51 protein-coding genes, 1 tRNA gene and 1 pseudogene (2 of these 53 running past the window's edge) are annotated in these 57671 nt (G+C 54.9%); 13 read left to right on the top strand and 40 right to left on the bottom strand.

Annotation, left to right across the window (positions count from 1 at the left end):
- Positions 1–36, top strand: the final stretch of a protein-coding gene (gene pheT, locus CHH27_RS23895; protein ID WP_094073823.1) for a phenylalanine--tRNA ligase subunit beta. The gene continues 2382 nt to the left of window position 1, outside the view; only the last 36 of its 2418 coding nucleotides appear in the window; its start codon lies beyond the left edge, outside the window; the stop codon is at positions 34–36.
- A 187-nt stretch (positions 37–223) separates the two neighbouring features.
- Complete coding sequence (locus CHH27_RS28550; RefSeq protein WP_256386400.1) at positions 224–358, top strand: hypothetical protein; 135 nt, start codon at positions 224–226, stop codon at positions 356–358.
- A 299-nt stretch (positions 359–657) separates the two neighbouring features.
- Here the strand turns inward: CHH27_RS28550 and CHH27_RS23885 are convergent, their stop codons facing one another.
- Both CHH27_RS23885 and CHH27_RS23880 read right to left on the bottom strand, forming a co-directional pair.
- A complete protein-coding gene (locus CHH27_RS23885) occupies positions 658–990 on the bottom strand; it encodes a hypothetical protein (protein ID WP_208988352.1) in 333 nt (110 codons plus the stop codon).
- 49 nt (positions 991–1039) lie between these two features.
- Positions 1040–1357, bottom strand: coding sequence for a hypothetical protein (locus CHH27_RS23880; RefSeq protein WP_094073820.1), 318 nt, complete (start codon positions 1355–1357; stop codon positions 1040–1042).
- A 174-nt stretch (positions 1358–1531) separates the two neighbouring features.
- On the opposite strand from CHH27_RS23880, the gene CHH27_RS23875 reads away from it, so the two are divergent.
- Together CHH27_RS23875 and CHH27_RS23870 are read left to right on the top strand one after the other, a co-directional pair.
- Positions 1532–2221 (top strand): nucleotidyltransferase family protein, encoded by a 690-nt coding sequence (locus tag CHH27_RS23875; RefSeq protein ID WP_208988351.1) that lies wholly within the window; start codon positions 1532–1534, stop codon positions 2219–2221.
- 338 nt (positions 2222–2559) lie between these two features.
- Complete coding sequence (locus CHH27_RS23870; protein WP_157739087.1) at positions 2560–3381, top strand: ABC transporter substrate-binding protein; 822 nt, start codon at positions 2560–2562, stop codon at positions 3379–3381.
- Between the two features lie 22 nt (positions 3382–3403).
- Here the strand turns inward: CHH27_RS23870 and CHH27_RS23865 are convergent, their stop codons facing one another.
- The 6 genes from CHH27_RS23865 to CHH27_RS23840 form a co-directional block, all read right to left on the bottom strand.
- Complete coding sequence (locus tag CHH27_RS23865; protein ID WP_094073818.1) at positions 3404–4522, bottom strand: hypothetical protein; 1119 nt, start codon at positions 4520–4522, stop codon at positions 3404–3406.
- Positions 4523–4634: 112 nt separating this feature from the next.
- Complete coding sequence (pabB, locus tag CHH27_RS23860; RefSeq protein WP_094073817.1) at positions 4635–6491, bottom strand: aminodeoxychorismate synthase component I; 1857 nt, start codon at positions 6489–6491, stop codon at positions 4635–4637.
- A gap of 199 nt (positions 6492–6690) precedes the next feature.
- Positions 6691–8178, bottom strand: a complete 1488-nt coding sequence (locus tag CHH27_RS23855; RefSeq protein WP_094073816.1) for a methyl-accepting chemotaxis protein — start codon at positions 8176–8178, stop codon at positions 6691–6693.
- Positions 8175–8498 carry a hypothetical protein gene (locus CHH27_RS23850; RefSeq protein ID WP_208988350.1) on the bottom strand — a complete coding sequence of 108 codons (324 nt, stop codon included), beginning with the start codon at positions 8496–8498 and terminating at the stop codon, positions 8175–8177. Before CHH27_RS23850 ends, CHH27_RS23855 begins: the two co-directional genes overlap by 4 nt.
- 181 nt (positions 8499–8679) lie before the next feature.
- The gene (msrA, locus tag CHH27_RS23845) at positions 8680–9345 is read right to left on the bottom strand and encodes a peptide-methionine (S)-S-oxide reductase MsrA (RefSeq protein WP_094073815.1); all 666 of its coding nucleotides are present in this window, start codon (positions 9343–9345) and stop codon (positions 8680–8682) included.
- A gap of 172 nt (positions 9346–9517) precedes the next feature.
- Positions 9518–9832 (bottom strand): hypothetical protein, encoded by a 315-nt coding sequence (locus tag CHH27_RS23840; RefSeq protein WP_208988349.1) that lies wholly within the window; start codon positions 9830–9832, stop codon positions 9518–9520.
- A 330-nt stretch (positions 9833–10162) separates the two neighbouring features.
- On the opposite strand from CHH27_RS23840, the gene CHH27_RS23835 reads away from it, so the two are divergent.
- The 3 genes from CHH27_RS23835 to CHH27_RS23825 all read left to right on the top strand — a co-directional run bounded on the left by CHH27_RS23835 (position 10163) and on the right by CHH27_RS23825 (position 12503).
- Positions 10163–10252, top strand: a tRNA-Ser gene (locus tag CHH27_RS23835).
- A gap of 627 nt (positions 10253–10879) precedes the next feature.
- Positions 10880–11335, top strand: a complete 456-nt coding sequence (locus tag CHH27_RS23830) for a hypothetical protein (protein ID WP_094073813.1) — start codon at positions 10880–10882, stop codon at positions 11333–11335.
- A gap of 58 nt (positions 11336–11393) precedes the next feature.
- Positions 11394–12503 carry a site-specific integrase gene (locus CHH27_RS23825; RefSeq protein WP_094073812.1) on the top strand — a complete coding sequence of 370 codons (1110 nt, stop codon included), beginning with the start codon at positions 11394–11396 and terminating at the stop codon, positions 12501–12503.
- A 346-nt stretch (positions 12504–12849) separates the two neighbouring features.
- Here the strand turns inward: CHH27_RS23825 and CHH27_RS23820 are convergent, their stop codons facing one another.
- The 3 genes from CHH27_RS23820 to CHH27_RS23810 all read right to left on the bottom strand — a co-directional run bounded on the left by CHH27_RS23820 (position 12850) and on the right by CHH27_RS23810 (position 17322).
- Entirely contained in the window at positions 12850–15132 is a 2283-nt protein-coding gene (locus CHH27_RS23820; protein ID WP_094073811.1) for a TRAP transporter fused permease subunit, read from the bottom strand.
- Positions 15133–15261: 129 nt separating this feature from the next.
- Positions 15262–16251: a TAXI family TRAP transporter solute-binding subunit gene (locus CHH27_RS23815; RefSeq protein WP_094073810.1), complete on the bottom strand. Its 990-nt coding sequence runs from the start codon at positions 16249–16251 to the stop codon at positions 15262–15264.
- 156 nt (positions 16252–16407) lie between these two features.
- Positions 16408–17322 carry a LysR substrate-binding domain-containing protein gene (locus CHH27_RS23810; protein ID WP_094073809.1) on the bottom strand — a complete coding sequence of 305 codons (915 nt, stop codon included), beginning with the start codon at positions 17320–17322 and terminating at the stop codon, positions 16408–16410.
- 141 nt (positions 17323–17463) lie between these two features.
- Between CHH27_RS23810 and CHH27_RS23805 the strand changes: the two genes are divergently transcribed.
- Positions 17464–18537, top strand: a complete 1074-nt coding sequence (locus CHH27_RS23805; RefSeq protein WP_094073808.1) for a tartrate dehydrogenase — start codon at positions 17464–17466, stop codon at positions 18535–18537.
- 173 nt (positions 18538–18710) lie between these two features.
- On the opposite strand, the gene iolB is transcribed toward CHH27_RS23805, so the two are convergent.
- The 9 genes from iolB to CHH27_RS23760 all read right to left on the bottom strand — a co-directional run bounded on the left by iolB (position 18711) and on the right by CHH27_RS23760 (position 29102).
- Complete coding sequence (gene iolB / locus CHH27_RS23800; protein ID WP_094073807.1) at positions 18711–19532, bottom strand: 5-deoxy-glucuronate isomerase; 822 nt, start codon at positions 19530–19532, stop codon at positions 18711–18713.
- Entirely contained in the window at positions 19529–20425 is an 897-nt protein-coding gene (iolE, locus tag CHH27_RS23795; RefSeq protein ID WP_094073806.1) for a myo-inosose-2 dehydratase, read from the bottom strand. Before iolE ends, iolB begins: the two co-directional genes overlap by 4 nt.
- 223 nt (positions 20426–20648) lie before the next feature.
- Positions 20649–22490, bottom strand: a complete 1842-nt coding sequence (gene iolD, locus CHH27_RS23790) for a 3D-(3,5/4)-trihydroxycyclohexane-1,2-dione acylhydrolase (decyclizing) (RefSeq protein WP_094073805.1) — start codon at positions 22488–22490, stop codon at positions 20649–20651.
- On the bottom strand, positions 22487–24415 hold the full coding sequence (gene iolC, locus CHH27_RS23785; RefSeq protein ID WP_094073804.1) for a 5-dehydro-2-deoxygluconokinase: 1929 nt from the start codon (positions 24413–24415) through the stop codon (positions 22487–22489). Before iolC ends, iolD begins: the two co-directional genes overlap by 4 nt.
- Complete coding sequence (iolG, locus tag CHH27_RS23780; protein WP_094073803.1) at positions 24408–25403, bottom strand: inositol 2-dehydrogenase; 996 nt, start codon at positions 25401–25403, stop codon at positions 24408–24410. Before iolG ends, iolC begins: the two co-directional genes overlap by 8 nt.
- Before the next feature lie 24 nt (positions 25404–25427).
- Positions 25428–26207: a TIM barrel protein gene (locus CHH27_RS23775; protein WP_094073802.1), complete on the bottom strand. Its 780-nt coding sequence runs from the start codon at positions 26205–26207 to the stop codon at positions 25428–25430.
- 16 nt (positions 26208–26223) lie between these two features.
- Entirely contained in the window at positions 26224–27003 is a 780-nt protein-coding gene (locus CHH27_RS23770; protein WP_094073801.1) for an ATP-binding cassette domain-containing protein, read from the bottom strand.
- Between the two features lie 2 nt (positions 27004–27005).
- A complete protein-coding gene (locus tag CHH27_RS23765) occupies positions 27006–28112 on the bottom strand; it encodes an ABC transporter permease (protein WP_247646154.1) in 1107 nt (368 codons plus the stop codon).
- A 66-nt stretch (positions 28113–28178) separates the two neighbouring features.
- Complete coding sequence (locus CHH27_RS23760; RefSeq protein ID WP_094073799.1) at positions 28179–29102, bottom strand: sugar ABC transporter substrate-binding protein; 924 nt, start codon at positions 29100–29102, stop codon at positions 28179–28181.
- Between the two features lie 22 nt (positions 29103–29124).
- Here CHH27_RS23760 and CHH27_RS27810 point away from each other — a divergent pair, with 22 nt between their 5' ends.
- Together CHH27_RS27810 and CHH27_RS23755 are read left to right on the top strand one after the other, a co-directional pair.
- Complete coding sequence (locus tag CHH27_RS27810) at positions 29125–29268, top strand: hypothetical protein (protein ID WP_157739085.1); 144 nt, start codon at positions 29125–29127, stop codon at positions 29266–29268.
- Between the two features lie 151 nt (positions 29269–29419).
- Positions 29420–30439 (top strand): LacI family DNA-binding transcriptional regulator, encoded by a 1020-nt coding sequence (locus CHH27_RS23755; RefSeq protein ID WP_094073798.1) that lies wholly within the window; start codon positions 29420–29422, stop codon positions 30437–30439.
- Positions 30440–30781: 342 nt separating this feature from the next.
- On the opposite strand, the gene CHH27_RS23750 is transcribed toward CHH27_RS23755, so the two are convergent.
- The 5 genes from CHH27_RS23750 to CHH27_RS23730 form a co-directional block, all read right to left on the bottom strand.
- The gene (locus tag CHH27_RS23750) at positions 30782–31741 is read right to left on the bottom strand and encodes a sugar phosphate isomerase/epimerase (RefSeq protein ID WP_094073797.1); all 960 of its coding nucleotides are present in this window, start codon (positions 31739–31741) and stop codon (positions 30782–30784) included.
- Positions 31738–32742 (bottom strand): Gfo/Idh/MocA family oxidoreductase, encoded by a 1005-nt coding sequence (locus tag CHH27_RS23745; protein WP_094073796.1) that lies wholly within the window; start codon positions 32740–32742, stop codon positions 31738–31740. Before CHH27_RS23745 ends, CHH27_RS23750 begins: the two co-directional genes overlap by 4 nt.
- 99 nt (positions 32743–32841) lie before the next feature.
- The gene (locus CHH27_RS23740; RefSeq protein WP_094073795.1) at positions 32842–33666 is read right to left on the bottom strand and encodes an ATP-binding cassette domain-containing protein; all 825 of its coding nucleotides are present in this window, start codon (positions 33664–33666) and stop codon (positions 32842–32844) included.
- Complete coding sequence (locus tag CHH27_RS23735; RefSeq protein WP_094073794.1) at positions 33666–34736, bottom strand: ABC transporter permease; 1071 nt, start codon at positions 34734–34736, stop codon at positions 33666–33668. Before CHH27_RS23735 ends, CHH27_RS23740 begins: the two co-directional genes overlap by 1 nt.
- 102 nt (positions 34737–34838) lie before the next feature.
- On the bottom strand, positions 34839–35921 hold the full coding sequence (locus CHH27_RS23730) for a substrate-binding domain-containing protein (protein WP_247646152.1): 1083 nt from the start codon (positions 35919–35921) through the stop codon (positions 34839–34841).
- A 273-nt stretch (positions 35922–36194) separates the two neighbouring features.
- Here CHH27_RS23730 and CHH27_RS23725 point away from each other — a divergent pair, with 273 nt between their 5' ends.
- Positions 36195–37223 carry a LacI family DNA-binding transcriptional regulator gene (locus CHH27_RS23725; protein WP_094073792.1) on the top strand — a complete coding sequence of 343 codons (1029 nt, stop codon included), beginning with the start codon at positions 36195–36197 and terminating at the stop codon, positions 37221–37223.
- Positions 37224–37437: 214 nt separating this feature from the next.
- On the opposite strand, the gene CHH27_RS23720 is transcribed toward CHH27_RS23725, so the two are convergent.
- The 3 genes from CHH27_RS23720 to CHH27_RS28390 form a co-directional block, all read right to left on the bottom strand.
- Positions 37438–38100 carry a LuxR C-terminal-related transcriptional regulator gene (locus CHH27_RS23720; protein ID WP_094073791.1) on the bottom strand — a complete coding sequence of 221 codons (663 nt, stop codon included), beginning with the start codon at positions 38098–38100 and terminating at the stop codon, positions 37438–37440.
- A gap of 259 nt (positions 38101–38359) precedes the next feature.
- Positions 38360–39031 (bottom strand): site-specific integrase, encoded by a 672-nt coding sequence (locus tag CHH27_RS28395; protein ID WP_198338284.1) that lies wholly within the window; start codon positions 39029–39031, stop codon positions 38360–38362.
- Between the two features lie 21 nt (positions 39032–39052).
- Positions 39053–39592 carry an integrase arm-type DNA-binding domain-containing protein gene (locus tag CHH27_RS28390; protein ID WP_198338283.1) on the bottom strand — a complete coding sequence of 180 codons (540 nt, stop codon included), beginning with the start codon at positions 39590–39592 and terminating at the stop codon, positions 39053–39055.
- Positions 39593–40579: 987 nt separating this feature from the next.
- Here CHH27_RS28390 and CHH27_RS23710 point away from each other — a divergent pair.
- Positions 40580–43033, top strand: a complete 2454-nt coding sequence (locus tag CHH27_RS23710; RefSeq protein WP_094073790.1) for a M10 family metallopeptidase — start codon at positions 40580–40582, stop codon at positions 43031–43033.
- Entirely contained in the window at positions 43012–43296 is a 285-nt protein-coding gene (locus CHH27_RS23705; RefSeq protein WP_094073789.1) for a M10 family metallopeptidase C-terminal domain-containing protein, read from the top strand. The genes CHH27_RS23710 and CHH27_RS23705 overlap by 22 nt, the downstream gene beginning before the upstream one ends.
- A gap of 567 nt (positions 43297–43863) precedes the next feature.
- On the opposite strand, the gene CHH27_RS23700 is transcribed toward CHH27_RS23705, so the two are convergent.
- From CHH27_RS23700 to CHH27_RS23645, 12 genes and pseudogenes are all read right to left on the bottom strand, one after another.
- Positions 43864–44799, bottom strand: a complete 936-nt coding sequence (locus CHH27_RS23700; protein WP_157739084.1) for an FkbM family methyltransferase — start codon at positions 44797–44799, stop codon at positions 43864–43866.
- 453 nt (positions 44800–45252) lie between these two features.
- Complete coding sequence (locus CHH27_RS23695; protein WP_157739083.1) at positions 45253–46134, bottom strand: phytanoyl-CoA dioxygenase family protein; 882 nt, start codon at positions 46132–46134, stop codon at positions 45253–45255.
- A gap of 501 nt (positions 46135–46635) precedes the next feature.
- Positions 46636–47562, bottom strand: coding sequence for a GSCFA domain-containing protein (locus CHH27_RS23690; protein ID WP_094073786.1), 927 nt, complete (start codon positions 47560–47562; stop codon positions 46636–46638).
- A gap of 170 nt (positions 47563–47732) precedes the next feature.
- Positions 47733–48263, bottom strand: a complete 531-nt coding sequence (locus tag CHH27_RS23685; RefSeq protein WP_247646330.1) for a sulfotransferase domain-containing protein — start codon at positions 48261–48263, stop codon at positions 47733–47735.
- An 8-nt stretch (positions 48264–48271) separates the two neighbouring features.
- Positions 48272–49057: a tetratricopeptide repeat protein gene (locus CHH27_RS27805; protein WP_157739081.1), complete on the bottom strand. Its 786-nt coding sequence runs from the start codon at positions 49055–49057 to the stop codon at positions 48272–48274.
- A 364-nt stretch (positions 49058–49421) separates the two neighbouring features.
- On the bottom strand, positions 49422–51392 hold the full coding sequence (locus CHH27_RS23680) for a methyltransferase domain-containing protein (RefSeq protein ID WP_157739080.1): 1971 nt from the start codon (positions 51390–51392) through the stop codon (positions 49422–49424).
- A complete protein-coding gene (locus CHH27_RS23675) occupies positions 51379–52077 on the bottom strand; it encodes a cytidylyltransferase domain-containing protein (protein ID WP_094073783.1) in 699 nt (232 codons plus the stop codon). Before CHH27_RS23675 ends, CHH27_RS23680 begins: the two co-directional genes overlap by 14 nt.
- Before the next feature lie 14 nt (positions 52078–52091).
- A complete protein-coding gene (locus tag CHH27_RS23670) occupies positions 52092–52721 on the bottom strand; it encodes an HAD family hydrolase (RefSeq protein ID WP_157739079.1) in 630 nt (209 codons plus the stop codon).
- A gap of 554 nt (positions 52722–53275) precedes the next feature.
- Positions 53276–54358, bottom strand: coding sequence for a hypothetical protein (locus CHH27_RS23660; protein WP_157739078.1), 1083 nt, complete (start codon positions 54356–54358; stop codon positions 53276–53278).
- A 768-nt stretch (positions 54359–55126) separates the two neighbouring features.
- A pseudogene (locus CHH27_RS23655) lies at positions 55127–56271 on the bottom strand (IS3 family transposase).
- Between the two features lie 204 nt (positions 56272–56475).
- The gene (locus CHH27_RS23650; protein WP_094073779.1) at positions 56476–57090 is read right to left on the bottom strand and encodes an FkbM family methyltransferase; all 615 of its coding nucleotides are present in this window, start codon (positions 57088–57090) and stop codon (positions 56476–56478) included.
- A gap of 113 nt (positions 57091–57203) precedes the next feature.
- Positions 57204–57671: the final stretch of an RkpR, polysaccharide export protein gene (locus CHH27_RS23645; protein WP_157739077.1), read on the bottom strand. The gene runs 867 nt beyond the window's last position; the window shows 468 of its 1335 coding nt (coding positions 868–1335); its start codon lies off the right edge, out of view — the gene reads right to left on this strand; its stop codon occupies positions 57204–57206.

The following is a 57671-nucleotide window of genomic DNA, read 5'->3' as shown; positions in this document are numbered from 1 at the left end:
GTCGAAAAAGCGACCGGCGGCACGTTGCGGGGCTAAAGCGCTCCAAAACTGACATTGGAGCCGCGCTGCCCCGGCTGCGCGGCTTTTTTGCGCCTTGGTGGTGTTTGCCGGTATCGACTGATCAGTCGTTCCGCTGACCGACTTCCGCGCATATCAGCACGGAACACTTTTTGCTGTCCTTGGTCGGCACAAAGGTCGTCCTGACCGATTGTCCTGCAAAACAATGATTGCGGCCCGTGACGTAACGATCGAATTTGAACTGGCCGGATTTCAGATTGATGCCGCCATACCTTTCGATCAGGTCATGGGTCTGGGCGCAGGTCAGCTTGGTCGTGTCGGGCTGTCGCCGCGTCTGTGAATTTGCCGGAAGAGCCAATAGAAAAACACTGCACAGAAGCAGGCTCGCCTTAATTGCGGACGCCGCAATTACCAGTTGCTTATTTGTATTCTTCCCGTGCATCACAAGGCCTTCCCTGACTTTTCAGGCGTATTATTTATTAAATGGGCGTGATTTCCAGAAACAGGAATTCCTTATTTCATATTTGTGAAGCGAATTTGAAATGCAACATGTGTTTGCATTCGCCCCCCATCAGAAATAACAAGAAAATCCTGAGAGGCGGTAAAAACAACTAGGGAATCCTGGAAACGGATGCGCGTTTAGCGGATCCGGATGTTCTGGTGACACCTGAAACCGACCGCGCATTTCGGATCGTCCCTGGTCGGGGCAAACAGCGCCCGCACCTGATTGGTGATCGGGCGGCAATAGCGCGCATCGGCGACGAATTTCTCGAACGTGGTGGCGCCCGTCGTCATCACGATGCTGCCGCGTTGCTTTACCAGGGCTTGTGCCTGTGTGCAGGTCAGCTGGCGCGTGTCCGGACGCCCCGATTGAGCCGACACCACTGAGACCGTGAGCAACAAGACAGCGAGCGCGACAGGTACCGTCTTCGCACCAGGCACGAAACCAGAAGACCATGCCCCCAATGTCATGACGGCTCTCCGTTCATTTTCGTCATGTAATCCAGTGCCAGTTGGCACCTTAGTTGATGCGCCAGGGTTGCGGATTGACGCAGCGCTGCACGTAACACCGGTTGTTGTCCTTGGTCGGCACATAGTCACGGCGCAGGATCTCGCCATGCTGACAGGCGTTGCGGTTCGACACATAACGGTCGAACGTGTACTGCCCGGTGCTCAGAACAACCGCTCCTCGCTGGCTGATCATGGACTGGACCTGGTTGCAGGTCATTGCGGTCGAATTCGGCCGGCGCGACTGGGCATCCGCAACCGGAAGGCTTGCCAGCGTCACGCTCCCGCCAGCGACGACAAAAAGGGCGAATTTGAAAAACAATCTGGTCATGGGGCCGTCCTTCAAAAGGTCTGAATACGATGATGGCGTTGCCCGGCGTGGTGTCAAGACACCGAGAGGTGACCAGACCAGCTGTCATTATCAACGACCTGCCCTGGCCCGTGCTCGACATTCGGAGCCCTCGCAGGCAACCGCTTCCTCAGCTTGCAGAATCGGATAGGTTGGATGTCCTCTGGAAAGGACCCGACGATGGTCAGTGAAACGCTTCCCCTTGCAGACATGACCGAGACCGATGACAGACGGAGGCTTGGCGATCCTTATGCCTCCAGCGAAACGGAACGCATGGCCCGCCTGGACAAGATCCTGAGGACAGCGCCGCATGTCATGACCATCCTTGAAACAGTGCGCGCGCTGGACCTGCCGGATGCGTGGCTGGTGTCCGGCGGGATCTATCAAACCGCCTGGAATGTTCTGACAGGTCGGACGCTGATGCACGGCATCAAGGATTTCGACATTGTCTATTTCGACGGCAAGGACCCGTCCTACGAGGCCGAGGACCGGATCATTCACCGCGTCAACGCTGCCCTGCCCGAGCTGGCCAAACTGCTCGAAGTCCGAAACCAGGCGCGTGTCCATCTCTGGTATGAAAAACGCTTCGGCCGCCGCTATCGGCCTCTGCACTGCGCCATGGATTCGCTGACCACCTATGCCGCGCGGACCCATGCCGTCGCTGCACGGCTGACCGCTTCTGGCGAGATCGTGCTTCACGCGCCCTTTGGCCTTGCCAATCTTTTTGCCATGCGCCTGGTGCCCAATTATGTACAACCGAACGAACGAACATATGTGGAAAAGGCAGAACGCATGAAGGCGCTCTGGCCGGAACTGTCGGTTGCACCCTGGGGAGCGGATATCTGAATCTGCCATTCATTGGCGACCCGGCATGTGCTTGGCAACAAGGCCAGTTCGCGAGCGGTTCGCTGTCTAACGGCGACAACTACTCTGCCTTGACTGCGAACTGCAAATATCAGCCAGCCCCCTCAAGTATTCTCAAATCCAAATACAAACACACTTAAACACAACTCTTGGGTGAGTAAATATTACAATAACATAAAATTTACTGGCCCTGCTTTTTCGATCTTCGCTGCGTTAAATTGCAAATAATATTCCTTATTTACTTTTTAAAACACCGACGCTTAAATTCGCTTATGTCGCCGGTTTGTGGCTCGCAGAGCACAGTTGGACGGAAACGGAACATGGCACACTCCAGATCCCGCAATGGGTTTGCGAAGGACTGGCTGCTTCGGCTGGCAGCAGTCGTTGCTGTCTGTCCGGTCATGTTCAATGCCCCGACCTTTGACGTGCCGGCCGTTCACGCAGAAACCGCTTTCCCGCAACTCAATCTTCTGACCGAGGAATGGAAACCCTACCATTATCTCGAAGACGGTGAGGTGAAGGGGCAGACAGCCGACCTGCTGGTCGAGATACTGGGCAAGGTCGGATCCACACAGGGGCGCGAAGATATCGTTGTCCTGCCCTGGGCCCGCGCCTACCGACAGGCCCAGGTTGAACCGAACACGGTCCTGTTCTCAACCAGCCGCACGCCCGAACGGGAGAACCTGTTCAAATGGGCTGGCCCGATCCTCAAATTCGAATCCCATTTCATCGGCAAGAAGGCGAGGAACTTCAATATCGAGACATCCGAAGACCTGCATGACTACAAGGTCGGTGTCATCATCGACAGCGCCAGTGCCCTGATGGCAAAGCGGCACGGAATTCCGGAAGAGAACACGACCGTCAACAGCGAAGGCATCATCAATGTCAGGATGCTGGACGCCGGCCGTATCGATTTCATTCCGATCCAGTGGGAGAACTTTGCACGATTGGCCACCAATGCGGGCGTCGATCCCTCGGAATACGAACCGGTGTTTCTTGCGTCCACCGTGCAGCTGAATTTTGCCTTCAACCTGGAAACACCCGACTGGGTGGTGGACCGGTTTCAGACCGCTTTTGAGGACATACTTGCGTCAAGGGACCAGGAAGACGGTTCCGGAGACACCGTTCGCGAAGTCAACTAGAGCACTTCCCGGTTAGATCGACTCAGTCTGTTCCGCTGATCAATGTCTCAATATACCGGCCGAAATCCGCATCCTGCAGAACCCAGTTGCCGTCGATCTTGTGAATGATGTGTTTGCGGCGAAGCGTCCGCGTGGCACCCGAGACCCTGCCGGGAGCAACGCTCTCCTCGCCGGTGGCCTGCCCCAGCCGCTTGCGGGCCGCGTTGGATGTCAGGGCCGTTTCACCCTTCACAATCTCCACAAGCACGGCCTGCGCAAGTGCATTCAGATCCGACCAGAGCGCCGGGAAGCCCTGCCGCTCGGCAAGCTCCTCGCGGATCCGTCTGGCGGCGGTATCGAAATCGTAATCCGGATTGAGCGCCATCCGCTCCAGCACGTTGCGCATCATGTAGGGCGACCGGTCGACCTGCAGGAAGAAGGCCATGGCCCCGTCGAAATCCACATCGCGGCTTGTGGCCGTCTTGTGGGCTTTCAGCATGTGGCGCACGAAATCCTCGCCGAGTGGCGGCAGTTCTATATTGCTGCCGAAGTGAAAGAAGGGCGCCTGCCGGTTGGAGAACATCGCCCGCAGACCGTCCACACTGGAGCCGGTGAAAATCGTGCGCACGGTGTCGCGGCGCTTGTCGAGACAGGTCCGCAAGGCGGCGACAAATGCACCATGCTCCGGTGCAGCAAGCCCCTGGACCTCGTCCAGCATGAACAGAACCGGTGCCTTTGCCGTTGCCGGCAATTGACCGATCCTGTCATCCAGCATCAATAACGGATCCTTCTGAGACACCGCTTTCGGTGTTCCGGACAGGTCAACCTCACCGCCAATGCCCATCGGTGCGATCCGGATCTTGGGTTTCATGCCGGTCAGGGCCGACTGGGCCCGTTGCCAGAAACCCGGTTTTTCCATCGCCCCGTCGATGGCATGCAGCAGCGTGTCGACAGGCGTATCCGCCGTCTGCCAGAAACTGGCATAGACAACGGTGCATTTGAGCGCTTCCGCCGCGGGCGCCAGATCGTGGATCAGGAACTGGGTCTTTCCGGTCCGACGCGGTGCAAACAGCGTCAACGCTGTCGACCCGCCCGTCGTGAATGATTGCATCACCCGTTCCGCAAACTCGGTGCGCGGAAAGTGCCAGGGAGAGCTCGACATGATTCGACGCCTCTGTAGAAGTTCTACATATTGGTAGATCAATGTAGAACATTCAGCAAGGCCAAGTTGCGATGCCGCAAAAATGCGCGAATCGGGCGTGTCGCAATCCGGCCTAGACGGCCTGTCGCTCGACCGTCAGGCCAGTCACCACGGGCTCCGGTACCGGGACTGCCCCTTGTTGCGACAGAACCCTTGCCCGCACAAGGCCGCGCACCGAGTTGCCAAGCAGGATCTCGTCGGCCGAAGCCAGATCGGCCCGGGTCAGATCGGCCTCAGAGGCGAGACCACATTCCAGAAGACCAGCCCGAAAGGTTCCCGGCAACAGTCCATGTTTCAAGGCCGGTGTCAGCAGCTTTCCGTTTTTCCGCAAGAAGAGCGTCATGTAGCTGCCTTCGGTCAGGTAGCCGTTTTCGTTTTCAAACAACACTTCCTGGCAACCGGTCTCCGCCTGGTAGCGGCTGCGGGTGTCGTCGTAGAAGGCCCTGTTGGTGGTCTTGTGGTAGAGGAACCGGTTGCCGGAATGGGTTCTCTCCGATGCCAGCGCAAGATTGAACACCGTTGCGCCGTCGACGGGTGTCAGATCCGTTGCGGTGAGCGACACCTCACCGTCTGCATTCAACAGCAACCGGACGCGCTGCGCGCCAATGTATTTGGCGGCCGCCGTTTCCAATGCCGACCGGATAACCTGCTCCTGAAACGCAAATCCGAAATAGATCGCCGATTGCTGCAAGCGCTGCAAATGCCGCTCCAGCAGCAGAAACCCTTCTGCCGGATCGAAGGCGAGTGTCTCGATCAGTTCGAAGTCCGGCACGTTTTCAGACAGGAATTTGAGTTTCAACGCGCATTCGTCATATTCGGGCGCAGCGCCACTGTCGAAGACAACACCGGAGCCGGCACCCGCTTCCCCCATGCCGTTCTGGCGCAGCACCAGCGTTCGGATGGCAACATTCAGGCGGAAGTCACCTCCTGGTGCCAGATAACCGATCGAGCCGGTGTAGACGCCCCGGGGTCCCGTCTCCAGCTCGTGGGCGATCTGCATGGCACTCAGTTTCGGTGCGCCGGTGATCGAACCACACGGGAAGAGATTTTCGATCACGGAAGAAAAGCCTGTGCCGGCCGGAAGCTCGGCCTCGATGGTCGAGGTCATCTGATGCAGGCTCTGGTAGCGCTCAACCTCGCAAAGCTGCCTCACCCGGACCGTCCCGGTCTTTGCAATGCGCGACAGGTCATTGCGCATCAGGTCGACGATCATGGTGTTTTCGGCGCGCTGTTTCGGGTCCTCGGCAAGGTCTCGCGCAATGCGACCGTCTTCCGATGTGTACCGCCCGCGGGGCGCCGTTCCTTTCATCGGGCGGGTGCGCAGCAACGTGCCTTCCCGCTCCAGGAAGAGCTCCGGGGACAGCGACAGCACGGTGCGGCCCGGCAAACACAAATAGGCGGCAAACTCGACCGGTTGCCGGCGCATCAGGTCGAGAAACAGCTGTTCCGGCGCGCCCTGGTGCGCAAAACCCGCGCGCATGGTCAGATTGACCTGGTAGATGTCACCCTTTGCCAGATGCTCCTGGACTGCGGCAAAGGCCTTACCATAGGCGGCACGGTCCATGTCGAATTGCGGGGCGCCGGTCGACGCCGGAGATCCGTCCGCGCTCTCCGCCAGCAGGTGCCGTGCTGTGCTCAGGTCCAGTTCTTCCGGGGCATCATAAAGACCGAACCAGAGAAGTGGCTCGCCCTTGTCCTCGTACCGGCAACGCAGCTTTTCCTCAAAGGCGAAGCCCAGTTCGTAGGCAAGATATCCTGCTGCAAACAGCCCCTTCTCCTGGGCCTTATCCAGACGGGCGAGACACGAGGTGACCTCGTCCAGCCGCGTACAGGTGACGATCTCGCGCGGGCGTTCAAACAGCAACGCGGAGCGCTGCTTCAAAAGGTCCAGCAACAGGATCGATCCGGGCTTTAGGGCGCGCTCAGACATCGGGCTCGGCAGGTCTTCAGGTCCAGAACGGGGGTCATTGTGCACCATGATGCGCCAAGATCACCGGTTCATGTGGCTTGTAAGGAGCGGCTCATGGCATTCATGCGACATCCGGTCAAGTCCGCTGTCGAATCCGGTTGCAAAAAACGAAAAGACCGGCCGCATCCGGCCGGTCTTTCGCTTCGGATCCAGAGAGGTGTCAGGCAGCGACATCCTTCAGGAACGTGTCGATGGCCCGGCGCATTTCCTCCGCCTCGCTTTCCAGCATTTGCGAGGCCCCGCTCATGCCTTCGACAGAACGGTTGGTGCGTTCAACGGATTCCCGGACACCGCCGATATTGGCCGCGACCCGCCCTGTCCCGTTGGCCGCTTCAGCGACATTGCGCGAAATTTCCTGGGTGGCGGAGCCCTGCTCGTCGACAGCCGCGGCAATGGCCGCCGTATAGCTGTTGACCTCGTCCATGATGGCGGCAATCGCGCCGATGGATTCCACAGCCCCCTTGGTTTCCGCCTGGATCGCGGAGATCTGGGACCCGATTTCTTCCGTCGCCTTGGAGGTCTGCGTCGCCAGCTCCTTGACTTCGGCCGCAACCACAGCAAACCCCTTGCCGGCCTCACCGGCACGGGCCGCTTCGATGGTCGCATTCAACGCCAGCAGATTGGTCTGTTCGGCGATTGCCTGAATGAGGGTCACCACCTCACCGATGCGGTTGGCGGCTTCCGCCAGTCCCGCAACCTTCTGATTGGAGGTCTGGGCGTTGGCGGTTGCCTGATCGACGATACCCGTGGTCTGTTCCACCTGGCGCGAAATTTCCGAGATGGACGAGGACAGTTCCTCGGCGGCAGACGCCACCATCTGCACGTTCGATGACGCCGTTTCGGACGCGTCCGAGACCGAGGCCGCCTGTCCCGTCGTGTCCTGGGCAACAGCGCCCAGTTCCTCGGCCGCCCCACGCATTTCGCGCACTTTCAGGCCGACACTGTCCAGCTTGCTGGAAATTTCGGCCTGGAAGGTGGCAATACGATCGTTGACAGCCTGCTGCTTGTCCTGCTCCAGCTGGTCGTGCTCGGCTGTCTGGGCCTGCAGCTGCATGGCCTCCTGACGCGCGCTTTCCGCTTCGTGCCGGGCGTTGTCAGATGCAACGAATGCCTGCTCCAGACTGGTCGTCACCCACCAGAGCGCCGCCACTTCCGCGATCACGATCACCGCGTGGAAAACAACGCGGCTGAAATCCGCGCCGTCCGGAAAGACGGCCCAGGGCAAGGTGAAATTCAGGACAAGGTGATGCACGGCGACAACCGCCGCATAGGCAACCAGCGCACGCCAATCGACCCACCCGGCCAGGATGGCCAGCACCGCAAAGAAGTACATGTGGCCGTCGAGCTGGTATCCGACCTGTCCCTCAGGCACGGCCAAGGCTGCAACGAACAGGGCCACGAGACCGGCAAGCGACATCGCGGTCGCCAGTCGCGTCTCCAGACCTGCGCCGAACTTCATCCAGGTGGCGGTAGCTGCAGCGCCAAGCAACAGCGCCGCGCCGCACACTGCGACAAGCGAGACGTGCCCGACCCAGAAGGCGGTTGCCATGACCAGGAAAACGTTGAACCAGGTGAAATGCACCACCCCTTTTGCAAACCGCTCCCGGAACGCTTCCAGGCCAGCTCCTTGCTCAACTGCTTCACTCATAAATCTCTCTCCATTGGCGTCCCGATCCAGCTTGCGCAGGCTTTTGCAACCACGGTTGACGCGACAAAACCGGCTCCGGACCGGTACAGCCTGGCAACAAGTTCCGGGTCCGTCTGATCCGTGACGGCGACCCAGCGCGTGTTGCCCACGTGAACGATCCGGCCTTCGGCTCTTGCGATGACTTCCAGCGCTGACGCGCCCCAGGGACTGGCAAAGACCGCCAGCGGGCCGCTGCCGGACGGCATCACCGTCGCCAGCGAGACCAGAAGGCTGCAAGCCAGGAAATAGGTCGTGGCAAAAAGGCTTGCCCTGCCGAACACCGAATCACTCCCAAACGCGGATGCGTATTGTGGTTAAGGATTGCAGGGCAGATTTAATAAAGCTTGAAGTAACGCTGGAGGGCGCCGGAATTGGAAAAGAAAAGAACCTCCGGCATTCCTTGCCGGAGGTTCTTTTCTGGCGCGCTTGGCGCAGCGGAAGATGCAGTTGGCCCGAGCCTTTTCAGCTGCCTTGACCAAGACCAACCGGACAGGCAACGCCTGTGCCGCCGATGCCGCAATATCCGGCCGGATTTTTGGCCAGATACTGCTGGTGATAATCCTCGGCGAAGTAGAAGTCATCCAGCTTGCGGATCTCCGTGGTGATCGTGGACATGACGCCGCCTGCTTTCAGAGCTTCCTGGTAGGCAGTCTTCGACTGTTCCGCCAGTGCCAGATCCTCGTCCGAACCGGCATAGATCGCGGACCGGTACTGCGTGCCCGTGTCGTTGCCCTGGCGCATGCCCTGGGTCGGATCGTGATTTTCCCAGAACACCTTGAAGATGTCCGCCAGAGACACTTCTTCCGGATCGTAGACCACAAGGACCGCCTCGGTGTGGCCTGTGCGGCCCGTACAGGTCTCGTGATAGGTCGGATTGGGCGTGTGCCCGCCGGCATAGCCGACGGCCGTGACATAGACGCCCGGCAACTGCCAGAATAGTCGTTCAGCGCCCCAGAAACAGCCCATGCCGACGAGAACGCTTTTCAAACCGTCCGGATAAGGCCCTTCCAACGGCCGGCCATTGACAAAATGTGGCTCCGCCGGACGGATCGCCTCACTCCTGCCCGGAAGCGCGTCGGCTTTTTCAGGCAGCGAGAATTTCTTTGTCAGCATGGTCATGAATGACATGGCAGGTCTCCTTGCACAGACATGACCGCCTTCGGACAACCAAAGGCGGCCAGGTTGGCTGATAATGACTGACCTTAATGTGGCGCAGCCGACCGGTCTTTCCAAGACCCTTCACGCACCGGTGTGCGAATGTGAGACACCGGAAATAGCGGGCAGGATCGGGACCAGCGCATCAGGCATATTGCACACGCTGCCGGCGGCGTTTGGAGCCGACAAACAGCAGGACCAGGCCAACAGGAGCAAATACCGCCCAGACCGGCCAGGTCAGATCGGTTCTAAGTTCGGGGGTCCAAAGAGCCGGGTCGACGTATTGCCGCAGGGTCTCCTGGGCGAGCGCGAGGGTTTCGGGCGACACGTCGAACCAGACCTGTCCGAGCGGCGCCAGATGAAACTGGGAGAGGGCAATGGAAGAACTTGCATCGGAAATGCCGGCAATGATTGCAACGGCCAAAAGGCCGTAGCCGAGGAGGCGGAATAAAAACTTCAAGACACTGAACATCGCTTCACTTCAAACCTTGTGATCGTAATACACGAGATGCCCATTTCCAGTTTGGCCTTAAAAGGGTAGCCGCAGGTTCTTGAGCATTCCTTTAGGGTAATAATGTTCATTCTCCCCGCAAGATATGATCTGCAACACATTCCTGTGACTTTTGCGGAACGATCTCGACGGAGCAGATGGTTTTTGCCTGACAAATCTGCCTGAATCAGTGCCGGAATCCACAGCTTCGGCGGCACATAAAAAAAAATCTTTCAGGTGCTTGCGCTTGTCCGGTTCATGGGTATATTGCGCCCCACTCAAGCGGATGACGCTTTGAACGGACAGGTGGCCGAGTGGCTGAAGGCGCACGCCTGGAACGCGTGTATACGGGCAACCGTATCGAGGGTTCGAATCCCTCTCTGTCCGCCATATTTTCTGATAAGCTTTTGATTTTAAATCGACTATGACCGGTCTGATTTTGCAGACCATCATTCAGCCCATCAGTCGATAGGTTTATTCACAGCCCTGACGTTCAATCAGGACTTTTTCGCCTCAAGCTCTTGCACGACATCGCAACAGAGCCTACCCAATATGTAACCCGGCTCTTTCATGTCATCCGGGTTCATCACCAGCTTGCGCAGGACGTGCTCGCCAACCGAAACCGCTCGTTTTCCCGAGCGCGACTTAGGAGGCTTGCATGTGCGCAGCACGGCAGACTGATCTCTTTCCGACAATTGATCCTTCTACTTCGGAGGTGCCATCCGAAAAGAAGCCCAATGCTTCGTGTGCAATCCCTCCGGCTTTTGCTCACGCAAAGGAAAAATCAAAGCAGTCCGGCGCGACCCAGAGACGCGGCTCGAAGAAGGCTGAAGTCCTTTCTCCCTGGATGACAGTCGGCGACGTTGCCGCCTTTTTTGCCGTGAGTGTGCCCACCATTTGGCGGTGGAACAGAAACAATCCGGAGTTCCCAAAGGGTCATGAACTCTCCCCCGGAACGACCCGTTGGTGTCGAGAAGAAATTGAACGGTACTGCCTGAAGCTGCGGGGTGTGACCTCATGAGGGCTCCCGCGACAGAAAAACCGGCAAAGCGGCAGACCCTCAAGAGCGCGCGTCTGGCGCGTGCCCACTGGCTCTATTCAATCGAAGACGTGATTGCACTCTATCTGGTTTCCAGGCAGACCGTCCGGAACTGGATGCGCTACGGATTGAAAGCCATTGAGGCTCAGAAAACCCTCTTTCTCGGGCAGGATCTGAATGAATTCCATGCCCGGAGACGCAAGGAAGCCAAGGTGCCCTGCACCTTTGAGGAAATCTACTGCGTCTGCTGCAAGCAAAAACATTCCTTTCTCATCGAACCCTTCACAGTCGAGCAGCGAGGCAAGTTCCGAACGCTTGTCTCCATCCAATGCCCCGAGACGGGCGGCAGGACCACAAAGTTTATCCGTGAGAGCGATCTGCACCGATTGAGAGACCTGCAGAAACGCAATTGCAGCGCCGAGACTCCCGATTAGGGAATCTCTCCTCTCCCCGCTGCAATTCATCGGATCAGGACTATCGGAGGACGACTACATGCACGGCCCTACGGCGTGGATGCTCTATTTATACCAAACGAACATGAAAGAGGCCCGGGGACTGAACGCCAAAACAATCAGTGCCCGGATGCGGCACCTCGGGCAGTTCGCGACCAGCCTTGGAGACAAGGAGCTCACCAGACTGACGCAAGATGACATCATAAACTTCAAAAAGGGACTGAATGCGACGGATCACGGAGAGACCACAGGGGACAGAACTCTGGCGGCACCAACCATCGTGCAGACCTGCCACGATCTGAAGACCTTCCTAGAGTGGTTGACCAAACAATCAGGCTACAGATCCCTTCAAAGGGACCTCTGTGATTATTGCACGCCACCTCGTCGCTTGACTGCCATCGCCCACACACCGAAAACAAAACATGTTCCGTCGGCAGCGGACATAGTCTCAACACTCGCGGCCATGCCTCAGACAACATTGCAGGACCGGCGGGACCGAGCAGTGATTGCCTTTCTGTTCCTCACCGGCATACGGGATGGTGCCCTTATCAGTTTGCGTCTCAAGCATGTGGACGTAGTAGGACGCCGTGTTCTCCAGGATGCCAGGGAAGTTAAAACCAAGTTTTCCAAGACCATGCGAACGACATGGTTTCCGGTAGAAAATGACATTTCTGCGATCGTGACGCGCTGGGTAGAGGAGAGACACACCTCAGGAGCAGAAGGCGATGATCCGCTCTTTCCAAGAACACCCAGTGCGGTTCGTAGCCCCCGCGCTAACCATAAGGAGGAATTCTGGAGAACGGCCGCGCCGGTGCGGGAGATCATCAGGAAGGCAACTTGCGCTGCAGGCCTCCCTTACTTTCGTCCTCATTCGATCAGGGCCACATTAGCCCGCATGTGCCTGACCTGGGCGCAATCACCTGAGGAACTGAAGGCTCTCAGCCAAAATCTGGGTCATGAAGACATGGCGACGACCATGGAGCACTACGCGACGCTCGGTGAAGGCCGTCAGCGTCAGTTGATCAATGGCATTTGGGAACGCGTTGAATTTCGAGACACAGATAGAGAACTTACAGATCTGATCAATCGAGTCTCGCCAGCAGATAGAGGTGTATTAAAGGCGATGGCACAAGCCCTTCTGAAGAGTTGAGCCACAGATGGTGGCTCTTGCCTTTCAAGGGGCCCCATCTGGGCTGGCGCGCCAACTCAGAGCGACAGATTCCCGAATTAGGTCAAATTTTCTTGTTATTTCTCCGCGCGTTCGAAAGTTGAAGTAATATTTTTTATTTCAAAATGATCCCTATGAGCTTTGCTTTTTTCAAATGCGTATCCGCACCTCTTCACTATGAATTTGCTTGTACCCTAGGGGCGCATAACTGTTGCTCTGCGCAGAAAACGCAAACACCTCGATGGAACAGAAGTAGAAAATCTCAGTTCTGCTTTCCTTACAACGGCAGCAGAACTTTCAGCCAGCGCGACATAGAAGTCTATCCAGCCTAATCTGCCCCGCGCACGGGAATGCTCTCTCCAGCTTTGGGTTGAACAAGGCGCTGAAGAACAAATACCAGACCTGCAACCGTCAACCCGGCGAGGTCTGTCCAAAGCCCCCCCTCGATCATCAACAGAGCAGACGCGGCAAGGCCAAGCCGCAAGTAGGACGCGGCGACCTTGCCGAGGAACCAGCCCTGGACGCCTGAGCTCAGCAGGAACACGCCTACGATTGCCGTTCCACCGGCGCGCATGATGTCGAGGACATCGCCGTCCATGAGAATCGCCGAATTGTAGAAGAACATGAACGGTACAATGAACGCGGCCAGCCCGAACTTGAAAGAGGTGACGGAAGTGGCCATCGGGTTCGCGCCGGAGATCCCCGCGGCTGCGTAGCTCGCCAACGCCACCGGTGGTGTAATTGCCGACAGAACGGCGAAATAAAAGACGAAGAAATGTGCCGTCAGCGTTGGAATGCCCAGCTGAACCAATCCCGGAGCCACCACTGAGGCCGCAACCGCATAGGCAGCAGTTGTCGGCATGCCCATACCCAGAAGGATCGCAATGCACATGGCAAAGAAGAGGGCCAGGAGCTGACTGGTTGCCGCCAGGTCAAGAAGCAGACTTGAGAAACGGGCCCCGACACCCGTCAGGCTGATGACGCCGACTATGATGCCAGCACAGGCACACACGGCGATGATCTGGATCGACATCACGCCAGCCAGCTCGAAGGCCTTGACGATCGAGCGAAGCCCCATGCGGTGCGGCGTGAACCAGGAGACGACAGCTGCTGAGACGGTTGCCAGCGTCCCGGCACGGATGACCGAATACCCCATGAAGAGGGCCGCGATCAGAATGACGATAGGCACGAAGAGATAGACACGCGCCACCATGTCCCGGAAGTTAGGGAGCTCGTCGTCACGCATGCCGCGCATACCGAGTTTTGCTGCTTCGAAGTCAACCATGAAATAGATGGAGACAAAGTAGAGAACGGCCGGAATGATCGCGGCAATCGCGATATCCTGGTAGGGAATGCCCGTGATCTCGGCCATGATAAAGGCCCCTGCCCCCATTATGGGCGGCATGATCTGGCCGCCCGTGGAAGCGGCGGCCTCAACGGCCCCTGCAGTCTTCTTTTCGTAGCCGACCCGTTTCATAAGCGGAATCGTGAGCGAGCCAGTGGCAACGACATTCCCGGCGGAGGTGCCGTTGATCATGCCCATCAGTCCGGACGCGAAGATAGCCACTTTCGCTGGACCGCCACGCGCACGCCCGGCCGCGGCGAAGGCGAAATTCACAAAATAGTCGCCCACTTTGGAGGCCTGCAGGAAGGCGGCAAAAATGATGAAGAGAATGATATACGTCGAAGAAACGGCGGTGGTGGGCCCCAGTATCCCGGCGTCGGAATAGACATGACCGAAGAAGCGCTGCCATGTGTAGGCGCTTTGCACCGCCAGAATGCCGGGCAGCAGGTGGGCGGTGAACGTGTAGACTAGGAAGACAGCAGTGATGATGACCAGGGCAAGGCCCGCGACCCGACGGGTGAGTTCCAGGATCATTGCAGATCCTGCCGTTGCCGCAAAGGCAACACCGATCGGAACGAATGTCGTGCCGACAGAATTCCGAGCCGCAGTATCATAAATCGCAATGAAATAAATCGCCACAACGACAGCGCAAATGGCAAGCACGACATCGGAGGCAGCAAAGCGCTCACGACCGCGGCGCTCCATCCAGCCAGCGACAATCGCCCCGAATGTTGCAATGAACAGGGGTATGCCGAACCACCAGACCTCGGTTTCGTAGATCTCGGTACCCGGGAAAGCCGCCCAGGTCGTTAATCCGCCCATTTGCGGCAGTGTTCCAGAATGGATCGTGTTGACGAAACTGACTGCCGTTGCTCCCGAAACGAGGGCAGGAACCAGCAGAAGCAACGCAATGATACTGACAAGCCGTGTTTCGCGATGCGGCACAGCTGAGGCATGAAAGATGTGGGCGGAAAAGAGGAGAAAGCCGAGTACCAATGCGCCCGCGATGTGCGCGATACGGAAGTTCCAGGTCTCCATCGGAAACTGCGGCAGGAAGGGTATGGTTATCCCGGTCCAGGCGGAAATCGAAACGCCATTGAGCGCGACCATATGAAATGCAGCGTAAATCGCAGACAAACCTGCCATCATGAGATAAGCGCGCCCGTCGAACAGACGCCGATTGCTCTCGACGGGTTCTTCATCAACACCTTCAGCCAGAACTTTTTCGCCGACATCCTCGGCTGACAGCTCGGTCTTATCTGTCATGGGTCCCTGCAACGGCCGATCTTGACGGCTCTGTCTAGTTGGTCGAGATTGTGCCACCCCGAAGTCGGGCGGGTGTTGATACGATCCTGCGCCCGCACGAGGATCTCCCCGTGCGGACGCGATTGGTAATCAGTTACCGTAGATCATGTCGGCAGGAATTTCAGCACCCTGGGTTTCCTGGAACCAACGGGCCGCACCCGGATGCCACTTCATGACCTGGTTGCGATCCCAGAACTCCGGAAGCGTCGACCGGGCGGCCTTGTGGGTCGCGACCATACGCTCATTGTCGGACATGACCGCTTTCACTACGCCATAGACGAAGGTCTCCGGCAGATCGCAATTGGCGATCGCGAAGTTCCACATGGAGACAGATCGTGCGGGAGCCTCCAGCGTTGTGTAGCTGTCTGCCGCAATGTCGAAATTTGCCACAGGAAAGGCCTTGGTGATAGCGGCCTGTTCTGCTTCGGTAAACTCAATGATGTTGATGTCAGTCTGCACTTCCAGCTGGCTAACAGCCGGAACCGGCACGCCTGCGGCGAACGCAATCACATCCAGAAGGCCGTCCTGCAGCTGACTACCGAGATCCGACCAGCCGCCGTTGCGGCGCTCGAACTTGACACCGAGTTCTTCCATCATACGAGGGAAATAGGTGTCGGACGTCGACCCGGCCGGGCCGAACCCGATCCGGGCACCTTCCGGAATGTCGGCGACGGAGCTGATGCCGGAGGAAGACAGGGCGGTGATAGAAAACGGGGTCTGGTACATCGGGAACATGGCGCAGGCCTTGTCCATTTTCAAACCGGGTGCGATCGGATTCGAACCGGCAATCGATTCAGCCGCAGGGCCCATTGTGGTCATGCCAAACGGCAGGTCGCCGGAATGGACCAATGCCATGTTCTGCATTGGCCCGCCCGTAACCTCGGCAGCGCCGGATACACCAAGTTCTTCACCGGCAATGTTAGCCCAGCCAGTGCCGTAACCGAAATAAGTTCCACCCTGCGATCCCGTGCCCACGGTAAAGCTTTCAGGCCAGCCGGTCTTGTCGATTGTGTCTGCGACCGCTGCGGTTGCGGTCAAGGCGGCGATCACAAAAGCGCCGGTCGTCATGCTGAATTTCATGAGTTCCTCCACATATTCTTCATAAAGGGTGCGTTGTCCCGGCTCACATCCTCTTGTGAGCGGCGGGGATGACCCTTCACCAAAATCCACGCTATACCGGCACTTTGGCGCCGCCCAGAACAACTCATTTATATAAAAAAATGCAATAATTAAGACTCAAGCTGTAATTGCGAGCTGGTCCAGATGCTGATCGAGCGTCTGCAGAAAAGCGTCTCGAGACGCGTCCCGCGTGTCACGGACCCAGGCAACTGACAGGGCCAGCCTGTTCTTCGCCGGGCCAGTCGGCAAATCCAGCGACACGAATGTCACACCGCCAACGGCAAGCCTTGAAATCCACCTTGGTACAATAGCGATCCCGACACCCGTACTTACAAGATTGACGATGGTTTGTTTTTCCTCGGCAATCTGCGCGACACGAGCAGGCAATCCTGCCTCAAGGAAAAGCTTCATCGTCAAATCGTGGCTGTGCGGCCGCGACCCCTTGTCTGGAACGATAAGAGGTTCGTCCGCCATATCCTCGACAGCTATCCGATCCTTTTTTGCGAGCGGGTGCGTGTTGGGAACTGCAACCACCGCTGTTTCATAGAATAGGGATCTCAGCAACAGACGAGGATCGAGAACCTCTGGCGGACGAACAATCGCAATATCGAGGCGCCCTGTCAGCAGGCGAGGCAGCAATCGAATGGTCTTTTGCTCCAGCAGTTGAATGTCTATCTCCGGATGCATATCCCTGAAAAGCGGGATCAGTTGAGGTACAAGTCCAACCGCCGCACTATCGATCGCTCCGATCCGCAAGACTGAAGCCTTGTCCCTCTGGTGTTCCCGAAACGTGGCTTCAACCTTTTCTGCGCGATTCACAATGTCGCGGGCATCTTCAAGCAGATCGCTCCCGGCCTGTGTGAGCGCAACACTGCGGGTCGTACGCGTCAGCAGCCGACTGCCGAGACTGTCCTCCAGCATCTTGATCTGCCGCCCCAGTGATGCGGGAAGGATGTCGAGTTTCTGAGCAGCACGGCCAAAATGCAGCGTGTCTGCAACCGTGATGAAACACTTCAGTTGGCGGAGTTCCATGAGCCTCTACGATTATATCAATTTTTTATATGATCAGACCAACATTGCCGTATTGTTCGAAGATTGCAAGTGTCTCAGCAACTCATCAGCAGCCATGGGAGGACATGCGCTGCTGCCAGCCCGAACAAGACGGAATTCGCAATGCGCAGCTATCAGATTGCAGCCATCCCGGCAGATGGCATTGGCCCGGAAGTGATCGAAGCGGGATCGGAAGTCCTGGCTGCACTCGGTCAGCGCTCCGGAGATGTCAGCTTCGACCTGACCTTTTTCGACTGGGGATCGGACCGGTACAGGAAACACGGTGAGATGATGCCCGCCGATGGCCTGGAACAGCTGAAACCCTTCGACGCGATCTATTTCGGCGCCGTTGGCGCACCGGATGTCCCCGACCACATCACGTTGTGGGGTCTCAGACTGCCGATCTGCCAGGGGTTCGACCAGTATGCCAATGTTCGGCCGACAAAAATCATCCCGGGCGTCACTTCACCTTTGCACAATGTCGGGGTTGGCGACCTGGACTGGGTGATTGTTCGGGAAAACTCAGAAGGTGAATATTCGGGCAATGGTGGACGCACCCACCGTGGCTTGCCGGAGGAAGTCGGCACCGAAGTGGCGATCTTCACTCGTGTCGGCGTCGCCCGGATCATGCGTTACGCCTTCAAGCTGGCACAATCGCGGCCGCGCAAGCTGCTCACGGTCGTGACGAAGTCGAACGCCCAACGGCACGGCATGGTTTTGTGGGACGAAATCGCGGCCGAGGTGGCGCACGAGTTTCCGGACGTCACATGGGACAAGATGCTCGTCGATGCCATGACCGTTCGCATGGTCAAGAACCCGCAGAGCCTCGACACGATCGTGGCTACCAATCTGCATGCAGACATACTTTCAGACCTTGCAGGCGCTTTGGCAGGCAGCCTCGGTGTTGCACCGACGGCCAATATCGATCCGGAGCACCGCTTTCCATCGATGTTCGAGCCCATACACGGATCAGCCTTTGATATTACCGGTAAGGGTATCGCTAATCCCGTTGCAACATTCTGGACTGCCTCGCAGATGCTCGATCATCTGGGCGAGCTGGAATCAAGCCGACGGCTGATGACCGCGGTCGAACGGGTCTGCGATGCAGGTATCCTGACGCCAGATGTCGGCGGCAAGGCGACGACGCGGGAAGTGACCGATGCCGTAATCCAGGCAATCCATGGGTCGAACAGCTGAACAGAATTGAGCCGAAAGCAGGCATCGGAAAAGCCTCCCGTGCGGTTTGAACGCGGGCAGCCTGTCTGTTGATGGGGGGCTGATCCGGTGAGACGGTGCCGCCGGCTCTTCTCAGGAGGAGAGACCGGATGTCTCTCTTTGAGCCTGCTGACGAACAGCGGTTTGAGCGTATCTTACCCGGCATCCCTTTGAGCGATCCAGTCGTGGTCCGGATGGTTCTGGAAGCGCCACTTGCGCATTGGTCCGGCCATGACGTTGAGATAATACATCTCGTAGCCATAGGGCGCACCACAGGGATGGTGGCCCTTGGGGACCAGCACCACGTCATGGCTGTTCATGGAAATGGTCTCGTCCAGGCTGCCGTCTTCGGTGAAGACCCGCTGGTGGCCATAGCCCTGGTCCGGGTTCAGGCGGTGATAATAGGTTTCTTCCAGATAGGTCATGTCCGGGAAATTGTCCTCGTCATGCCGGTGTGGCGGATAGGACGACCAGTTGCCCTGCGGTGTGAACACTTCCGTCACCAGAAGACTGTCGGCAACGTCAGATTCTTCCATGGCGATCGGGAAGATGTAGCGCGTGTTGGCGCCCTTGCCGCGCGTGACCTTTTCCGGTGTCGGCAGGACCCGTGCCTTGTGGCCGCCTCTGCCCGGCGCCGTGCAGACGCCGATCGTGCAGTCGGTCACGGCTGTCGCCGACCAGTCCGTGCCGTTCGGCACATAGACGCTGTGGGGCGGGAGCTGTTCGAAGACACTCATGCGTTCGCCCTGGGTGCCGAAGTCCTCGCCTCCGGTGGAGATGCCGGCCTTGCCCTCGACCATGACCAGGATCACCTCGCGGTCGCCGGTCTGCTCGGAGACCGTCTCGCCCGCTTTCAGGCGGTAGAGGCCGAAGCCAACGTAGCCCCAGTCCGGAGCCTTCGGTCCCCTGGCGGTGTCGACGGTGATGTCATGCACCTTGCCGCTGGTGCCATCGGGTTTGCGGAGCAGCTCGCTCATTTAAGGTCCACCTCTTTTGCAATGTCCTTCAGGGTTCTGAGACCCAGGCTCTGATACTGGAACGGTTCGCGGACCTCCGGGTCCTGTTCCGCCTCGATCACGATCCAGCCCTGATAGCCATTGTCCTTCAGGATCTGGATGAGCGGCTTGAAGTCAATGCCGCCGTCCTCATCCCCCGGCACCGTGAAGACCCCGGCGCGTACGCCGTCCATGAAGGATTTCCCGTTGTCGCGGATGTCCTTCATGACCGCGGGGCGTACGTTCTTGGCATGGAAGTGTTTCATCCGGCCGGCGTATTTCTTCAGGACCGGGGCCGGGTCAGCGCCCCTGGCGCCGAAGTAGCAATGACCGGCATCGAAGAGCAGCTTCGTGGCTGGTCCTGTTGCCGACATGAAGGCGTCGATCTCTTCCAGCGTCTCAACAACCGTGCCCATGTGGTGATGGTAGACAAGATCAATGCCCTGCGCCGCACAGAAGGTGGCCAGCTCTTCCACCTTTGCCCCAAAGGCGGTCATTTCTTCCGCCGTCAGAACCGGGCTGGTGTTGATGTCGACATCAGATCCCTGAATGGTGTTGGAGGTCTCGCAGGCAATGCAGACCTTGCAGCCATTGTGTTTCAGCTTGTCGAGATGCGGCTGGATCGCCTTTTTCTCGTCCTCGACAGACTGCGCCAGCAAATTAAGCGAGTACCAGCCGGAGACGAACTTGAGGCCATGGCTGCCGAGCAGCTGTTTCAGGGCTTCCGGTTCGTCCGGCCAGCGGTGACCGTTCTCGATGCCGTCAAAGCCGATCTCTGCGGCTTCCGCCAGGATCTGCTGCGTCGGAATATGTGCGCCAAGGCTCTGGTCGTCGTCATTGGCCCAGGCAATCGGGTTGGTGCCGTAAAGGATCATGTTGGTGTCCTGTGACGTTTCAATTTTCTGGCCTCATCCTGAGGTCTTTTAAATCTTCGTCATTGCAGGGCTTGACCCTGCAATCCACGCCGTTTCCGTGCCAAAGGCATGGAAGTGTTGGGTTCGTGAACGGCATGGATCCCCCGATCCAGTCGAGGGCAGGCCCATGGTCAAGCCATGGGATGACGAGGTGTGGAGTGGACGCTTCTTGTTGTAAGCCCCCTCACTCCACAAGGCTTTGCTGTTTCAGCGCTGCGACATAGCCCTCGCGGGCCTTGTTGACTTCCGCGCGAGCGGAGACTTCGGGAACTGCCACGTCCCACCAGTGGCCGCCACCGGCTTCGCCGGGCCCGTGCATCGGGTCCGTGTCGATCACGATCACGGTCGGGATGGATCTGTCTTTCGCGCTGAGGATCTGGGCTTCCAGGTCGGCAATGTCCTTTGCCTTGACCGCATGAGCGCCCATGGCGGCGGCATGGGCAACGAAGTCGATCTCCGGCTGGGTCTCGACATTGCAGTCCTTGTAGAGGTTGTTGAACTGTTCTCCGCCGGTGCCCATCTGCAGCCGGTTGATGCAGCCAAAGCCGCGGTTGTCGGTCAGGACCACCGTGAACGGCACCTGCCGCATGACGGCGGTGGCAAGTTCCGAGTTGGCCATCATGTAGGAGCCGTCGCCGACAAAGCAGACCACATCCCGCTCCGGCTGGGCGAGCTTCACACCGATGGCGCCGGCAATCTCGTATCCCATGCAGGAAAAGCCGTATTCCATGTGATAGCCGCCCTGCGGGGCCTGCCACAGAAGCTTCAGCGCGCCGGGCATGGTGCCTGCCGCACACATGGCGATGGTCTTGTCGGTCGAGGTCCGCTGGACGGCTCCAATCACTTCTGCATCGAGAGGCAGATACCCCTCCGGAACATCCGTGCGGGCGCTGCAATGGGCATCCACCTTGGCCAGCCAGTCGAGGCGGGCTTCAGGATCGAACGCGCCAGACTTGTGATCGCCGAGGGCGGCCGACAGCTTTTCCAGCGACACTTTGGCGTCGCCGACTACACCGACGGCACCGTGCTTGTCCGCGTCATAGCCCTGCACGTTGATGGAGACGAGCTTGCGGCCCGGCTCCTTGAACAGCGCCCAGGACCCGGTGGTGAAGTCCTGGAATCGGGTGCCGACGCCAATCACGAGATCGGCGGCTTCGGCGAGCGCGTTGGCGCTTGCCGCACCATCGACACCGGCAGCACCAAAGTTCATCGGATGCGCCTGGGCGAGGGCCGACTTGCCGGCCTGGGTCTCGATCACCGGAATGCCGTGGGTGGTAGCGAAAGCGCCCAGGGTCTCTTCGGCCCGGGAATAGACAACACCCCCGCCGCAGACGAGGACGGGCCGCTTGGCTCCCTTGATCAGCGCGGCGACCTCGGCAATGTCGCGTGTGTCCGGCTCGGGCCGGCGGATACGCCAGACCTTCGGTTCGAAGAAACTGGCTGGATAGTCGAAGGCCTCGGCCTGGGTGTCCTGGCAGAAGGACAGGGTCACCGGGCCGCACTGCGCCGGATCGGTCATCACGCGAAAGGCGCGGGGCAGCGCGGTGAGCAAATGTTCCGGGCGGCTGATCCTGTCGAAGTACCGCGAGACCGGCCGGAAGCAGTCATTGGCCGATACCGTTCCGTCGTCGAAATCCTCGACCTGCTGCAGGACGGGATCGGGGGCGCGGTTTGCAAAGACATCGCCCGGGATCAGCAGCAGTGGCAGACGGTTCACATGGGCAAGGGCCGCAGCCGTGACCATGTTGGTTGCGCCCGGCCCGATGGAGGAGGTCACCGCCATGGCACGGGTGCGCTTCTTCGCCTTGGCGTAGGCAATCGCCGTGTGGGCCATGGTCTGCTCGTTCTGGCCGCGCCAGGTCGGCAGGGCATTGCCGGCCTGCTCCAGCGCTTCGCCCAGACCGGCGACATTGCCGTGGCCGAAGATCGCCCAGATCCCGTCAATGAAGCGCTCGCCGTCTTCGGTCATTTGCGCCGACAGGTAGCGGACCATCGCCTGGGCCGCGGTCAGTCGAAGGGTGCTCATGCAGGGGTTCCTTCAGGAGAATTCAATCGGGCTTCAGACCGTGCGTGGTCCCAGATCTCGCAAAGTCGCGTGTAACGGGCGGCCATGTGCGCAACCGCGACGTGATCGCTCATTTCACCTTTCATCCATGCCCGTGCGGCGTCTCCGAAAATCGTGCGTCCAACGGCAAACCCCTTGACCAGGTCATAACGTGCAGCAATCTTGAAACTTGCGGATAATTCCCATTCCGGGGCATCCAGACCCAGCACGACAATACCGCGCGTATGCTGGTCAAACTCCTCGATCGCAGCAACCGTCGCCGACCAGGCCGCTTCGCTGGCCATCGGTTCCAGTTTCCACCAGTCCGGATAAATACCCGCTCCGTAGAATTGCCGGATCAGGTCGGCAACCGTATCGTCGCTTAGCGGACCAACTTTCGAGGGAATGACCTCCAGAAGGAATTCCAGTCCGTTGCGCCGCGCTGAACAAAAAAGGCGCCGAACGGTTTCTTCCTGCTGCTGTTTAACCATATCGGTGTCATTCGGATGACAAAAACACAAGACCTTGACCACATTGTCACTTGGCCACTCGTCAAGACCGCCAAAGTCCGCACCCAGCTCCGGTTCAAGTTCCAGGGGACGCGACCCCGGCCATTCGGTGGGGCGCCCGATCCACAAGCCGGAACCGGAGGCCTTGTGTAGTGCGGATCGGCCGATGCGGTTGTCACACAACACCCCATAGCCCGTTTCTCCAGATTGCACCTGCAGGGCTGCCTCAAGACACAATTCCTTGAAACGAGCTCCCTTTTGAAGCGAGAAACCTTCCATCTCTTCCAGCTGAAGTCGATGGTCAAAGGCGAAAACCCGCATGGTCGACCAGTCACCCTTCCGATTGGTTGACCAATGGAGTTGCTCCAGCTCAGGATCCTTGCGGAGCGCCTGGTCCCTTACACCGCGCTTCAGGAAGAACTGCAGTTCTTCCCAGCTCGGATAGGCAGGGGTACAGCCATGACGTGATACAGCAAAAGCCCCACAAGCATTGGCATAGGTGAGCGCTGTGACCCAGTCCTCGCCTGTGATCCAGCCCTTCAGCAGGCCGGACATGAAGCCGTCACCTGCACCAAGCACGTTGAAGACCTCGATCGGAAACCCCGGACCGGAGACACCCTGGTCAAGGCTGTCCGGAATGTCTTCCTCGAACGCGACAGCACCCATCGGGCCCCGTTTGCAGACGAGAGTGGCCTTTGAGACATTCCGGACATTTCGCAGCGCCTCGACCGTGTCGGTGCTGCCGCCAGCGATGTGGAACTCTTCTTCGGTGCCGACGATCAGATCAAACAGATGCAGGGTCGACTGCAGCTTGGCCGTCACCTTCTCGGAGGCGATAAAACGGTTCTCGCCGTCGCCGTGGCCGGACAGGCCCCAGAGATTGGGCCTGTAGTCGATGTCGAGCGCCGTCTTGCTGCCATTGTCGCGGGCCAGCCGCAGCGCCTTCAGGACAGCCGCTTCCGTTTGCGGATGGCTGAGATGCGTTCCCGTGGCTACCACCGACTTTGCCGAGGCAATGAAAGCCGGGTCAATGTCATCTTCGGTGAGTGCCATGTCCGCACAGTTCTCGCGATAGAAGATCAGCGGGAATTGCTCCTGGTCGCGGATACCAAGGAGAACCAGCGCGGTCAAACGGTCTGGGTCCGTGCTCACACCGCGCGTTTCAACGCCTTCCTTTTGCAGTTGTTCTCGGATGAAACGGCCCATATGTTCGTCGCCGACACGCGTGATCAGGCCGGATTTAAGACCAAGACGAGCCGTGCCGCAGGCAATGTTGGTGGGGGAGCCCCCGATATACTTGTTGAAGCTGGCCATGTCCTCCAGCCGGCCGCCCACCTGCGCGCCATAGAGATCAACCGACGAGCGGCCGATCGTGATCAGGTCCAGGGTCTCAGACATCTTCAACCCTCACAGGCTGACCGCTCTGTACTGAACGGGTTGCCGCTTCCGCCATAGCAAGAGCTGCAATGCCATCGTCGAGCGTAACCGGAAGTGTGCCGCCACCAGCAAAAGCGTCCACGAACGCGCCCCATTCAGCGGCATAGGACGTCATGTAGCGCTCAAGGAAGAAATAGGTGGGCTTGGCACCGGTCACGCCGGACGTGGTCGACTTGACCACCGAATTCTCCAGCATGTTCTGTGCCTGCAACAACCCTTCAGACCCAAGGAGTTCGAGCCGTTGATCGTAACCGTAAACGGCGCGCCTCGAGTTTTTGATTACGGCGATACGACCGTCCGCATAGGTCATTGTTACGGCAGCGGTGTCTACATCTCCAGCCTCCCCGATTTCCCGGTCCACCACGGACGACCCGACCGCCATGATCGAAACCGGCGGCTCGCCCATGATGAAGTTTGCCATGTCGAAGTCATGGATCATCATGTCCCGGAAGAGACCGCCAGAAACCTTGATATAGGCAACAGGCGGCGGAGCAGGATCGAAGGATGTGATTGAGAGCAGTTCCGCCTTGCCGATTTCATTTGCGTCCAGAGCCGCTTTCAACGCACCAAAATTCGGGTCAAACCGCCTGTTGAAGCCGATCATTACCGGCATTCCCGTTTTCGAAACGGCCTCACGACAGGAACGCGCACGTTCCAGGCTCAGATCGACTGGTTTCTCACAGAGAACAGCCTTGCCCACAGCCGTTGCCGCCTCAATCAAATCGGAGTGAGTGTCGGTCGATGTTGCGATCAGCACCGCATCGATGCTCCGATCGGACAGGATGTCTTCTGTCGAACGCGCGACTGAGCCGTATTGAGCTGCCAGTTTCTTTGCGTTTTCGGGAAAATGGTCGGATACGGCTGCCAGTGTGCTGCCCGGATTGCCCGATATTGCGGTCGCATGAACACCGGCGATCCGGCCTGCGCCGAGTAGTCCAATTCTGAGCATTGGTCTTTGCTTTCCAAATTTGGGTTAAAGGGTAAATGCGGTCTTGAATGCAGCAAGCGCTGCTTCGGGATCTCCTGCTGCGAACGCTTCCATCCCGACGGGGCCGCTGTATCCCATTTCAAACAGCGCGGTTGCGATGCGGGCATAGTTCATTTCACCGGTGCCCGGCTCGCACCGGCCGGGATTGTCGGCGACCTGAATTTCTCCGATCCAGGGCAGACACTTCTGACACCATCGGATGACATCACCGTCACCCAGTTGCGTGTGATAGAGATCAAGATTGATCCTCAACTGCGGGCGATCGACCGAAGAGACCAGGGCGAGCACATCACCGGTCGAGCCGAACGGACAGCCCGGATGATCCAGCAGATTGAGATTTTCGAGCGTGAAAACCACACCTTCCTCCTCCGCGAGATCGCAGATGCGATGGAGCGTGTCACGCGCCTTGAGCCACATCGCGCCCGGTACAATGTCATGTTGCCAGATCGGGATACCCCCCTCCCCCAGACCCGTGCCATGGAGGTTGAGACGCTGAACTCCAAGGCGTTTTCCAATCCGAGCCGTTTCCCTTGCGGACGCAAGAAGGATGTCTGCCCCGTCGTCATCGGCCAGACGGCCGTCGAGGTACCCGTTCATGATGGTGAAGGTTGCGCCGGTCTTTTCCAGCTCCGCCAGGTCGTGAGCGGGCCAGTTCCAGAGCCCTACTCCGAATCCCATTTCCTTAAGACGCAGAACGCGCCATTCGATGGGCTTGTCGCACCAAAGCATTTCCGCACAAGCGGCGAGAGCAAATTGCCCCGACATCGTGTTTTTCCCTGATCTAGATCGTTCCGCCGAGGGAGCTTTCCAGCTCCGCCATTTCCTGGCCGCCAGCCATCAAGTCCTGCAGTTCTTCGGGTGATATTTCACCACGTGTAGCCGTCCCCAATGTCTTGCCCCGATTGAGCACCGTGAACCTGTCGCCAACCGCCATTGCATGGCGCACGTTGTGGCTGATGAAGACAACGCCGACACCGTGGTCACGCACCTTGTCTATTGTGGCCAGTACATTGGACGTCTGACGCACGCCAAGCGCAGATGTCGGCTCGTCAAGGATCAGCACGCGCGCACCAAAATAGACAGCGCGCGCAATCGCCACGGTCTGACGTTCACCACCTGACAACGTGCCGACCGCCTGGTCCGGTGCGCGCAGGTTGATGCCCATCTTGCGCATTTCTTCCATCGTAATCTCGTTGGCGCGCCTGGCATCATATCGCTTGAGCAGATAACTGCCTTTGGTGGGTTCACGTCCCATGAAGAAGTTTCGTGTCACTGACATCAGGGGGATCATCGCAAGGTCCTGAAAGACGGTAGCGATGCCGGCCTCCATGGCATCCCTTGGACTGTTGAAAGACATGGGCTTGCCGTCGAGCAGGATTTCACCTGAGCTGGGCTTGTGCACACCGGACATCGTCTTGATGAACGTCGACTTGCCGGCGCCGTTGTCGCCGAGCAGGCAATGACATTCACCTGGCATGACATCGAAACTTACCCCCGCCAGAGCGATCACGTTGCCGAAGTGCTTCTCAATGTTTTCCATATGGATGATTGGCTGGGACATGATCAGCGCTCCCCCGTGACACGCTTGCGGATGGCGTTATTGAACAGAACAGCCAAAAGGAGCATCCCGCCCAGGAAGACCTGAAACCAGTCCTGATCGAAATCGGTGTAGGTGAGGCCGATCACGACCATTCCAAAGATGATCGAACCGAAAAACGCACCAATTGCGGACCCATATCCACCCGTCAGCAGGCAACCACCAATCACGGCTGCGATGATGGCCTCGAACTCCTTCTGGAAGCCGCGACGCGCATCGGTCGACCCCGCATCCATAACGGTGATGATGGCGACAAGTGCTGCGCAGCAGGCTGTCACCATGAACAGCGATATCTTGACCTTGTTGACAGGCACGCCCGAATTCGACGCGGCCATGCGATCGCCGCCTGCAGCGAAGATCCAGTTTCCCGCAGGCGTTTTCAAAAGGATGTAGGTGGCCAGGAGTGCGATCACCACGAACCAGAGGATTTCAACCGGGATACCTGGAACCTTCGGCGTTCCATTCTTGAAGGTTTCGATCCAGCCGGTGGCGGCGAGATACTCAAAAAGCCCTTTGAATGCTTCACCGGAAAAGAACGGCGCCAGGAAATCACCTTCCACAGCGTCCCGCACGCCGCGCAACTGGGTCGACCCTCCTGTCGCCAGTTTCAGGCCAACAAGAGACAGACCGCGCAGGATAAAGAGAAACGCCAGGGTCACAATAAACGAAGGCAGTCCTGACCGGATGACTATGGCACCATTGATGGACCCCACAAGCGCTGCAAAGACAAACGTGGCTGGAATTGCAATCACCAACGGCAGGCCCATTGTCACTGTACATGCGGCAAAAAACAGACCTGCGAACGCAACCATTGAGCCGATCGAGAGATCGAACTCCCCACCAATCATCAAAAGGGACGCACCAATTGCCAGAATGCCGAGCTGTGCAGCCGGTGTCATGAAATTCATGAATCCCGCCAGCGTGAACATGGCCTTGTCTGCTGTTAACAGGAAGAAGACCGACACAAGCACCAGACCGGCAATGGCACCGAGCTCAGGCCGCTTCATCACCTTGGCGGTAAAGGATTCCTTTTTGATTCTTTCGTCGGCTAAACGATCTGCTTCGGTGCTCACGTCCATCTCCCATTTTTATATAAATGGGGCGCTGGCCTTTCAGCAGCGCCCCACGCATTTGGCCGATTAGCGAATGCCCTGTGCAGACAACTCGATGACTTGAGACGCTTTCTCACCAGTGATCAGATTCGGACCGGAAGGTACGTTGCCACCCGGAACAAGCCCGAAGTCAGCGTTGAGTGACAGGAACACGACCGGAAGGTAGCCCTGCAGGAATTGCTGCTGATCAATCGCGAACGCCGCATCGCCATCGACAATGGACTGCAGGAAGCTTGCAGACAGGTCGAATGAAGCGACCTTGACGTCACGGCCGGAGCTCTTGGCCGCAGCAACCGAGGGCTCACCAGCCGTCGAAGCGCCCAATGCCATCACGGTGTCGACGTCAGGGTCGGATGCCAGAGCGGCGGAGACTTTCGATTCGATTTCGGCTGGATCGTTGGTTGTCGGCAAAACGGTCACCGCTCCACCAAAGCCCTCGCTAAAACCTTCGCAACGAAGATCAAGCGATACGTTTCCGACCTCCTGGTTGACACAGATGGCTTTTTTGCCGCCCATTTCAGCCAATTTGGCGCCGGCAGCCTTGCCTGCGTCGTATTCATCCTGGCCGACATGAAGCAAGGCGCCAAGCCCCTTGGACACGTCCGAACCGGAGTTCATTGAAATAACCGGAATGCCGGCAGCGACGGCGCGCTCGATTGACGGGCCCAGTGCATCGGCGTCGGGAATGGACACCACGATCCCGTCCGGCTGCTGATTTACCGCGGCATCAATCAGTTGAGACATGGCGACCATGTCGAAGGTTTCCGGTGACCGAAACTCGACATTCGCCCCTGAATCCTTGCCGCCTTTTTCGACGCCGTTTTTGACCACAGACCAGAACGGATCGTTTGCCTGGCCATGCGCCACCACAATGATATCCGCAGCGAATGCCGCACCAGCAACCACGATTGCGGCTGCCGAGGTCGCGAGCGTTGCCAAAAGTTTTTTCATCAATTCCTCCCATTGAGAAGCCTTGAGCGACCCTGGCCGTCAAGGCGAAATCGCCGACACGATTGTCGACGCCATTCCCGCTGCCGCCTGCGACAGAGCATTTCATGGCCGCGGGCTCACGCCGCATGAAAGACTTGGTGAAACGAAGTGGCAGGCCGCGTTTTGACGCGGACTATCACCATGTCCTCCCAGCATGGTGGGCAAACGCTATCGATTTTTGCACCCGCGTGCAAGATTTTTTTGCACGCGGGTGCAAAAATGAATGCACACGGGTGCATTTCGTTGACAATCAGACCTTTTGAAAACCAAGATGGCGCATGACCAAGATCGACGAGAATAATCAGCCAACCGTGACTGCTGACGATGTTGCCGAAGCTGCAGGAGTATCGCGGTGGACCGTGAACCGAGCTTTCAAGAAAGACGCCTCCATCTCAAACAAGGCGCGCGAGAAGGTCATAAACGCTGCAAATGCACTTGGTTACGTCCCGGACCTTCTTGCATCCAGCCTTGCTTCTGATCGCAGTAACCTTGTCGCCCTGCTCGTCGATGACTTCGCTAACCCCCACAAGCTTGTCATGCTGGAGAGGCTGACCAGAGCCCTTCGGAAAAACGGCTGGGATTCGCTTTTGGTGAATACGCTGGATCCGGATGACACTTCCGCAGCGCTCCTCACCGCAAGCCAACGGCGCGTTGATGCTGCCGTGCTGATTGGCAGCGGCTTCGATGACAAGGCGCTTGAAACCGCGCTGGGTGCGCGCCGTGTAAAGAAGCTTGTCGTTTTCGCCCGCATCTCGGAAAATCCGAACACAGTATCCATCTGCTGTGACGATCGGGCAGCCATGTCGGAAATCGCTGATCACGTCATTGGACAGGGATATCGGCGCCCCCTGTTTGTCGCCGGACCGCAATTGCAATCAGCACATCTGATGCGCAAGGAAACGTTTCTGAATTGCTGGGAAATCGCCAGGGGTGCGCGCCCGGATGTCATTTCGCCTAACAGCTATGACCCGGAGCTGGCCTATCAATCTGTCACCGACCATTTCAGATCGTTGCCTGTCTCTGACCGACCGGATATCCTTGTTTGTGAAAACGATGCCATCGCCATCGGGGCCTATGACGCTTTGCGACACGAATTTGGTGTCAGCATTCCGCAGGAAATTGCGATCACCGGCTTTGACGACGTACCGCAGGCTGCAAGTCCTCATTACAACATCACGACCTATCGCCAACCGATATCGGCAATGGCCGAAGGCCTGATCAGTATTCTGAAAGGGACCGACACAGAACATGATCTCAGTAAGTTTACTGGCAAGCTGGTCGTCAGAGGCAGCGCGTAGTTGCCCACGGCCCTATTGAAGCTGACCGACCGCATAACTGGCGAAACTTTGACGCCAAGAGCCGATTTGATTGAGCTTGAATCGCGACTTTCCAACAGGCACCAAAATCGTTTCATGACTTTCCGGGCATGTGGAGCATCGCTTCTGCAGAAGTCGTAGCCTTGACGCGGTCTTGACATGTCGGTGTCATCCGACAGCGCTCAGACCGTCAGACCGTAACGCGCTCCTCGGGCAAAGGTCCCGAGATCAAAGTGAAAGCCTGCCGGCAAAACGTGTTCCCAGCTTACGGTAGAGCTGGTTAGTCTGATGCTGCCACCACAGTCTCTTGACGAAGAACTTTGTTCAGATTTCCTGCGGCCTGTAGTCGGAAGCAGCCGACGGCACTACACCTTGCAACAAGGAAACGGATTTCTCCAGCCCTTCCAAGGCGTTGAGTAACACGTCTTCATGCTCAATCGAAATCCAGCCGTCGTAGCCTGCCATTTTCAGACGATAGCAAAACTGCCGCCACCATTCCTCGCCGTGACCGAAGCCCAGGGTGATGTAGGACCAGCTTCGCGCGGGAATATCCATCAAGGAACCGTTTTCCAGAAGGCCCGTTGTCGCCTGAACGGGAGCGTTCAAGAGTGTGTCCTTGGCATGGACATGGTAAATCGCCTCGCCAAGCGCTTCTGCGGCCAGAAGCGGGTCAGCCCCCATCCAGAAGAGATGAGAGGGATCAAGATTCGCCCCGATCAGGGAACCGATCTCATCACGCAGTTTCTTCAAGGAAGGGACATTGTAGACGCATTGATTGCCGTGAAGCTCAAGGGCGATCCGCTCGACACCGTTTTCAACAGCAAGCGCGGCAATGTCACTCCAGAACGGAAAGAGTTTTTCTTCCCATTGAAATCGGAGTATTTCCTGCGTTTCCGGGGGCCATGAGGAAACAACCCAGTTTGGCATGGAATCTTGCGCATTTCCCGCCGGTAATCCGGACATTGCACAGACAGTCTTGATACCCAGCTCCCCAGCGACCCGTATGGTGTTTTTCAATCCCTCCCGTTGAGACGCGTCCGTCGGATGCAACGGGTTCCCATTTGCATTGAGCGCGATGATCTCAAGCCCACGATCGTCAAAGACCTTCCGGAAAGCCTTGCGTGCCGAAGCACTGTTCAGCATTTCGAGCAGCCTGAAATGCGGTGCGGTCGACCAGCCACACGTATTCACTTCCACACCACTCACCCCAAGGCGCGCCGCGTTGTCGAGCATCTCGTTCAGGCTCAGGGACCCGAGACTGTCCGACACAAAACCCAACTTCATGTATAAAACTCCGGCTTGGCGATCATGTTCACAGGCACCTTGTGACCCGATTGCAGGGCTGCGACACCCGCTTCCGCGGTGACGGCCGTGGCATACCCATCCCAGCAATCAGACGCGATTTCGGGAAACCGGCCGGATTCAACAAAGGCGATAAAATCCCTATTCTGGCGGCGATAGGCCTCCCCATATCTGGGGCGCCAATCGGATGCATAACTGGTGCGTGAGGTCAGCGAAATATCGAGCCGGGAGTGCACCGGGTCGACCAGAGAGATTGCACCGTTTTCACCGACCAGTTCGGCACGCACATCGTAACCGTATGAGGCGTTGTTGTTGATTTCGACGTTAACGAGCTGCCCCTCGCGTGTTTCCAGCACCAGAAACACCGGACCAACGCCTCCATTTTTTGTCCTGGGAGCAAATGCGGAAACGCCGGTGTATTCCGTATCCAGAATGAAACGGGCAACATCGAACTCGTGTGGCGCGGAATTGGTGATGGCCATTTCAGCCACGAACCCGGCCGCCGGCGTTTCGACATTCCGGTGGAAATTGTGCATCATGATCGCCTGGCCGAGCATGCCATCCGTCAATGCCTGCTTCATTTCGACATACGACTGGTCGTAGCGACGCATGAAGCCGAGTTGGATCAGTTTCGAACCGGAAGCCCGTTCCGCTTCCATCACCTGCAGACATTCATCCGAAGACTGGGACAGCGGCTTTTCGCACAGCACGTGTTTTCCGGCCCTGACACAAGCCAGGCTCAGTGCAGCATGCGTGCCGTCGGGACTGGCAATGATGACCGCATCCACATCCGTGCGCGCCACAACCTCTTTCGCATCAGAACCGACATCGGCCGCGCCAGTGCTCTCGGCGATGCGTCTGGCGCGCCCCCGATCCCTGTCGCAGACGACCTGAACCTTCGCGCCGGACACCTCCTCGGACACAATTCGGGCGTGGTCCGCGCCCATCAGGCCGGCCCCTATGATCGCAACTCTTATTGTCATCTTTTCAATCTGCTGGCTGTTGCTGAGCGGCGGCCCGCACGAAGCGGGCCGCCTTGGGAGGGAAAGGAGGAAGGGCAGTTCCCCCTTTCACGCGAAGTCTCAACTCTCCGGCGGAGGCGGATGTCCCTCATGAGTTTGCATGTAACCTTCTATGCTGGCCTCCAGATCCGCCATGGATTCTCCACCGGCCATCAGGTCCGCAATCTGTTCACGCGTCTTCTCACCCTTGCGGAAATCTGCCGCGACAGCTCCCCGGATCAGGACTGCGAAGTGATCTCCAACCGCCATGGCATGCATGACCTGGTGTGTAATGAAGATTACGGCCAGACCGCGCCGTTTGGCTTCGTTCACGATGCGTAGAACATGAGCGGCCTGCTTGACGCCCAAGGCGGCAGTTGGCTCGTCCAGGATCAGAACACGCGCACCGAAATAGACAGCGCGCGCGATCGCCAGCGATTGACGTTCTCCACCGGACAATCCTCCAACAAGCCGGTCGCCGTCGGTGATCCGGGTAATACCCATTTTCTGAACTTCTTCGACTGCGATCCGGTTGGCCTTTCTGCGATCGTAAATCTTGAAAGGTCCAAACCCCTTGGTCGGCTCCACCCCCATGAAGAAATTGCGCCCCACGGACATCAGGGGATAGGTTCCCCCGAATTGGTGAACCGTCGCGATGCCCCGGTTCTGTGCGTCACGAGGCCCGTTCAGTGTTGTGATCTCGCCATCCATCAGGATCTTGCCGCTTGTTGGCTGATGCACGCCGGCAAGTGTCTTGATCAAGGTCGATTTCCCGGCGCCATTGTCACCAAGGAGGCAGAGCACCTCTCCTTCGCTCACCTTCAAGCTAATTTCATGAAGCACATCAATCGGACCGAAAGACTTGTCGACCTGACGCAACTCGATCACGGGATTCTTTTCCGACATCACCGCTCTCCCTGCTTCTTCTTGCTTGTCCAGGCCGTCGCCAGACTCCGGAACGTGTCGTTCATGAGAACCGCGATCAGAAGCATCACACCAATGATCAGGAAGGAAAGATTTCGATCGATCTCAGTGAATCCGATGGCCTGAGTGACGATGGAAAGCGTCAGGGCTCCGAAGACAATGCCCCAAACCGTTCCGAAGCCACCTGTCAGGAGAACGCCTCCAACAACAACGGAAATGATGGTGTTGAATATCAATCCGAAATTGGCTTGCGACGTTGCGGAATTGAAGGTCATCACCTGCAACACCCCTGCAAAGGCAGTGCAGGTTGAGCAAAGCATGAACAGGCTGATCTTCAGGCGACGTGTCGGAATGCCGGCATTGCGAGCACTTTCCTGATCGCCACCCAACGCAAAGACCCAGTTCCCCCAAGGCGAATAGTGCAGGAAAAACACGAAGGCGGCGACCATGGCGGCCCACCAGAAAACCGACGTTCTGAAACCGCCGACTTTCCCCCCAAACAGCTCCTTTGCCCATTCCGGCGCATGATAAAACGAATTGGTGTTGTTGATGAAAAAGATAGACAGGTAAAGCGTCAGGCCTGCGACCGCGAACAACGTCGCGAGCGTCACGATAAAGGACGGCACCTGTGTGCGGGTCACGATAAATCCGTTTACAAATCCGATCATCGCTCCAATTGCGAGCGCGGCGAACACCCCGACAAGAACGTGCATTTCATAGTGGCCCGACACGATTGCAACCGTCATTGTCGCTGCCGGAAGAACCGCTCCCGTTGAAATGTCGAGTTCCCCCGCGATCATCAGAAAACCGACAGGAATGGCAATCATTCCAATCAGCGAAGCATAATTGACCCATGTCGTGACGCCTGGAACCGAAAGGAAGTTTCGCCCAAAGCCAAAAAAGGAAAACAGGACGAATACCGCCACAAACCCCATGAATGCGCCGGCGGCAGGGCTGCGCAGAAATGCGCCAAAATCGAATCCGGAGGAAGTTGAAGGGCTTTCTGTCCCGGTCGGAGTGTCGGTTTTGCCGGTCGTTGTTGTGTCTGCCATTTGCAGATGCCTCTCCTGCAGATGGAACCTTCAGCTACGAGTTGGTGAAGCTTTCCATGCTGACCCGGCCTGAGGCGGCCGGGTCGGTTTTGATTTTTGAGGTTATCGCGCGCCCAGCTTTACGCCTTCGATGGCGGTCTCGACATTGGATGCATCCACAATCGCCGGCCCGGTCAACACGGGCTTGGTCGCGATCTCGGTTCCAAACTTCAGGTTTGCAAACAGCATTGAAGTCGCCAGGAAGCCTTGCAGATAGGGCTGCTGGTCGATGGCCATTGCCTGCGTTCCGTTCGAGATGCGCTCCAACACAGAGGCCGACATGTCAAATGTTCCGAGCTGGATTTCGCCAGTCTTGCCAAGCTGGTCAATCGCAGAGGCAGATGCATCTGCAGCCCACGCGGCCAGATTGATAACGGCATCAATGGACGGGTCTGCGATCAATTCAGCCTTGATGGCTTCGGAGGTCCCCACCATGTCCTGGTCGAGATTTGCCGGAACACGCAGAATATAAGCTGCGGCGCCGGCTTCCTTGGCGCCATCTTCAACGCCCTTGCAACGGGTCTCCAGGTTCACCGCACCAGGGTTCTGAATATGGCAAAGGATCTTCGTTGCCCCTTTTCCTGCGAGATATTTGCCGCCTGCAACCCCGGCAAGATATTCGTCGGAGCCAAAGTAGTTCAACGCGTCATAGTTTTTCATTTCGCCCTGGCCGGCGTTGAATGACGTGATGACGACGCCTGCGTCCCGTGCAGCTTGAAGAGCAGGAGTTTCAGATTCAGGCAACCAGTTCGGTATCGCAATCCCTTCAGCACCCTGGGCGACGGCCTGCTCGATCAACGACACAAGATCAGGACCGAAATTGTCGTAGTTCTGGGTCTGCATGAAGTTCACGGTGCCGCCATTGGCTTCCACCATGAGCGTTGCGTCATCGACACCCTTTTTCACCATGTTCCAGAACCCATCCTGGGCAGATCCCACAATCACGGCAATATCCTGGGCTGCTGCCGGCGCCGACATGACGGCGCTGAGGAGAGCGGCTGCAATTGCTGACTTGAATTTCATAAAAGGTCCTCCCGTTTGCCCTGTCGAAATGACAGGTTTCAATTCAGTTTCCTCAAGACCCGACGCGCGAAAATACGTACATATTTGCGCGACATCGACTGTGTTCGATTTGGGAGGCTTCAATCAACAAACGCAAACAGATCCACGATAAGTTTCTGATTTTATTTGTTTATTTTTGAACTTTGATACGCTTTTTCTTTTGTGCGTATCGAACACCATTCGTGAAATCCTCCCATCAGCCTGTCCGGATCGGTAAAAGACTGATAGGGATGTCTTGGCAGATTGAAATGAATAAGATCAAGTACCTCAAAAAATATCAGAAAATTTCATTTCAAAAAGCTTCATTCAGACTACAAAATGAGGCTAAATGAGATGAAACGGGCTGGATGACACGATATGAAACGACCAACAATCCCGGATTTGGCCGAAGCCGCGGGCGTCTCGGTGTCGACCATCAACCGGATCCTGAACGATGCGGGAAACGTCCGCCAATCTACGCGCGAGCGCGTCTTACGGGCAGCCGCAGAGATTGGGTTCTACGGGCTCGGCACCATCGAACACGCGGTGAGCATTGGGCGGGAAAGGCACCGATTAGGCGTGCTCCTGCAACGCGGCGACCGGACATTTTATCGAAATCTCGGAGATGCACTCACCACAGAAGCCGAAGCCTTTGCCGGTGACCGGATCGAACTGACACTGGAATTTCTTGAGGATCTCTCCCCCGACAAGGTGGCCGATCATATTCGCTCTCTTGGCGAACGCTGTGAATCATTGGCCGTCGTTGCGCCGCAGCACCCACTTGTGGCGGATGGTATAGACTGGGTCATCAACCGCGGCGTCCCTGTGACCTCACTGATTGGCCCGCTTTCCGCGCGTGGCAACGTCAGTTTTGTCGGGCTGGACAACTGGAAAGTTGGGCGCACTGCCGCCTGGGCGTTTGACAAAATGGTTCGCAAACCGGGAAAGATCGGTATCCTGGTTGGCAATTATCGCCTGCGAAACCAGGAGATGAACGAGAGCGGTTTCCGCATGTATTTCCGTGAGCACAACAACAAGTTTGTTTTGCTGGACCCGCTAATTACCTACGAAACGGCCGCTGTCGCTCGTGAGCTTGTCGAGACTATGCTGACGACACATCCCGACATGTGCGGCCTCTTCGTTTCAGGCGGAGGTATTACCGGCGCAATTTCCGCCTTGCGAGACACACCGAAACGAGACGATTTCGTCTCGGTTGGCTATGAGCTTTTTGGTGAAACACGGGCAGCATTGATCGACGGCACACTCTCATTGGTCATCTCGCACCCGATGCGAACGTTTGCCCGGAGAAGTCTCGAAACCTTGATCAAGACCAAGAAAACAGGTCCTGACGCGGGCGCACAGCGCGTGACGATCGGGTTCGAGATCTACTCCCCTGAGAGCGTTTAATTGTCTCGCGCGTCCCGAAGGTCGGGATGTGAGATCATTGCCGAGACAGGCGTTGAGGTGACGACTTGTCCAAGTGTTCCAGCGCAGGTCTGAAAACTTCCTGTCGGCTCGTTTGTGAAGCAGCTGTCCGTTTCATTCCATCTCTGGCTGAAATCCAGCTTCATCAAGACTATGTACCGCACAGACAACCAGTACCGGCGAAACCCAAGCCGCTTCAGCCTTCCAGAATTTTCTTAAGAGACACCACTGCCGCCGAGGTTCGATTTTCGACGCCGAGCTTGCCGAAAATCCGGTCCAGGTGCTTGTTCACCGTGCGGGGGCTCATGTCCAGGATCGCGGCAATCTCCTTGTTGGACTTACCATTGGCGATCCACATCAGAACTTCAGCTTCCCGTTCTGTGAGGTCAAATGCCTTTCTCAGGATATGGGTCGGGCCGCCGCCGACCACTTCAGCCACGCGCAGCAGATGTTCACTTGAACTGATTTGCCCGGCATAACTGAACCGCAGCGACAGCCCTCCCGTTGTCGCAACGACATCGCTGTCGGAAAGTCCGCTCTTTCCGGTTTCCAACAAGTGGCTGCGCAGCCACTCAATCGCTTCCGAAGGCAATTGCTCAACAGCCTCCGGGCCAATCCCTTCCGTGCCGTCGAGCAACGCCAAGGCTTGCGGCGTTGCCCAGCAGACCCTTCCGGACAGATCAACCGAGATCAGAAAACGGCCCGACGCGTCCAGGGCGACATGGGCACTGTGGCTGTTGCGTGCATTCGAGATATGGACCCGAAGCCTTGCAATGAGTTCCTCCGGGTCGACCGGTTTGGTTACATAGTCCACACCGCCGGATTCCAGACCTCGAACGATATGTTCGGTCTGGCTCAAACCCGTCGAGCTCGGGCATGACGGCTTCGGGCTCTCTCTTTGCTGCCTTGCCTGAACTCCTCGCCGAGTCGATGGTTCAATAAACCGTCAAAACATCGTCAATCCAAACCGGAAATATATGTCGAAAAACTGCGGACGTTCACATGCTGGTTAGAAGAATTGCAACGGGATAGGGTTCAGTGTTGAACCGACGAGAAAACTGGAGATCCAACCTAGGTTAGTGCGCATCCGAACTTTGCAAAAAATAGTATTTTGAAAATCAGGTACGTGGCCATTTCATACTCTTGCGACTTAGCACCCAGGCTTCCCACGCAAGCATCATCTCCCGGCGCTGATCCAGAAGATCTGTCCGGTGATAAGCCGCCTCGGTTGCATTCCTGATCGTATGTGCAAGGGCTCTTTCCGCCAGATCACGCGGGTACCCGTTTTCCGATGCCCAGTCCCGGAAGCTCGATCTGAAGCCATGCGCGGTGGCGATCCGCCCCGGCGTGTCGCTGGCGACCTTGTGATCGCGCAGGCATTTGGTCAGCGCCATGTCGCTAACCGGCGTGTTGTTTCGCGAAGGGAAGACAAGCTCGGTCACTTCCGAGTCTGCGTCCTGCCGCAGTCTTTCGAATAGCTCGATCAGATAGGGAGAAAGAGGCACCCGATGCGGAACCTTTGCTTTCATGCGCTGGGCCGGCAGGGTCCAGACCCCTGCGGTCATGTCCAGTTCCGGCCAAGCCATCTGCCGGACTTCCCCCGAGCGAGCGGCCGTCAGGATCAGCACTTCCAGCATGAGTTTCGAACGTGTGTGCAATCCGGCATGCAAAACGTTCGACACAAAGACCGGCACGTCCCGCCAGGGCACGGCGGGCTGGTTGGCAACTCGCTCGCGCTTGCCGGGCTGCTTGGGCAGCAGCTGGCTGACAACACCAACAGGGCTTGCCATGATAAACCCATGTGCGGCGCATCAGTTCATCACGGCATCACACCGCTGCTTGACACGCGACGCGGTTTCCGGCTTTTCCAGCCAGATCGGTTTCAGCGCACCAGCGAAATCCGCAGGAGACAAGTTGGATACCTGGATGCTGCCGATCGAGGGAAACACGTATTGCTCCAGCGTGTTGATCCACTGGTTGGAGTGTTTTTCATTTCGAAATCCCGCCTTTAGGTCCTCATGAACCTTACGCGCCGCCTCGGCAAAGGTCGGCAATGCCATTTTAAGCCGCTCGCTATCCAGCAGCCTCTGCCGTTCATCGAGCGGATCCTTGTCGTTCTCCAACAGCCGCCGCGCCCGAAGGCCTTTTTCGCGGGCTTCCTTCGGCAGGACGGCCGGATAGCTTCCAAGACCCATATCCCGGCGCTTGCCGGTTTCAGGTGATACAAACCGGAACACCCACTTTGCCTTGCCGACTGACTTTCCGGGAAAGAGATAGAGCCCTTGAACAGTCCCATCGGAGACCGGCTTGTCGCCAGGCTTGATCTTCCTAGCCTTGGCACCCGTGAGCATCGTCTTGTCCCCCAACGCGTCCTGGCCAAATCAATTCAGACCATCATCCAGACCATCATGAGACGTGATATTTGCTGCCCCATTATGATAGAGATAGATACAAGTTGCAGATGCAGTAGGTCAATTAGTTGTTTTTTTGTAAGGTGATAATCATATCATATTAGACCCAATGATCGAGATTGAAATCTATTTCTTGGCGGACTCTCTGTCCGCCATTTTTTCTTCCGGTTTAGCATACGATTGATGCGAACAAGACGATCAGTGTCGTCTCTTCCGGCATTCGTGTGATCGGTGCTTCCGCTTTTTCTTTCAAAGCGACCGCGCCCTCACCTCATATTTTCGATGAACCAATCCGTGCCATCACCCGCTCGCGGCGCGAACGTCCTGACGGACTGATCTTGCGTCCTCCGATGCAGCCTCCTCCCAACAGAACAGCCCCGAATTTGGTCTTGAAAAGTTTACTCCAACTCCAGTTTCTGCTCGTAAGAACGAACGGTGTTTTTTGGGAAGTCAACGAGACCCGTCCTAAGAAATCCTGTCGTACAAAACAGCTTCCGGATCCTCCAAGGCCATTGGTGCTTCTGCCGCACCGAAATCACGTCGTTCCCCTCAACGGTGAAAGCGTCGCAACATGACGGGTTGGCTCGCACATGGTTTCCGTTTCAGGGCCTGCGGATTCGCAACTCCAATCCCGAAGACAAGTTTAACATTAGATTAACATAGTATATTTGATATGCTTCTTCCCCATTTTTCCTTTTTTTGGAAATCACATTAAATAAAATTCAAAACCACCCTATAGAAACAGATAACAAAAATTTGTGTTTTCTAACACAAGCGCTAGTGCCCCTTCCTATAAACTATTACATTGAAGTCACTGATTTGTGTGAAAGGTTATTTGTGACCGACGTGTTATAACGTGTGCCAAGCATTTTGCGCGTTTCGGCAGGATCGTGGCACGACACTTAAGGTAAGGACAGTCAAGTGTGCATGCTCTGCCGCGCCACCGGACGCACCAAAGAGTTCCCTGTTGTCGCAGGTTTCACCTGCAGTGAGGCGAGCAGTTCCAGCGCGTCCGCCACATATGCCTCAACGCCTGTCTACAGCAATGACCAGATCGCCTACCAGCTGACCAATGGCTTTTGGGGCGGATCGGACCGGTCGTTCAACGTCGGCGTTGGCGGTTCGATCTCCGTCAACATCACGGCGCTGACATCGGCCGGACAAAATCTTGCGCTGCAAGCCCTGGAACTGTGGACCGACACGACTGGTCTGTCCTTCAGCTTCACCTCCGGCAGCGCGCAAATCACATTTGACGATTCAGACGCATGGAGCGCCTGGAACTGGTCGTCAACCGGCGACGGCACCATTTATTCCAGCAACGTCAATGTCGGCTCCAGCTGGATCGGCTATTACGGCACCGGCATCAACACCTATTCGCTGCAGACTTACGTTCACGAGGTAGGCCACGCCCTCGGCCTCGGTCACGCGGGCAACTACAACGGTTCCGCGACCTATGGCGTCGACAATCACTATGCCAACGATTCCTGGCAAGCGTCGGTGATGTCCTATTTCAGCCAGTCGGAAAACACCTACATCAACGCCAGCTACGTTTACGCCGTCACGCCGATGGTCGCCGACATCATCGCCATTCGCAATCTCTACGGCACAACGGGCAACACCCGCACCGGCAACACCACCTATGGCGACGGCGCCAATTCCGGCGACATCATGCAGACCATCAGCAGCATGAACAGCTACATCAGCTACACGATCGTGGATGATGGCGGCACGGATACGCTCAACTTCAGCTCCTACAGCGGCAGTCAGCGGATTGATCTCAGGGCGGAAACGGCCTCTAACGTGCGAGGGTATACCGGCAATCTTATCATTTCGCGCGGCACCGAAATCGAAAACGCACTGGGAGGTGCCGGCAATGACCACATTGTAGGCAATGGTGCCGACAATGAACTCCATGGAAACAACGGCAACGACACCTTGCTCGGCCGTGGCGGCAAGGACCGTCTATTCGGCGGTCATGGACACGACACATTGCGGGGCGGTGACGGTAACGACATTTTGTATGGCGGCACCGGAAAGGACCTTCTGGATGGATCCGGTGGTCGTGACTGGGCTTATTACATCAACTCAAACTCGGGTGTCCGTGTAGATCTATCAGGCAAGAATGCTGGTGATGGGGGAGATGCCGAGGGAGACACTCTTCGAGATGTCGAAAGGGTTCTCGGCTCAGACCACAACGACCGGCTCTTCGGAAGCAATGCGGACAATCAACTGAGAGGAGCTGACGGAAAGGATCGCCTGTACGGGTTCGCCGGAAATGATATTCTGCGCGGTGAAGACGGCAAGGATATATTGAGAGGAGACGCTGGCGCTGATGTTCTTGACGGCGGCGCAAGTTTCGATTGGGCATATTACGACAATTCTAATACATCTGTCAGAATCGATCTCTCGGACGGCAAGTCTGAAACGGGAGGCCATGCACAGGGCGACACTCTCATCAGCATTGAGCGCCTCTTGGGTTCAAGATACAGCGACCGCTTGTATGGTGACAATGTTGACAACGAACTTCTCGGCGGCAAAGGAAACGACATTCTCAGAGGCGGCGGTGGCGCTGACAAGCTTGACGGCGGTTCCGGCAACGACTGGGCTTACTACAGCACCTCCTCGGCAGGAATACATGTCAACATCTCAAATGGCGGTGTGGAATCAGGTGGCGATGCAGAAGGCGACATCTTAATCGGCATCGAGCGCATTCTCGGCTCGAACTACAACGACAAGATACTGGGCAACGACGCGAACAATGAGATAAGGGGTGGTTCAGGCAATGATCAACTCTATGGCCTCAACGGGAATGATACGCTGCGCGGCGAGGCCGGTGCAGACAGACTTCGTGGAGACGCTGGATCCGACAAGCTAGACGGGGGCGCAGGCACAGATTGGGCGTATTACGATATCTCAAACGCTGGCGTGCAAGTGAACCTGGGCGACTCGAAGTCTGAAACAGGCGGGCATGCGCAGGGCGACACGCTGATCAATATTGAAAACCTAGCCGGATCGGATCACAACGACAGGCTTTTCGGCACAAGTGGCAACAATGAGATCCACGGTCGCGCCGGGAAAGACCGGCTGTACGGCGGAAAAGGCCAAGACACATTGCTAGGTGGCGATGGCAAGGACCTTCTTAGAGGGGATGCCGGAGCCGATGTGCTGGACGGCGGCTCAGACTACGATTGGGCGTACTATGACAACTCAGACGCCGCCGTTCAGATCGACCTTTCGGACGTCAACACAGAGACTGGAGGACATGCACAAGGTGATCGACTGATCAGCGTTGAACGCCTGCTCGGTTCAAAATTTAACGACACGCTGGTAGGCGATGGGGGGAAAACCAATTTCTGGGAATGGCGGGAAATGATACTCTAGATGGCGGTTTGGGAGACGACGTGTTGACTGGAGGCGACGGGCAGGACGTGTTCTTGTTCCGCGACAACAGCGACACTGATATCATCACGGACTTTGAAGACGGTCGCGACACGATCGCAATCGACTTTGGGACGATTGCGTTCAGTGACTTGAACATTTTCGAGAGGAATACGGAAACAGTCGTCGCCTACGACAGCAAAGAGATCATTCTAGAAAACTTTAATTACGCACTTCTTTCCGAGAACGACTTCCTCTTTCTTTAGGTCTTTTACTGAAAATGTAGGAATTCTCGCCATACAATTTCTCTACCGGCTTTGCGCTAGCACCTTCAGAGCCGAAAGCTTTACCTAGATCATAGAGACAATCTCGGCTGGAACTACTTCTACAGGCGGATCGGGCGAAGGTCGTGGGACTTAGCGACAAGAAAGCCAGTCACATGGTCACGCTCAACCCTTCGCAAGCTTGGCTAAAGTAGATCGACAATTCTGGTTAGCGTCCTGTGGACGCCCACTCCGTCGACCCACTTTTGTCCCCCCACAAAAAAGAAGTCTGCCCCTTCTTCACCAGACATGGAACAAGGTGGGCTAATTCAACCAAACAATGTGCAGAAACGGCACGCGAATTACTTTCCCTACATTTGTTGCACCTCGCCTATGTCTGGCTGTGACTAAAGTAATTTTCTTACATGAAAGGACTATCTGGGCGTTTGCGCCTATCGGTCAACTTTTAGTTTTTTCTTTGCAGCCTACTTCCCCTTCGCGGCAGAGAAGCGCGCAACGGCCGGACTGGGTAACATGTAAGGTTTTTCCAGAAGCGGACAAAAGCGCTGACTACCCAAAAATCCCGCGCAAAAGACGACCCAACATCGTCGTTTTCTCTGGAGGAAGGGGTTGATCGCCAGCTTTCTGCTGCTCTTCGAGAACTTGTTCGTTTGCCTGGAGTATGCTGTCCAGAAGTTTTTGCGGCGTAGCATTGCAAATTTCGACACGAGACAATGGCTGAGCACCTTGAAACGCACGTGGCAGGTCCTGCCGCACCGCCATCACAAACCCATCGAAGGAACTGGTTTCACAGTCGTAATCAGTGGACAGGTCGATCCTGTATCCATGGCTCTTCAACTTTTCCTGCACCCCCAAGTGAAGTTCCTGAGAGTGCGTTGAAACGAAAAGATAATCCACCTTCATAGCCTTGAGGCTTTCTTCCGCTCCCTCAAGCATTTCGATTTCAAAGCCTTGAATATCGCACCTCAGGAACTCCAAATGATCGATGCAAGCCTTTCGAAAGAACGCATCCAACTCAAATTTACCGTGTCCAACAGACGCCTTGATAAAAGTTCCCCTATAGTTGTTTCTCTTGAAGTTGGCTCGTCCCGAGCGCATGTTTCTGGTGTCGGGTTCAACCATCCATACAGACGCCCCAGGCCGTTCTTTTTTCATCCACATGGAATAATGCGCCCAACTCGAACCCAACTCCAGCATTCGGGGGCGATCGGGGAGTTGTGAAAGAAGCTGCAGGAACGCGTACTCTACAAGAGGCTCGTGAACTCCTCTGTTGATGACCAATATATCCGAAAAGTCACCATGAAATGCTTCATCTCCACTCACCGGAACTTTATGGCCATTGTGTAACGTTACAATGCCTTTCCTGACGATACCCGCTTCCGGATGCCTGGGAATAAGAATATTTATTGGATCAGAAACTACTTCACGAAACCGATCTCGATTCTTACTCGCCTTCGGCGGGAAATAGAGTTCTTCACTATGCATCGTATCTCTTTGCATTTTGACCGACGATTTTCAGATACAACGATACCTACACCGTAGCACCAATGTTAGGAAGCTTTTTGATGTTTTTCAGAGGCAGGATCCGGCATCACGCCTGACACAGGTTAGCTTACAGCACTGTCTCGATTTTTAGCAACACCAAAAGAAAAGTTTCTCTTTCATCTTTTACTTCGCAATAATTCTGAAGAACTGGCAAGCATGTGACCGTTGCGCCGAACAAAGACACTTCAAAGATGACTACGAAACGGGTCGGCGACTTCAACTCGCCGGTCCTTGCCTGTGTTTCAAACATTAACCAAACAGCACCAACTATATACCACACGTCTTGGGGATGTGCTTCACACAGACTGTCCAGTGGTCAGATCTAGGTGTTTACTTGGAAAACGCCATTCTCGAAACTGCCAGGCATGTCACCGCGGCCCATTCGTGAGGTTACTATGCCTCATCTTCAAAAGAGTAAGGGCGGTAGATCATTGTCGCTACCATTCGTTCATGGTTCTCCTTCTGAGGATATCCACGATGAGCACCATGTTGACAAGAAATAATGATGTCCCCTGCCTTACCTGCAAACGCGAAGGCTTTCTTTGGATCGACATATAAGGTGTCCCCTTTCTTTTTGGGAACAAACTTTGCTCGATAACTACGACGACGCTCTTCTTCATTCCCGTGACTTCCAAGCACGTAGCAATACGGGCCATCGTCTACGGATTCCACATCCGTAAGGTACATAAACACCTTGATTATGGGCGTCGACGAATCGTAGTGGAACCCACGCGTTTCCTGAATACTCTTGTTAACATAGATATTCAGGTTTGTTGGGCGCTGGTCCGGGAACACCCTATTGATGGCTGCTTTGATACTGTCTCCCCCCAAAACGTGTCGCAATTGCAGCGCTTCCGGCACAAGCCTTTCAATATTAAAGATGTCAATCAATCCGTTGTCCTTCTCACCCCGGAAATGAATAACTGGCTTGGGCTGCAAAGCCTTGCCCTTGTTTCCACCTTCAATCTGACTGGTACCGTCGAAAATCGCATTTTCGGTTTCAGTGAATTTACCACGAACTGCAATGTCTTTGTTGTCGTCAATGAACCGATCAATTTTAAGATTTACACTTCTAACGACATGCGGATCTGCGAGCCCCCTTACGACGCAAACCCCATGATCCTCGATCAAATTCGCAATTTTGATCTTGTTTTCCTCACTCAGGTCGTCGCCCGACACTTCAACCAAGAGTTCTTCCGAGGGCGGAACAGCCGCCATCTTATACAGCAGCAGCTCATCAATGTCCCCATAGGTGCTATCCAGATGGTCTTCCACTTGAGAACTTCTACGATGTAGGCTCCGCATTTGCTTCAGGATTTCTTCGATAGGCTGCTCATCAATCCCGTCAGCCTTTTCTTTCTGAGCGCCAATTATTTACTTCGCATACGCCTTGATCCCGGAAACTGATTTTTTGCCACTCGTGTCGCTGTGCTTAGATTTCAGAGCCTTAACGGCATTTCTGATCGTTTCAATCTGCTCTGTGAGATTACCCATCTTCGAAAATACCTTCTATATCCCAATCACCTGGCTGACGTCACAGGTGAAATGCGCAAGCAATCTAATGCCAAATTGGCGGGAGGCTATACCCACATAGACTTATGTCGTTCAACGGAAAACTGGCGATTTGCGCGAACAGTTACCCGAATCTTACAAGTCAGCTTTCACAGCGCCGAAAAGTTTTTCTCCGGCAAACCTCCATTCACAACCTGACTTGGGCTGCCCCCACGAGCAGTCGCGCCTCTTTGCGGATCGCAGGCTCTTCAACACGGCAGCTGGCTAAGCGCCCTGCTCCTTCCTGGGCCCCTCTTCTCTTATCAAGAAATGTTCGTCGAAGACCTGCATGATAGAATTTACCGCCTCTTTGGTAATGTGGCGATTGTCATCTTCCCACGGGTCTTCCAAGTACTGGGTAACAAGTTCATAAGAAGGAAAATAGAAAAGGTTTTCATCCACAGACTTGAGTGAAATGAACTCATCCAACGCCGCCCGCAATTTGGCCTTCGACACGCTGTTGGCTGCAACGATCGAGCGGTTGCTATAAGTTCCTAAAAGTGGGATTGGAGAGAGCGTCATGATGATAGAAGCGTCTGGTCTCACCTCGCGAATACATTTGTAAATCGCCTCTATATTCTCCAGGTTTTCGGAGAAAGACACCGACTTGTTGATGTATCGTTCTGGATCAAGTTTTTTGTGTGGGATAAACTTCCACAAATAGGTATTTTCTTCACGATCAAACCAAGCCTCGGTCAACCCGAAAGTAATAATATACACGTCAGATTGCGTGACCAGCGCCTTGATGTCTTCAAGTTCATGATAGGTTTTAGCTTTCTCTTCCGCTCCTCCGACAAAGATGCGACCGATCTCCTTGTTCTCAAAGGCCCACTCAAATTGCATGCGAAGTGCAGGAGTGTGGACCATGATTTCATCAATTCGGATAAAATCCGAATCCGCGTGTTTCCAAGTGTGCGCATTCACATTGAAGCCGTGCCCATGAAGATATTTGGAAACATTTCCAGCAAAGCAGGACCCAAATGCTGTAATCTTATGTTCTTTTTTAATAAAAGGTTTTTTTGGAACAAAGCCGTGTAGATAAAAATTTTCAACAGCTTCTTTGGAATAAAGTTTGTTCTTATTTGGCCAACGGCGAATTCCGCTAAAACCGTGTTTTTCCAAAACTGAAAGTTTAACAGATCCACTCGCCATTTTCTTACCCTGCGTAAATTCTCATCAAAATGATGCTGCCCGAAAATATTGCATCAGCCTTTTCGTGTCGAATGATTATCACCCGTTTCCGAGAATTTTTTGCCATGCTTGCCTCAATTCTGGCACCTGCTTGGCGGTTGTCGCTGGAATTTGCGGCAAAGTGAGCATAACTATGCAATACTGTTTTCTAATTGTATGAAATCGGCACCTTTTTCCTTAACGAGATCAGAGAACACTACCGGAAAATCTGACATTTTTTTTTCACACCACAGCTGGTCTTCTTCGCTCATTTCTTCTTTGTAGGTTCCAGATTTTGCTTTTCGAACCTTGAGTGCATTCAATCCGCTTCCTAATACTCTCATTTGCGCAATCTTTCCCTGGCGCTCTCCCTGTCGCATGGTCTCGGCGCTTGAGACATCAGCAATCTTAGATACCTGCTCCTGGGAAAGTTTCACACCAAGAAAGTTTGCTACATGCTCAATTCCGGTCGCAGGAGACCGAAGCAAACCTTCATAACTCATCAAGAGCATCGAACGTGGCGTTCTCAAATTGGCATCCCAAATAGCATAGAAGCGCATCATCCGATCCCATCCATACTCCGGAGATCTGATGAACTCGGACAGAGTCAGACCAACTGGGCGCGTCGTTCTGCTTGAAAGCTGATGATAAAGAGAGACGATTGTGTCCCTTGGATCTCGCACCACAAATATTACGCGACCATTTGTGTATCGCTTGCGTTCGCTGTGAAGATCCAAGTAATTCCAATCATGTTCGATTCCATTTTCAGCACGCAGGCTCGCGCCGTCATGACTGGCTTTGACCAGGATTGGAGACGGGAGGCTTTTACCCAACTGCGTGATACGGATCGTTTCTTGCGGCAATGGCTGCCCCCCTTCACAGCAAGAATTTGCGCAATTATATAGCGCAACCAAGTGTAGCCGCTCTTGGGATGAGAAATTAGATAAAAGATTTCTGGAGAGGTCTGACCACTAATTCCATCAGCAACCTGATACCAAGATCTTGCCTTCTCTACGTCACCAATACCAGCCAAAGCACGCGCTTTCAACATCGCCCACTTGGCCGTGGACTTCCGCTTTTCATCAGCTGTTTCTAATCTTTCTATCATCTCTCGATAGCGACCATGCTGCGCTAGCATTTCTATCGAGATTTCCAACTCAGACCAGTTATATTTTGGATAGGAATTAGAAATCGCTTTGGTTAGCCACAATTGAGATTCAGTGACTTCCGATTGGCTGAAATGAAACTTTGACGCCATCAGGGGAAAGATTGCATCCCGAGGATATTTTTCGACATATGCCAAACATCTTTCAATCCCTTCCTTAAAAAGAAATAGATTATCCAAGACTTCCAAATGAATCTTCGAAATTCGTTTCGTATCAATATTACTATTTGCGTCTATGAGTTCCCTACACTCTTCAATCGCGCCTTTTTGGAGCAGACCCTTTAATCTTTCTTCAAGCTCTTTTTCGTTCATAGGTCGGCACCTTCTGTTGCTTCTTTTACTGACAGTGACTGTAATAAGGTCAAGCGGTGTGGCCTTCGCTTCCTTTTTTAGCTTACCCTATTTTCTCGCAAGCCTTTTTGGAGACCCCTGCAAGGAAGTTGATGAGTTCCAACTGCCATCTTGAGGATGGCACTATATTTCAAGTGGCTCAGCGGCAAGACACCCACTCGACCTCTGCCCATTTGACGACGTGCCTCTACTCGACTTCTCCTCCGGACCTGAAGCACCAAGGTGTCGCTCTTTGCCCGGCTGTGCTTTGCATGAGGGTCAAAGGCCCACATGCTTAGAGAGATACTATCTTCTAAGCACGATCAAAATCGCTACTGGACTGCCGCTAATGTTGAGGCTCAAACGCGGCAATTGCAACGATGCTTTCATTGCATAGATCGAACTGAGCGTCTGGCTTGTGTCCAATCAGTCGCCGCAGAGAGTGTGCCGGACCAAATGACGAAATACGAACATGGTCGAATCCCGCCAGTGAGAGAACCCGGAAAAGCGCTTCGGGAGAAAAGAAACTCACAGCTGGCGAGAGACTCATTTTCCGAGCGTTCAAACGTAAAAGAGAAGCATTTCTCACCTCAACATACAGGGTTCCCCCTTCTTCCAGAAGATCTTTTGCTTGCCTGAGAAGCTTTGGAAGCTCATCACTCGGAATGTACTCCAGACAATGGTTAAGTATAATCTTCTTATACCGCCTATTTTTGTCACGTGGCGTGATTACCGGCGTTATAACGTTTGTGTCAGGGTCTTGCTCCTCCTCAACACTTGATTTGAAAGGAGACCATTCATTCCAGTCCGTTAAAACAAAATTATTTGTAATCAACGGAATAAGAGGGTTGCCGAGGTAAAGAATTTCACCCTTCTCGCAGCTCCCCAGTCGGCTCACCTCCGCGGACACAGCGTCTTCCCCGGCAGCTATGTTTGCTGCGGCACAGATCAATCCATTCAACGCGCTGAACGGGATATTGCTTCCTTTCAGGTACTTTCCAGACAAGAAGTCAGCATATCCATATGGCCGCACCGCAACCTTTGAGAACCCACAATCGTGGCACCCCTCTACGCTGAAATTTAGAGTATAAAGATCGGCACGCGATGGATATTCAAATATTGACCTATTTGTACTCTTACAGCACGGACAAGAACTTCTTCTTACTTGATAAAGTGGTCTAGACTTAAACTCTTCGTTGATACGGTTGCTGATTTCTTCCGGGACGTCTTTTTCGACAAGTGTCTGTGTCACAGACCCTATGCCGAATTTCTTGAGATCTTTCCCATGCATAAGTGGTGTCAAAACCATCTTCAGTCTCGCCAACGTGCCGCTGTCAAGCCTGATCCGCATACATGTTTCCATAATATCCTTGAATTCCAAGGATCTCAGACGCCTGTCATCGTGTTCATCTTCGAGAAGGATAAACTTGTAGTTTAAGAAAAGCGCCTTGTATATCGCGCCAAATTCGTAAACAGTTCCAAATCGAATATCAATGTGATTGACGCTCAAATAAAAAATATCCAACCATTGCTCAGCAACTTTGCGAAAGCTTGGATTTTCGGCAACCCAATACAAATAGGAAAGCAAACAATTGGCCAACGCAATATTGTAGGAACAAATTGGTTCTACGGCAATGATACCAACATTGTCCGTAATCTTGTTCAACCCGACTTCTGCTATTTCTAGCTTTCCCAACATGAGCGCGAGCTGCGAATAAGCCAAGTGTACCGATGGAAACCATCTGGCTTCCTCAGCAATTTCACAATTTAGGTTATTTGCGAAAATCTTCAGTATTTCGGTAAGTTTATCAAATGTTTCCCCGCCAATACGTTCGGGTTGTTCCGTGTACCGGTAACAAATAGAACAGAATGAAAAAGCCTGTGCCGCAATTTGCCCTTCGTTTTGGCCTCGAAGAAAGGCTTGCCAAGCCGCAACAAGTTGAAAATCCCTGCCAAATTTTAGCCCTTTGCGCCGACGGATAGAGTCGTTTACCCCCTCCAGTCCATTCGGAAATAAGGTCTCGCCGAGGTCTTCCCTCTTGTTTCCGCAAACGAGCGCCAGGCGTTCATTGAATACTACGAGATTTTCTACAATCGTCCCTGTAAAATCGATTTCCACGTCCTTGAAGACAATCTTTCCGACGTCGATTTGCTCCACCGTGAGCGGGAGAATTCCTTGCGATGTGTCTAGTATCCAGCCTTCATGCTCTGCGGTAACATTCGGGTCTCCCGGGTAGATGACCAAGCGAACACGATCGTCCCAGATCGCCTCTAAATCAAAGACGCATTCATTCTTCGGAACATCAGTTGTTTTCACGTGCATTCCATATTGACTGGGCGAGTTCAAACTGCGTCTGCGTGTCAACGTCGAGCGACGCGATACCTGACAACTCTATTATATTTGGTCGCGAACCAATTCTGTTTTTTCGGTTCCTGTAGATATCCACGGGTGCAACGAATGCACCACTGTCAATTTCCCAAAGGACTTGAAGCGTCTGGGTTCTTGGCCATGCAACAACAGAGGGATCATAGTTCTGCGGCCCTTCTTCGTTCCAAAGAAACGTTTGCAAGCGCTTGGCTGTCATTGCTGAATCATATTTGCCGGACGCAATGCCTGTTTGGTACCGATCAATAACTTCCGCGTACCCTTCTGGCCCCAAGAAAGGTGAGGTAACATGGGTCCACAGGATGTGATCACCAGTCAATACGGTTGCGGCGTAGGAAATGACTTCGTCCGTTGTGGTGTTGTTGCCACAGAACTCATCGGGTCTGTTATCCAGGACAATTTTGCTGTTCGGCATGTCAATATATCGACGAGCAATCTGCTCTACAGCCTCGTCATTGGTTGAAAGCAAAACAGAATTAATACCGTCGGTGCTTTGGAGTTGTTCGAGTTTGATGTCCAGTAGACTGCGCCCATCGCTCGCGAACTGTCTCGTGTTTTTATCAGGCACCCTCAAGCTGCCTTTACGGCAGGGCAGAAAGACTTGTATACCAGTCATAGATCCATCACTCTTCAGTAGCGGTCCAAAAGTTCTTCAATACTTCGAATAATTTCGCAGCTCCCCCCCAATTTCTCGACCGATTCTGGTTGGTCTGAGTAAGTTGGCATAAGCACACAACGAACACCAACTTCTGCGGCTGCTTCGAAGTCCTTAGTTGAATCACCTACGAATACGAAATTCTGCGGACGATCTCCCACAATCAATTTCAAACACTCGGCCTTGGGCCTAGGAGATCCAAGGATCTTTTTGAAAGCTGTGGCTATTCCACGATCTTTGAAAACCCTATTGAGTTCCTGCTCGTCGCTTCCGGAAGCTACGAATAGGTCATGTTTCGCTGACAGTTTCTCAATCGTTTCCAACGCCCCTTTTGTAAATGGCGCGGCCTGGTAAGCTTTATAGCAAAGTTCCGAATAGTCGCCTATCAACTGGTTGACCAAATCATCATCTATGGGAGACCCGATGATATCAGAAAAGAAATATCTAAATTTAACATATCTAGAAATACCACCATTTGACTTGTGGTATTCCAAAAATCTCTCAACTTGATCCGAAGAATAGTCCGATAGCGTTTGAGAAAAAATATCATTTTTCATTCTATTGCTATCAAAAATCACGCCGTCGCAATCGAATATGACGCCCATCTCGTTGTGTTCCCGCATTCCAGTTGTTGACCAACATCAATCAGCTTTGGTGGCCAAACGCGCATACAAGGGATCAATCCTTAGGTCATAGCGTGTCGGCAGTAGGCTGCTAATCGATATGCCTTGTAGCTCCTTTTCTGCCGCTTTTAAGACCATTTGGGTCTCGTCAGACAACCAAGAAGCGTCTGTATGATCAGAGTAACCATCAAATCCGACGAGAAATACTTCTTCCGCGCACAGGTCCCGGGCAGCGGCAAGAGCAAGTGCCAGGGGATTTATAGACGACAGAGCCTCCTTGCCAGTTCGGCCACCGGTCACATCGCTGGAAAAGAGTTTGCCCGAACGCGACACCTCGTCCGGCACCCCCGTATACGCGCTGGTGTCAATGACAAAGCCGGATATTTTCTCGATCCACGTCCTGCTGGAGAGCGTAATCTTGTTGAACTCGTCTCCGACAAGGCACAGATATTGTTGTGGAGCTGTTTGCAGATAGAAAGCTAGATGTTTACCGCTCGAGTGTATCAGAAAGGCATCATTTTTTTCGCAGAATTCGGCTACTCCAGCCGTGTGTTCAAGAGCCGTTGCCCCCCCCCAACAACGACGACCTTCTTGTCGTGCAATTTCGGCAACGCATCTCGAAGCGGTTTAGCAACGTTTCCTGACTTCTTTTGCTGCTGCACATCCTCATCTTTTCCGAGCGTTGTGAGAGCCCTTACAATAGCAGGCATATCGAAACGCTTTTTCGACATCCACTCCATGACCGGAGCTTGAGGCAGTCCGTTTAGCCCCGCAATTATATAAGGTATCTGAGCACCCCACTTGTGCACCATCTTCATTTCTGAAAAATGATCCAAAGCCGGCGCGGCGGCAAAGAAGTCTGGTACATTGCCGAGATTGCTTTCCAGGTAGCTCGCGATCAGTTCAGTTCGCAAGTTGCCGGCACCCCGGCCCATTCCCTGCAACGTCCCATCGACAACATCAGCCCCTGCGTCCAATGCCGCAAGCGCATTTGCAAAGGCGAGCGTCAGATTATCGTGCCCGTGAAACCCTACAGGAACGTCCAATATGTGCTTTGCCAGCGATACAGCCTGGGCGACCTCTGTAGGATAACAGGCCCCGTAGGAGTCTACCAAGGAAACGATATCGCAAACACCCTTATTATTTTGTATTTCTTCGAGTACATTTGTCTTGTCATAGTCACTCGAGAGATACATCAGGTTTAACCCGACCTCGAAGCCTAACCGCTTTATCGAATACGCGAGTTCAAGAGCAACGTTCAGCTTTCGCGGGTCTGCAGCAAGCCGCACAAAATCAATCAGTCCCTGACACTCTTGAAGCAGTTTTGCACTGTGTTCAGGCGGGCAGTTCTTAACATCTAGCATGACGCCGAGTTTGGTATCTGCAGGCAGTTTTTCTCTCGCGCTCTCTATATAGCTGAGCGGCAAGTAGTAATACGCACCTTTGTATTTTCCATATTCGGGTAATGCCCGGTAACCCAATTCAATGTAAGAAACCGGCAGACAGGAGACAGCCTCGAGATATCGATCTACGCATTCCTGACTGAAATCCCAGTTTGTATAATAGCCGCCATCTCTCAAGGTGCAGTCGAGAATCTGCCAGTCGCTTCTTGAAATCACCGTTTATTTCTCCGCAAGTCTCAAGCCACCGGATTGTCAGACATGGTAACCGAGGGCAGCCTCTTCCCGACTCGCGGGTTATAGGATTTCGATGTCGAATTCGCAACCCATGGCCTTGATCTATAGGAACGGACCTGAGACCCGATTTCCATCCACTTTGGCACAGAGTCCGCTGGTCGATTGGAGTGCTACCCTCTTCGCGGCGGCTCTCCACCACTGGAGTGCTTTCCGATCAGATTGAACCATTTGATGGCTCCAAACGGTTCATTAGGCAAGGCGTGGCGCGAAGCCCGATGCGGCGCTACGGGAGCGGTGCAACAGCGAGACCTGTTCTGAGAAATGGTCCAGCGAACCATTTAGAGAGGCAAACGATGAGCTATTTTGAGCCAATAGAGCGTTTGATGAGACTATGCGGTTCAATCGGCAAGGCGCGTTGCGAAGTGCGATGCGGTGTATCGTGCACGCGGCGCAACGCTGCCGGGGGGCCGGATAGTCTCCCCGGCAACAGCACAGATGCGTTTGATAATCACTTGAGAATGGGCCGGACGGTTTGGCACGCTAACGTCGTTGGCCCACCCTTGTGATGGGAAACACCACCACGGGTACCGGCCTCGCCAGCGAGCCAAACCGTGCTTGTCAAATCGTTCAATACAATCGGCAAACGCTCTAACGCTCCTACATTTCGCGCTCCATGATGCACGCCTTCTGCGCATCCGAAAAGATGTATCAGCACTATGCAATAAAGGTGTTTGAATAGCCCCGCACTTTCTAGACGCCTTCAGAGTTCAGTTTCTGCTGCCGTTCGAACTCGACGGGTGACAGCATCCCGCTTCTGACGTGTTTGCGCTTTGGGTTGTAGAACATCTCGATGTAGTCGAACACATCCCGCCTCGCGTCTTCGCGTGTATTTTAGGTTCGTCGCCGCACTCTTTCCCGTTTGAGCAGGTTGAAAAAGCTTTCGGCAACAGCGTTATCGTGGCAGCTTCCACGCCGGCTCATGGAGTGCTCCAGATTGTGAGCGCGAAGGAATGATGCCCAGTCCATGCTTGTGAACTACGATCCCTGATCCGAATGGATCAGAACTGCGTTCTTTGGCTTCCTCCTCCATACGGCCATGAGTAACGCCTGCAACACGACATCCGTGCTTTGTCGGCTCTGCATCGACCATCCAACAACGCGGCGGGAAAAGAGGTCGATTACGACGGCAAGGTAGGCAAAGCCTTCCAGTGTCCTGATGTAGGTGATGTCTGTCACCCAGACCCTGTCGGGCACCTCCACATTGAACTGCCGGTCGAGGCTATTGTCGAAAACCATGGCAGGTCTTCCGCCATAGTTGCCCGGTCTCCGCCTGTATCCGATCTGAGCCTTGATCCCGGCCAGTCTGGCCAGTCCTGCGGCACGGTTCAGGCAGCTCGTCTCTCCCTGATCAAGCAGATCATCATGAAGCTTGCGATATTCATAGACCTTGCCGCTCTCCTTCCACGCCTTGCTCAGCAGTTCGGTCTGGCGGATGTCTTCCCGGGCCCGTTTGCTCAGCGGAGCCTTCAGCCAGGCATAAAAGCCGCTTGGATGGATGCGCAGGCAGCGGCACATCGCCCGTACCGAAAACACGGAGCGATACTCAGCGATGAAGGCGTACCTCACTTTGCATCCTTGGCGAAGTACGCGGTTGCCTTTTTTAGAATGTCACGCTCCTCGGTGACGCGAGCCAGTTCCTGCTTAAGCCGCCGGATCTCCGCGGCTTGATCGCCTTCCCCTGGATCGGGCGACTTGGAGAACTTCTTCTTCCAGGCATAGAGCGAGTGTGTGCTCACGCCCAAGCGCGTCGAAACCTCCGCAACCGGATAGCCACGCTCGGTGATTTGCGCCACCGCGTCCCGTTTGAAATCGTCACTAAAATTGCTCGTGCCCATCATGGCCTCCTTGCCTCAAAATTAGGGAAGAAGGCGTCTACAAATCTAGGGTCTATTCAGTTTACAAACCCAGGAGCGGTTCAAACTTTGAGCTTGACCAAATTAAACTTTGATCAGATTTAAACTAGCGCGTCCCGCTGTTAGCAATATACCGTGGGAGGTTTATGCTCGGAAGCTGGCGTTATTCCAGAATTGGCAAACCTTCTATTTTCTTTTGATATATAAAGCGTCATGCCCGTTGTGCGCGAAAAGCACGTATCTATCTGTTAGAAATTTGTGTAGCTCTGTATTCAAATGATTTTCGGCGTTCATTCTTGATTCCAGACATATGCAACCGATATCGTATTTGTTCAGATCAACACCTTGAAGAACCCTTAGTTCGTGCCCTTCAGTATCAATTGACAAAAAATCGATTGTCTCCGGAACGTTGTGTTCGACAAATATCGTCTGGAGCGAACTAACGGGGACGAACTCCGTCGAAACTAGTTTGCTTTTCTGCCCTAAATTCTCCTCTAGTCCATTCCATTGGCTATTTGAGTATCGATAGTATTTTTGGGTTGACGGTGCATTGGAAACGGCACTACACAAAAATTTATCTTCTCCGCGATACCTCTTGTACAAGCCCTCCAAATCCGGATTAGGATCGATATTTAGAACTCTTGCACCTAACTCGTAGAATAAAAATGTGTTGTTGTTAATAATCGGATGATGGCAACCTACATCGACGCAGTACCATTCGCCAAAATTCGCTCTTTTAAATTTCTTTTTAATCAGCAGATCTTGGCCAAGTTGCGAATAGGTATGCGCGGTTTTTATCATGATTACCCCTTAGCGGTTTTTTACTGCCAACATTTTTGTTAGATTTTGGTCTGGGAGTTGCAAAAAAGACGAGACTCGCATGTAATTGCGTAGATTTTTGTGCGCGATAGAACCTATGTCCGATCACGAATATTATAGTACATCAAGACAACAACTATCCATAGCCCCGTCAGTATGAGAAAAGCTGAAAACGAATAGAGCAGTCGGCTTGGGTATTGCGCAGCCTCTGACAGGGTCGGCCGTATAAACGTTGCAAGATACAAATGTTTGCTATCCGCGTCCTTGCGTGCCTGTTCAAGCCCTGCGAGCGAGGCCGTATAGAGTTGTTGTGCGAACTCTTCTTCTAGCTTGAGTTCCGCGTAATCATTTATGCGATAGGACAGCGACGTGCCCGGTTCGGAGGGTTCTGATCCCCCACCTGTACCTGCGAGGCCGGACCCGATTTTTTTCCGTTCGGAAGCTATCTGCCCTTTCAGCGCATTTATCTCTTCATTCAGGATACGAATACGTGGAGAGTTCGCATCCAGCTGGCTCAACAAAGTTTTCTTTTCCGCCTCTTTCGCCGCAAGCCTCTGGTCTAG

The organism is Labrenzia sp. VG12 (assembly GCF_002237595.1).
Taxonomy (GTDB): domain Bacteria; phylum Pseudomonadota; class Alphaproteobacteria; order Rhizobiales; family Stappiaceae; genus Roseibium.
The sequence above is the reverse complement of the archived record's forward strand: the minus strand, read 5'-3'. Positions and strand labels throughout refer to the sequence as shown.

What these genes read in the sequence shown, in the direction of transcription:
- CHH27_RS28550 (WP_256386400.1), top strand. Translation starts at nt 224, where the DNA reads ATGATTGCGGCCCGTGACGTAACGATCGAATTTGAACTGGCCGGATTT.
- CHH27_RS23885 (WP_208988352.1), bottom strand. Translation starts at nt 990, where the DNA reads ATGACATTGGGGGCATGGTCTTCTGGTTTCGTGCCTGGTGCGAAGACG.
- CHH27_RS23880 (WP_094073820.1), bottom strand. Translation starts at nt 1,357, where the DNA reads ATGACCAGATTGTTTTTCAAATTCGCCCTTTTTGTCGTCGCTGGCGGG.
- CHH27_RS23875 (WP_208988351.1), top strand. Translation starts at nt 1,532, where the DNA reads ATGTCCTCTGGAAAGGACCCGACGATGGTCAGTGAAACGCTTCCCCTT.
- CHH27_RS23870 (WP_157739087.1), top strand. Translation starts at nt 2,560, where the DNA reads ATGGCACACTCCAGATCCCGCAATGGGTTTGCGAAGGACTGGCTGCTT.
- CHH27_RS23865 (WP_094073818.1), bottom strand. Translation starts at nt 4,522, where the DNA reads ATGTCGAGCTCTCCCTGGCACTTTCCGCGCACCGAGTTTGCGGAACGG.
- pabB (WP_094073817.1), bottom strand. Translation starts at nt 6,491, where the DNA reads ATGTCTGAGCGCGCCCTAAAGCCCGGATCGATCCTGTTGCTGGACCTT.
- CHH27_RS23855 (WP_094073816.1), bottom strand. Translation starts at nt 8,178, where the DNA reads ATGAGTGAAGCAGTTGAGCAAGGAGCTGGCCTGGAAGCGTTCCGGGAG.
- msrA (WP_094073815.1), bottom strand. Translation starts at nt 9,345, where the DNA reads ATGTCATTCATGACCATGCTGACAAAGAAATTCTCGCTGCCTGAAAAA.
- CHH27_RS23830 (WP_094073813.1), top strand. Translation starts at nt 10,880, where the DNA reads ATGAGGGCTCCCGCGACAGAAAAACCGGCAAAGCGGCAGACCCTCAAG.
- CHH27_RS23825 (WP_094073812.1), top strand. Translation starts at nt 11,394, where the DNA reads ATGCACGGCCCTACGGCGTGGATGCTCTATTTATACCAAACGAACATG.
- CHH27_RS23820 (WP_094073811.1), bottom strand. Translation starts at nt 15,132, where the DNA reads ATGACAGATAAGACCGAGCTGTCAGCCGAGGATGTCGGCGAAAAAGTT.
- CHH27_RS23815 (WP_094073810.1), bottom strand. Translation starts at nt 16,251, where the DNA reads ATGAAATTCAGCATGACGACCGGCGCTTTTGTGATCGCCGCCTTGACC.
- CHH27_RS23810 (WP_094073809.1), bottom strand. Translation starts at nt 17,322, where the DNA reads ATGGAACTCCGCCAACTGAAGTGTTTCATCACGGTTGCAGACACGCTG.
- CHH27_RS23805 (WP_094073808.1), top strand. Translation starts at nt 17,464, where the DNA reads ATGCGCAGCTATCAGATTGCAGCCATCCCGGCAGATGGCATTGGCCCG.
- iolB (WP_094073807.1), bottom strand. Translation starts at nt 19,532, where the DNA reads ATGAGCGAGCTGCTCCGCAAACCCGATGGCACCAGCGGCAAGGTGCAT.
- iolE (WP_094073806.1), bottom strand. Translation starts at nt 20,425, where the DNA reads ATGATCCTTTACGGCACCAACCCGATTGCCTGGGCCAATGACGACGAC.
- iolD (WP_094073805.1), bottom strand. Translation starts at nt 22,490, where the DNA reads ATGAGCACCCTTCGACTGACCGCGGCCCAGGCGATGGTCCGCTACCTG.
- iolC (WP_094073804.1), bottom strand. Translation starts at nt 24,415, where the DNA reads ATGTCTGAGACCCTGGACCTGATCACGATCGGCCGCTCGTCGGTTGAT.
- iolG (WP_094073803.1), bottom strand. Translation starts at nt 25,403, where the DNA reads ATGCTCAGAATTGGACTACTCGGCGCAGGCCGGATCGCCGGTGTTCAT.
- CHH27_RS23775 (WP_094073802.1), bottom strand. Translation starts at nt 26,207, where the DNA reads ATGTCGGGGCAATTTGCTCTCGCCGCTTGTGCGGAAATGCTTTGGTGC.
- CHH27_RS23770 (WP_094073801.1), bottom strand. Translation starts at nt 27,003, where the DNA reads ATGTCCCAGCCAATCATCCATATGGAAAACATTGAGAAGCACTTCGGC.
- CHH27_RS23760 (WP_094073799.1), bottom strand. Translation starts at nt 29,102, where the DNA reads ATGAAAAAACTTTTGGCAACGCTCGCGACCTCGGCAGCCGCAATCGTG.
- CHH27_RS23755 (WP_094073798.1), top strand. Translation starts at nt 29,420, where the DNA reads ATGACCAAGATCGACGAGAATAATCAGCCAACCGTGACTGCTGACGAT.
- CHH27_RS23750 (WP_094073797.1), bottom strand. Translation starts at nt 31,741, where the DNA reads ATGAAGTTGGGTTTTGTGTCGGACAGTCTCGGGTCCCTGAGCCTGAAC.
- CHH27_RS23745 (WP_094073796.1), bottom strand. Translation starts at nt 32,742, where the DNA reads ATGACAATAAGAGTTGCGATCATAGGGGCCGGCCTGATGGGCGCGGAC.
- CHH27_RS23740 (WP_094073795.1), bottom strand. Translation starts at nt 33,666, where the DNA reads ATGTCGGAAAAGAATCCCGTGATCGAGTTGCGTCAGGTCGACAAGTCT.
- CHH27_RS23735 (WP_094073794.1), bottom strand. Translation starts at nt 34,736, where the DNA reads ATGGCAGACACAACAACGACCGGCAAAACCGACACTCCGACCGGGACA.
- CHH27_RS23725 (WP_094073792.1), top strand. Translation starts at nt 36,195, where the DNA reads ATGAAACGACCAACAATCCCGGATTTGGCCGAAGCCGCGGGCGTCTCG.
- CHH27_RS28395 (WP_198338284.1), bottom strand. Translation starts at nt 39,031, where the DNA reads ATGGCAAGCCCTGTTGGTGTTGTCAGCCAGCTGCTGCCCAAGCAGCCC.
- CHH27_RS28390 (WP_198338283.1), bottom strand. Translation starts at nt 39,592, where the DNA reads ATGCTCACGGGTGCCAAGGCTAGGAAGATCAAGCCTGGCGACAAGCCG.
- CHH27_RS23710 (WP_094073790.1), top strand. Translation starts at nt 40,580, where the DNA reads ATGCTCTGCCGCGCCACCGGACGCACCAAAGAGTTCCCTGTTGTCGCA.
- CHH27_RS23705 (WP_094073789.1), top strand. Translation starts at nt 43,012, where the DNA reads ATGGCGGGAAATGATACTCTAGATGGCGGTTTGGGAGACGACGTGTTG.
- CHH27_RS23700 (WP_157739084.1), bottom strand. Translation starts at nt 44,799, where the DNA reads ATGCATAGTGAAGAACTCTATTTCCCGCCGAAGGCGAGTAAGAATCGA.
- CHH27_RS23690 (WP_094073786.1), bottom strand. Translation starts at nt 47,562, where the DNA reads ATGGCGAGTGGATCTGTTAAACTTTCAGTTTTGGAAAAACACGGTTTT.
- CHH27_RS27805 (WP_157739081.1), bottom strand. Translation starts at nt 49,057, where the DNA reads ATGAACGAAAAAGAGCTTGAAGAAAGATTAAAGGGTCTGCTCCAAAAA.
- CHH27_RS23675 (WP_094073783.1), bottom strand. Translation starts at nt 52,077, where the DNA reads ATGACTGGTATACAAGTCTTTCTGCCCTGCCGTAAAGGCAGCTTGAGG.
- CHH27_RS23670 (WP_157739079.1), bottom strand. Translation starts at nt 52,721, where the DNA reads ATGGGCGTCATATTCGATTGCGACGGCGTGATTTTTGATAGCAATAGA.
- CHH27_RS23650 (WP_094073779.1), bottom strand. Translation starts at nt 57,090, where the DNA reads ATGATAAAAACCGCGCATACCTATTCGCAACTTGGCCAAGATCTGCTG.